The following is a 57671-nucleotide window of genomic DNA, read 5'->3' on the forward strand; positions in this document are numbered from 1 at the left end:
CACCCCGTGGGGGACGTGGCTCTCCTGCGAAGAGGTGCCGCTGGGTCGGGTCTTCGAGACCTGGCCGGGCGGCGGCCGGGCGGGCGAGGAACGGACGCGGATGGGGCGGTTCAAGCACGAGGCGGCGGCGTGCGACCCGGTCCGGCAGGTGGTCTACCTGACCGAGGACGAGCCGGACGGCTGCTTCTACCGCTTCGTCCCGGACACGTGGGGCGACCTGCGCACCGGTCGGCTCCAGGTGCTCTGCGCCCGGGACGGGCAGGTGACCGGGCCGGTCACCTGGCAGGACGTGCCGGACCGGGACGGCTTCCCGGCGCCCACCCGCCGCCAGGTGCGCGACGCGCAGTCGTTCGACGGCGGGGAGGGCTGCTGGTACGCGGACGACACCTGCTGGTTCACCACCAAGGGTGACAACCGGGTGTGGGCGTACGACGCGGTGGCGCAGCGGCTCGACCTGGCGTACGACGACTCGCTGGTGGAGACCGGCGCGGCGCCGCTGACCGGGGTGGACAACATCACCGGCAGCGCGGGTGGCGATTTGTACGTGGCCGAGGACGGCGGCGACATGGAGATCAACATGATCACGCCGGCCGGTGTGGTGACGCCGTTCGCCCGGCTCCTCGGGCAGGCCGGCTCGGAGATCACCGGGCCGGCGTTCTCGCCCGACGGCAGCCGGCTCTACTTCTCCTCGCAGCGCGGCACCAGCGGGGCCAAGGCCGGCAGCGGCGGCATCACCTACGAGGTGCGCGGCCCGTTCCGGCGCTGACCCTCGGTCAGGGGCGGGCCGCCAGGTGGGCGGCCCGCCACCGGCCCAACGCCAGCGTGGCCGAATATCCGGCCAGCACGATCACGTGGAACAGGTAGAGCCAGAGCAGCACCGCCACCCCGGCGCCGATCTCGTCGAACCCGCCGAACGGCACGCCCAGGTTCAGCGGCAGCGAGGCGAACAGCACGAAGCCGTGCAGGAAGCCGGAGAGGTTCGCGGCGGTGAACGAGCCCATGCCCAGCGTGGCGAGCCAGTCCGGGGAGGCCGGGCCGACCACCCGGAACACCCACACCAGCACCGGCGTGAGCACCAGCCACACCGCCAGGAACGACAGCACCACGCCGAGCGCGCCGATCCAGCCGCCCTGGCGCACGAGCCGGGTGGTGAGTGGCAACGCCATCAGGATCGACAGCAGCAGCGCGGGGGCGGGCGCGAGCAGCGGCAGCAGCAGCAGCCGGCCGCGCCAGCCGACGAGCGCGCCGGACTCGCCGCGCGGCTCGGCCACCGAGACGAACGCCCGGCGCAGCCCTTCGCCGTAGAGCGAGGCCGGCAGCAGCGACGCCAGGGCCAGCAGCGGGGTCAGCCCCAACCCGGCTTCGACGAGCGCGGCCACCGCCCGGTGCGCGCCGATCTCGGTGGGCAGCGTCTCGATGGCGTACGAGGTCAGCCGGCGTACCCGGTCGGCGCCGGCGAGCAGCCCGGTGAGCCAGATCGCGAGCAGCGCCACCGGCACCACCGCGATCGCCCCGTAGAACGTGATCGCGGCGGCGTGCAGCGACAGGTCCCGGCCCCGGACCGGCCGGAACGCCGCCGAGGTGATCCGTTTCGCCCGTTGCCACCCGTCGCCCATCGCCCCCTCGTTCCCCGTGCGGTGACCGGCCACGCATTACGATCCGGCGTCATGATGATCGCCTCGACCGCGCGGCTCGTGGTCCGGGACTGGACCGAGTCACCCGAGGACCTCGCCGTGGTCTACGACATCTACTCCCGCGAGGAGGTGATGCGCTGGCTGGGCGGCGGCCGAGGGCTGCTGACCGACCCGGGCCAGGCGGTGGAGCGGGTGCGCTCGTGGCGGGAGCGCAACGCCCCGTACGACGGTCGGTGGGGCCTGTGGGCGATCGAGCCGCGCGCGGCGGGCGGCGCGGCCGGCAGCGTCCTGCTCAAGCCGTTGCCCGGTCGCGACGGCGTCACCCCGACCGACGACCTGGAGGTCGGCTGGCACCTGCACCCCGACGCCCAGGGCCACGGCTACGCCACCGAGGCGGCCCGGGCGGTGCTGGCGCGGGAGTTCGCCGCCGGAACGGCCCGGGTCCACGCGGTGGTGATGGCCGGCAACGAGCCGTCGGTGGCGGTGGCCCGGCGGCTCGGGATGACCCACGTCGGGGTCCGCACCGACTGGTACGGCGGGGCCGAGCTGGAGACGTTCGTCCTGAACCGCCCCGTCTAGCCCGTTGGCGGTTTGCCGTCGGCGTCCCTACGGTGGTGGGGACAGGGGGAGGTGGGTGTGGTCGACGGCGGCGACGTGGCGCGTTGGCTGCAACTCCACGCGCCCCGGGGCGGGCCGGACGAGCTGTCGTTCCTGGTGAGCCAGGCCGCGCCGGCCGTCGGCGCCACCGAGATCGTGATCTACCTGGCCGACTACCCGCAGTCCGCCCTCGTGCCCCTGCCCGACGCCGGATCGCCCCGGAGCGAGCTGTCGATCGAGACGACCCTGGCCGGTCGCGCGTACACAAGTCTTCGCGTGCAGCGCGCTCCCGACCACCCGGACCGGCTCTGGGTGCCCCTGCTGCTCGGGTGCGAACGGCTGGGCGTGCTGGAGATCGTGTCGCCGCGCGCCGGCGACCCGGCGCTGGACCGGCCGGCCTGGGAGGTGGCGGTGAACGTCGCCCAGATCCTGGTGAACCGCCAGCACTACGGCGACATCGTGGAACGGATCCGCCGCCGCCTCCCGATGCAGGTCGCCGCCGAGGTCGTGTGGGGACTGCTGCCGCCGCTGACCTTCGCGACCGACGACCTGGTGATCACCGCCATCCTCGAACCGTGCTACGACGTCGGCGGGGACGTCTTCGACTACGCGCTCAACGGTGACGTGCTGAGCGTCGCGCTCTTCGACACCTGCGGGCACGGCATCAAGGCGAGCGCGTTGGCCTCGCTCGTGGTCAGCGCGTACCGCAACGCCAGGCGTACCGGCCTCGACCTGGTCGACACGGCGGTCAGCATCGACAGGTGGGTGCGCGCCGAACACCCACACACGTTCGCGACCGCGCTGCTCGGCGAGCTCGACCGGCGTACCGGCAGGCTCCGGGTCATCAACGCCGGCCACCCGGGCGCCATGCTGCTGCGCGACGGCAGGGCCGTCCGGGTGCTGCCGGGTCCGACCGCGCTGCCGCTCGGCCTGGGCAACCTGTCGGCGCACCGCCGTCCGCGGGTGCACGAGGAGGCGCTGCACCCGGGCGACCGGGTCCTCGCTTACACCGACGGCATCACCGACGCGCGCGGCGCCGACGGGGAGCGGTTCGGGCTGGACCGGCTCGTCGACTTCGTCGAGCGTGCCCTCAACGACCAGCTGCCCAGCCCGGAGACGATGCGTCGGCTGGTCCGCGCCGTCCTCACCCACCAGCGGGACGAGCTCGAAGACGACGCCACCGCCCTGTTCCTGGAGTGGCAGCCGCCGCACCTGCCGTTGCGGCACCTGGAGCGCCTCACGTCGGCCACGGTCGGGTCCAGCCGATGAACCGGGCGAAATACTCGGCTTGGTCGATCTCGCCCGACCTCAGCCCCAGGGCGTCGGCGATCGCGTCGTGCATCAGCACGCAGAGATAGATCGCCAGGCCGGCGCGGTCGTGCGCGTACTCCCGGCGTAGCAGCGGCTCACCTCCCGGATGGAACGGCAGGCGGTGCTGGGCCGGGAGTCGCCGCCGGAGGTGGTGGCGGTGGTCGACGAGGCGGCGCTGCGGCGGGCGGTGGGGGAGCCTGCGGTGATGGTGGAGCAGTTCGAGCACCTGCTGCGGGTGACCGAGCAGCCGCACGTCACCGTGCACGTCGTTCCCGCCGACGCCGGCATGCATGCCGGCCTGGCCGGTCCGTTCATCTTGGCCCGCACGCCGGACGGCGGCGAGGTGGCCCACCTGGACAATGCGCTTCGGGCGCACGTCACCGACCGGCCGGACGACGTGGATAATCTTCGCCGCAGGTGGGAGAGCCTGCGGGGGGAGGCGTTGCCCCGGCGGGCCTCCCGGAAGCTGATCCGGGAGTTGGCGAAGTCATGGACCTGACCGGCGCGCTCTGGCGCACCTCCACCCGCAGCGACAACGGCGGCGCCACCTGCGTCGAGGTGGCCACCAACCTGCCGCACGTCGTGGGCGTGCGGGACAGCACCGACCGCCACGGCCCGCTGCTCAGGTTCCACCCGGGCGCCTGGACGGCCTTCCTCCGCCGCTTCGCCGCCCTCCGGGTGGGCATGGGGTTGGCCGCGACGGACAACGTGTGCGAGCCGGGCGAAGCGGGGCAGCGCCGCTAGGGTGGGCGATAGCACGATTACCTGCCGAGGGGGTGAGCCCGATGGCCCAGGCCGCATTCGCGCCCGAGCCGGCACCGCAGCCCGCCGAGCCGTCGTTCGACGTGCTCCGCTGGCACGACGAGCCGTGGACCGCGCAGCTCGCTCTCGATCTCCTACCGGAGACCAACGGCCCGAAGGTCGAGGTCCTGAGCGGAAGCGTGATCGTGACACCACATGCCGGCTATGACCACCAGGACGCCGAACTGGATTTGGCCTACCTGCTGAAACAGGCCGCCCGACGTGCCAAGCTCTGGCTCTATCTGGAGAGCAACGTCGTGTCGGGCAAGGATCTCTTCATTCCCGATATCGTCATCCTCAACGTGCCCGGGGGTGGACGAACGACGATGGACATCCGCCACGCGGTTCTGCTCGGTGAGATCGTTTCACCGGGTAACCGGCGTAAGGACGTGATCGACCGGCCGCGGGAGTATGCCGCCGTCGGCGTGCCGTACTTCCTCCGGGTCGACCTGCGGAACCGCGTGCCCACAATCGCTCTGTTCGAACTCGTTGACGGCGATTACCGACCGCTGGCCGCCGCGGCGGCGGGCACTGCCTTCGTGATGCGGCAACCGTTCGAGTTCACGGTCGATCCCGGCGATCTCCTGGGTGAGGAGGCATCGGACCAAGCGCGGTGAGGCGTCGGGAAGCGCCCGAGCGGTCCGGGTGACCATGATTCACACCGGTTCGGCGAGGTGGCGGGGTCGGAGGCGCGCGGAGTGCGCCACCTCGGCGAAGTGGAGTCGATCAAGGGTCGGGGCGGGTCGGCTGGCGCGCTGGGGAACAATGGGCGCGTGACCACTCCCCGAGACCTCGTGCTGCTCGGCTCGACCGGCTCCATCGGCACTCAGGCCATCGACATCGTCAGGCGCAACCCGAGCCGGTTCCGGGTGGTCGCGCTCGGCGCCGGCGGCGGCAACGTGGAACTGCTCGCCGCGCAGGCGCTGGAGCTGGGCGTGGACGCAGTCGGGGTGGCACGCGCGTCCGCCGCGCAGGATCTCCAGCTCGCGTTCTACGCCGAGGCGAGCCGGCGCGGCTGGGCCACCGGCGACTTCAAGCTGCCCAGGATCGTGGCCGGGCCGGACGCGATGACCGAGCTGGCGCAGTGGCCGTGCGACGTGGTGCTCAACGGCGTGGTCGGCTCGCTGGGCCTGCCGCCGACGCTCGCCGCGCTACGCGCCGGGCGTACCCTCGCGCTTGCGAACAAGGAGTCGCTGGTGGCCGGCGGCCCGCTGGTCAAGGCCGCGATGACGCGGCCGGGGCAGATCGTTCCGGTCGACTCCGAGCACTCGGCGTTGGCGCAGTGCCTGCGCGCCGGCACCCGGCCGGAGGTCCGCCGGCTGATCGTCACCGCCAGCGGCGGCCCCTTCCGGGGCCGGCGGCGCGAGGAGTTGACCGAGGTCACACCGGAACAGGCGCTGGCGCACCCGACCTGGAACATGGGCCCGGTCGTCACCATCAACTCCGCCACGATGGTCAACAAGGCGCTTGAGGTGATCGAGGCGCACGAGCTGTTCGACGTGCCGTACGCCGACATCGAGGTGACCGTCCATCCGCAGTCGGTGATCCACTCGATGGTCGAGTTCGTCGACGGATCCACCATCGCCCAGGCCAGCCCGCCGGACATGCGGCTGCCCATCGCGCTCGGTATCGGCTGGCCGGACCGGGTGCCCGACGCGGCCGGCGCGGTCGACTGGACCACGGCGCACACCTGGGAGTTCGCCCCGCTCGACGACACCGCCTTCCCGGCGGTGGCGCTGGCGAAGGCCGCCGGCGCGGCGGGGCGCTGCCGCCCGGCGATCTACAACGCGGCGAACGAGGAGTGCGTGGCCGCGTTCGTCGCCGGTCGGCTGCCGTTCCTCGGCATCGTCGACACCCTCCGGCGGGTGCTGGAGGACGCTCCCGACTTCGACGAACCAGGTACCGTCGAGGACGTGCTCACCGCCGAGTCGTGGGCACGGGCGCACGCCCAGGAGATCATCGTCGGGTCGGTGGAAGGAGCTCGATGAGCTATCTGCTCGGGGTGGTGCTGTTCGCCCTGGCGATCCTCATCTCGGTGAGCCTGCACGAGGCGGGTCACATGGTGACCGCCAAGGCGTTCGGGATGAAGGTCACCCGCTACTTCGTCGGCTTCGGCCCCACGCTGTGGTCGTTCCGGCGGGGCGAGACGGAGTACGGCGTCAAGGGCATCCCGCTCGGCGGCTTCTGCAAGATCGTCGGTATGACCCCGCAGGACGACGACGTCGAGCCGGGGGACGAGAAGCGCGCCATGTGGCGCTACCCGGTGTGGAAGCGGACGATCGTGATGTCCGCCGGTTCCGCGATGCACTTCGCCATCGCGCTGATCGCGCTCTGGTTCATCGCGGTGACCGCCGGCCTGCCGAACCCGAAGTTCCCCACCAACGAGGAGCAGTTCCGGGCCGAACCGGCGGTGATCGCGCTCGCCCCGTGCGTGGTGGTGGAAAACGTCAACCGCGCCTGCCAGGCCGGCGACCCGGCCAGCCCGGCCAGCAAGGCCCAGCTCGCCGACGGCGACCGGGTCACCTCGGTGAACGGTCGCCCGATCTCGACCTGGGGCGACATGCTCGACGTGATCCGCGCCACCACGCCCGGCACGGCCACCGTCACCTACCTGCGCGACGGCGCCCAGGGCACCGCCACCGTCGACCTGGCCTCGGTGCAGCGCGCGCCGCGCGACGACCCGAAGGGCACGCCCTCGGCGGTCTCCGCGCTCGGCGTGCTCCTCCAGCCCAGCACCCCGACCCGGGTCGAATACGGCCCGGTCGCCGCGTTCGGCGCCACCGCCGACTTCACCGGCAACATGGCGGTGCAGACGGCGCACGCCATGCAGCGCATCCCGCAGAAGGTGCCGGCGCTGTGGAACGCGATCACCGGCGGCGAGCGGGACATGGACACCCCGATCAGCGTGGTCGGCGCCAGCCGGCTCGGCGGCGAGGCCGTGGAGAACAACGCCTGGCTGGTGTTCTTCATGCTCTTCGTGTCGCTGAACTTCTTCATCGGCGTGTTCAACCTGCTGCCGCTGCTCCCGCTGGACGGCGGTCACATCGCCATCGCCTGGTTCGAGCGCGTCCGGTCCTGGCTGTACGCCCGGATCGGCCGCACCGACCCGGGCCGCGTCGACTATCTCAAGCTCATGCCCCTCACGTACGCGGTGATTCTGGTCGGTGGCGTGTTCACGCTGCTCACCGTCACCGCGGACGTGGTCAACCCGATCACGCTCTTCTCAAGGTGAGTGCCTGAAGTGACCGCTGTCAGTCTCGGTATGCCCCCCGTACCGCCGCCGCCGCTGGCCCCGCGCCGGGCCAGCCGCCAGATCATGGTCGGCTCGGTGCCGGTCGGTGGCGGCGCACCGGTCTCGGTGCAGTCCATGACCACCACCCTCACCGCCGACGTCAACGCCACGCTTCAGCAGATCGCCGAGCTGACCGCGTCCGGCTGCCAGATCGTCCGGGTCGCCGTGCCGTCGCAGGACGACGTCGAGGCGCTGCCCGCGATCGCGAAGAAGTCACAGATCCCGGTGATCGCCGACATCCACTTCCAGCCCAAGTACGTCTTCGCCGCGATCGACGCCGGCTGCGCCGCGGTGCGGGTCAACCCGGGCAACATCCGGCAGTTCGACGACAAGGTCCGGGAGATCGCCCGGGCGGCCGGCGACGCGGGCGTGCCGATCCGGATCGGCGTGAACGCCGGCTCGCTGGACAAGCGCCTCCTGGCAAAGTACGGCCGGGCCACCGCCGAGGCGCTCGTCGAGTCCGCGCTCTGGGAGTGCTCGCTGTTCGAGGAGCACGGCTTCCGGGACATCAAGATCTCGGTCAAGCACAACGACCCGGTGGTGATGATCCGCGCCTACCGGCAGCTCGCCGAACAGTGCGACTACCCGCTGCACCTGGGCGTCACCGAGGCCGGCCCGGCGTTCCAGGGCACCATCAAGTCGGCGGTGGCGTTCGGCGCGCTGCTCGCCGAGGGGATCGGCGACACGATCCGCGTCTCGCTCTCCGCCCCGCCGGTGGAGGAGATCAAGGTCGGCAACGCGATCCTGGAGTCGCTGGGCCTGCGCGAGCGCGGCCTGGAGATCGTCTCCTGCCCGTCCTGCGGGCGGGCCCAGGTCGACGTCTACAAGCTGGCCGAGGAGGTCACCGCCGGCCTGGAGGGGCTGCCGGTGCCGTTGCGCGTCGCGGTCATGGGCTGCGTGGTGAACGGTCCGGGTGAGGCCCGCGAGGCCGACCTGGGTGTCGCGTCCGGCAACGGCAAGGGCCAGATCTTCGTCAAGGGCCAGGTCGTCAAGACCGTGCCCGAGGGGCAGATCGTGGAGACGCTCATCGAGGAGGCGCTGCGGATCGCCGACGAGATGGGCGCCGAGATCCCCGAGGAGCTGCGCGACCTGGTGCCCGGCGCCACGGTCACCGTGCACTGAGTCCGACGTGGGAAGGGCGGCCCCCGGCTGGGGGCCGCCCTTTCCCGTGCCCGCCGGGGTCACTCGGACTCGGCGAGGATGGCGTAGAGCTTGCGCCGGGTCTCGTCGAGGACCTGGGCGGCGCGGGCCCGCTGGTCGTCGGTGCCGGTCGTCATCACCTGCCGCAGGGCGTTCATGGCCTGCGCCCCGGCGTCGCGGATGTCGTGCCAGCTATTGACCGTCTGCTCGGCGAACTCGGCCCACGGCGGGGCCTGTGCCGCCTCGGTCGCCTCGGGTTGCCCCTGGTCGGTGAGGGCGAACCGCTTGCGCCCGCCGTCGGAGTCGGGGGCGGTCGCGATGACGCCCTCGTCCTCCAGCAGTTGCAGGGTGGGGTAGATCGATCCGGGGCTGGGCCGCCAGGCCCCGCCGGTGCGGGAGTCGATCTCCTGGATCATTTCGTAGCCGTGCATCGCCCGCTCGGTGAGCAGGGCCAGCACCGCGCCGCGGACGTTCGGTCGCCGGCCGCGCCCGCGACCACCCCGGCCACGTCCGTGCCCGTGCGGCCCGGGCGGGAACGGCGGCGGCGGGGGTACGGGCGGGAAGCCGAACCCGCCGTGGCGGCGCATCTCGTCGTGCATGGCGTGCATCCGTCGGTGGAAACCCATCGGGCTCTCCTTCTGTTGGAGTGTCGCTGATGCATCAACGATATATCGGCAACGCATCGGCTACAAGACGTCGGGCCGAATCGTCCGGGTGTCCGGTCGGCCCCCGCGCCACCGGGTGCGTCTGGCAGGCTGGTAACCGTGCTCACGATGCCGGTACGCCAACTGGGGGAGTCCGAGCGCCGCTCGGTCGAGCGGCTGCTCGACCTCGACCCGTACGCCGGCGCGCAGGTCGCCGAGCGGGTGGCGGCGCGCGGCCTGGCCTGGTGGCGGGCCGAGGCGCGGATCCTCGGCTACGGCGCCCGACGCCACCTGGAGTCGATCTGCTGGCTGGGCGGCAACCTGACCCCGGTGCTCGCCTCGGAGTCGGCGGTGGCCGCGTTCGCGGAACAACTGAGCGCCGAGGAGCGGCTCTGTTCCTCGATCGTGGGCCGCGCCGACGCGGTGCTCGGGCTCTGGGACCGCCTCTCCGATCACTGGGGGCCGGCTCGGGACGTACGCCCGAACCAGCCGCTGCTGGCCACGGACGCCCCGCCGCCGGTGGCGCCCGACCCGCAGGTGCGTCGGGTCCGTGGCAGTGAGGTTGACCGGCTCTTCCCGGCGGCGGTGGCGATGTACACCGAGGAGGTCGGGGTCTCGCCGCTGGCCGACGACGGCGGTCGCGGCTACCGGCGGCGGGTGACCGAGCTGGTACGCGCCGGCCGGGCCTACGCGCGGTTCGTCGACGGCCGGGTGGTCTTCAAGGCGGAGCTGGCCGTGGTGACCCGGCGCACCGCCCAGGTGCAGGGCGTCTGGGTGGCGCCCGAGTGGCGGGGCCGGGGCCTCGCGGCGGCGGCCATGGCCGCGGTGGTCACCGACGCGCTGGCCCGGGTCGCGCCCACGGTCAGCCTCTACGTCAACGACTTCAACCTGCCCGCCCGCCGGGTCTACGAGCGCTGCGGCTTCCGCCCGGTCGGCACGCTCGCCACCGTGCTGTTCTGAGGCGTCGAACCGGCCGGGCCGGTGCTGCTCGCGTTCGCCCCGGGCCCGTCGGCGGGTAATTCGGTTGAGCCGGCGCGGCCGGACGGTGAGGCTGGAGGCACCGCCCCCACCGATCCGAGTCCGGAGGACTGTTACATGCGCCTGCTCCGTGACCTCTGGACCACCGCACCCCGGCGGATGGCGGCCGTCCTGCTGCTGATCGTGGTGGGCGCCGGTGGCCAGGCCGCCGCCTCCGCGCTGGCCGGGCCGGTGCTCGTGCACCGCTCGTCCGGCTGGTTCGTCGTGCTCGCCGTGGCGCTCGTCGCCGCCGTCGTCACCGACCTGCTGATCGGGCTGATCATGGCCCGGCTGACCGCCGACTGGTCCGCCGACGTACGCCGCCGGCTCTGCCGGGTCGCGCTCGGCCAGGACCTGCCCGCCCTGGAGACCACCCCGGTGGGCGAGCTGCTCGACCGGATCGACAACGACGTCTATCAGGTCGCCGCCGAGATGCGGAACACCGGCGTACGGCTGGCGCAGGGCATCGCCGTCTGTGTGCTCGCGACGGTCAGCGCGCTCGTCGTCTGGTGGCCGGCCGGCGTCGGGATGGTGCTGCTCACCACGCTGCTCGCGGCCGTGCTGCGCCGGCCCACCGCCCGGATCGCCCCGGCCCGGATGGCCGAGGAGGAAGCCTGGTCCGACCTCGCGGCCGTGATGGAGGAGGCGGTGCACGGCCAGGACGACGTGCGTACCAGCCTCGCCCGGCCGTACGTGCTGCGTCTCTACGCCCGCCGGGCGGCGGCGGTGATCGCCCGCGGGGACCGGGTGTTCCGGCTCTCCGGCCGGGTCACCGCGCTCGCCAGCGGCGGCGTCCGGGTCGGCATCGCCGGCGTGGTCCTGGCCGGCGCGTGGGCGCTGGCGACCGGCCGGGTGGACGCCGCCCGGCTGACCGCCGTCTGGTTGCTCGCGATCGCGTTCGGCGCGACCGTCGAGCACATCGCCCGCTGGGTGCCGCACCTGCAACAGGCGTTCGGCGCGTGGGCCCGGGTGCAACTGCTCGCCGGCGCGCGGCAGGAACCGGTCGGCGGGGTCGCCCCCGCCGACGGCGACCTGACCGTGCGCGGGCTCACCTTCCGCTACCCGGCCACCGGGGACGAACGCGGCCCGGCGCTGCGCGACGTGCGACTCCACTTCGCCCGTGGCCGTTCGTACGCGCTCGTCGGGCGCACCGGGTCGGGCAAGTCGACGCTCGCGAAGGTGCTCACCCGGGCGGTGGACGTGCCGCCCCGCACCGTCTTCCTGGGCGACACGGACCTCGTCGACCTGGACGTCGAGGAGCTGCGCCGGTGGATCGCCGTGGTGCCGCAGCGCACCGAGATCCTCGCCGGCACGCTCGCCGAGAACGTCGCGCTGTTCGACCCGGAGCTGCTCGACGCGGCTGAGCGGGCGTTGGCCGAGCTGGGTCTCGCCCGGTGGGTCGCCGAGTTGCCCGACGGCGTGCAGACCCGGCTCGGCGAGGGCGGCCACACGCTCTCCGCCGGGCAGGAGCAACTTGTCGCGTTCGCCCGGATCCTGGTCCGGGACCCGCACGTGGTGATCCTCGACGAGGCCACCGCGCGGCTCGACCCGGTCACCGAGAACCGGGTCCGGCGCGCCACCGAGCGGCTGCTCACCGACCGGATCGGCATCGTCATCGCGCACCGGCTCTCCTCGGTGCGCCGCTGCGACGAGGTGGTGGTGATGGCCGACGGCGCGGTGCGGGAGGCCGGCCCGCTGCGCGAGTCCACCCACTTCGCCGAACTGCTCGCCACCAGCCACGCCGGGGCGTACGCGGGGACCGGCGCGCGGAGCGGCGGCGTGGAACTGCTCGACGCGCCCGGCTGGGCCGACGAGCCGGTCGAGCCGGTCGAGCCGGTCGAGCCGGCTGCCGCGCCGCGCCGCGTCGCGGTGCCGCGCGCCGAACCGCCGCCGGGACCACCCACGCCGCCCGCCCGGACCATGCGGGAGATCCTCCGGCTGGGCTTCAACGATCCCCGGTACGGCCTGGCGGCGGTCGCCCTGTTCGTCGTGATGACGCTGCTCGGGCTGGACGGGGCGGTGCTGCCCTGGCTCTGGGCCGACCTGGTCGGCGGGGGCGACCCGTGGCTGCCGGCGCTGGGCATCGCCGCCGCGCTGCTCGTGGTGCTCCCGCTGCCCTATCTGACGAACGTGTGGTTCCCGCACTGGTGGATCCGGCAGATGCTGCGGATCAGCGCCCGCCTGGTGCACGGGCAGACCGGCGCGCGCCGGGTCAGCGGGCACACCCCGGCCGAGGTGGTGGCGCAGGGCGGCGACACCGACCGGGTGGTGCAACTCGCCGACAACCTGATGGACCAGTTCATCTCGCTCGCCATCGTGCTCACCATGACGCTCGTGACGGGCAGCTTCGTACCGGCGTTGTTCTTCGTCGGCACGATGGTGGTCTCCGGCCTCGCGGCGACGCTGTTCGGGCCCCGCCTGGAGCGCACCGCCGCCGGCACGGTGAAGGCGCGCGCCGCGTTCGCCACCGCGCTGGTCTCGGCGCTCTCCGCCGCCCGCACCGTGAAGCTGGCCGGCGCCACCCGTCCGGTGCTGGACCACCTGCACGGGCTGGACGTGGTGCGCAGCGAGCGGCAGCGGCGGGAGATCGCCATGCAGGTGTGGGCCCGGTCCACCCCGTCGATCGCGAGCGGACTGCTGCCGATCGGGGCGTGGGCGCTCTACCTGACCGGCGGGCTCTCCGCCGGCGCCACCCTGGTCGCGGTCTCCACCCTCGGCGCGGCCCGCTGGTTCGCGTGGACCACCGCGGCGCTCGTCTCGCAGTACCCGTCGGCGCGGGTGTGGACCCGGCGGACCGTGTCGATGACCGGGATGAGCACCTACTCGGCGCCGGTGCCCGGGCTCGACCTGGCCGCCGGCACCGCCCCGGCGCCCGAGCCGCCGCCCCGGCACCCACTGCGCCGGCTGGAACTGGCCGGCTTCGGCGCGCTGCACTCCGACGGCACGCTCGCCGTCCGCGACGTCGACCTGGTGGTCGAGCGCGGGCAGCTGGTGCTCGTGGTCGGGCCGGTCGGCGCCGGCAAGTCGTCGCTGCTGCGCGCGCTCGCCGGCATCGTGCACCACGTCGGCGCGCTGCGGTGGAACGGGGAGCCGGTCACCGAGCCGGAGATGTTCCTGCGCCCGAACCAGGTCGGCTACGTCGGCCAGCTACCCCGGGTGCTCTCCGGCACGGTGGCGGAGAACATCGCGCTCGGCCACCCGGTGGACGCCGCCGGCGCGGTCACCACCGCCCAGCTCGACCACGACCTGGCCGCCGCCGGGGGCGGGCTGGGGCTGCTCATCGGGCACAAGGGCACCCGGCTCTCCGGTGGCCAGCTCCAGCGGCTGGCGCTGGCCCGGGCGCTCGCCCCGCGTACCGAACTGCTCGTCGCCGACGACGTGTCCTCGGCGCTGGACGTCACCACGGAGCTGGCGTTGTGGTCGGCGCTGCGCGAGCACGGGGTGACGGTGGTGGGCTCGACCGCGAAGCGGGCCGCGCTGGTCCGCGCGGACCACGTGGTGGTGCTCGTCGACGGCGTGGTCGCCGACCAGGGCACCTGGTCCGACCTGGAGCCGCGCTGGAACCACCTGGCCGGCTGACATCCACCCGGCGCCCTCGTGATCATGAAGTTGGCGGCGACAAAACGGGCGGCGCAGGCCGCCAACTTCATGATCCCCGAAGCGCCGGGCGGGGCGGGTCAGAACGCCCGGGCGTACGGGTCGGGCCAGGCGGGGGTGGCGCCGAGCTTCGCGGCGGCGCGGCGCGGCCAGTACGGGTCGCGGAGCAGCTCGCGGCCCAGCAGCACCAGGTCCGCCTCGCCGCCGGCGACGATCTGCTCGGCCTGCTCGGGCTCCACGATCAGGCCCACCGCGCCGGTCGGCACGCCCGCGTCGCGGCGGATCCGGGCGGCCAACGGCACCTGGTAGCCGGGGCCGACCGGGATGGTCGCCCGGGCAGCCGCGCCGCCGGAGGAGGCGTCGACCAGGTCCACGCCGGCCGCCGCCAACTCACCGGCGAGCACCACGCTGTCCTCCACCGTCCAGCCGCCGTCCGTCCAGTCGGTCGCGGAGATCCGGGTCAGCACCGGCACCGCCTCGCCGACCGCGGCGCGGACCGCCCGGGCCACCTCCAGGGTGAGCCGCATCCGGCCGGCCCGGTCCCCGCCGTAACCGTCCGCGCGTCGGTTGGTGAGCGGGGACAGGAACTCGTGCAGCAGGTAGCCGTGCGCCGCGTGGATCTCCACCGCGGCGAAGCCGGCGTCGAGCGCCCGCGCGGCGGCGGTGGCGAACGCGTCCACCACCGCGGCGATGCCGGCCTCGTCGAGCGCGACCGGGGTGCGGTAGTCGGGCACGAACGGGTCGCCGCCCGGGCCGACAGGTGTCCACCCGCCGTCGGCGTCCGGCACGCCACCGCGCCGCTCCGCCCACGGCCGGTACGTCGACGCCTTGAACCCGGCGTGCGCGAGCTGCACGGCCGGGACCGCGCCCTGACCGGCGACGAACGCGGTGACCGGCCGCCAGGCGTCGACGTGCGCGCCGGACCAGAGCCCGACGTCCTGCGGGCTGATCCGCCCCTCGGGCACCACCGCGGTCGCCTCGCTGAGCACCAGCCCGGCCCCGCCCACGGCCCGGGAGCCGAGGTGTACGCGGTGCCAGTCGGTGGGCAGCCCGTCGGGCCCGGCACTGTACTGGCACATCGGTGCCAGCGCGATCCGGTTGGGCAGGGTGACGCCGCGCAGGGCGAGCGGGGTGAACAGGGCGCTCATCGGATCCTCACTGTCAGGCGGGTACGGGGGCGAGCCGCTCGTGCTCGACCGGTTCGATCAGGTCGCGCTTGCCGGCCGAGTCGTACGCGGCCCGGTCGAGTGTGCCCTCCCGGGCGGCCACGATGGTCGGCACCACGGCCTGTCCGGTCACGTTCGTGGCGGTACGCATCATGTCCAGGATCGGGTCGATCGCCAGCAGCAGGCCGGCGCCGGCCAGCGGCAGGCCCAGCGTGCTCAGGGTCAGCGTGAGCATCACGATCGCGCCGGTCAGGCCGGCGGTGGCGGCCGAGCCGACCACGGAGACGAACGCGATCAGCAGGTAGTCGGTCACGCCCAGGTGCACGCCGAACACCTGCGCCACGAAGATCGCGGCGAGCGCCGGGTAGATCGCGGCGCAGCCGTCCATCTTCGTGGTGGCGCCGAACGGCACCGCGAAGGAGGCGTACTCCCGGGGGACGCCGAGGCGCTCGACCGAACGCTGGGTCACCGGCATGGTGCCGACCGAGGAGCGGGACACGAACGCCAGCTCGATGGCGGGCCAGGCGCCGGCGAAGAAACGCAGCGGGTTGAGCCGGCCGGCGGCCACCAGCAGCACCGGGTAGACCACGAACATCACCAGGGCGCAGCCCACGTAGACGGCCGTGGTGAACTTGGCGAGCGGGGCCAGCAGATCCCAGCCGTACGAGGCGACGGCGTTGCCGATCAGGCCCAGGGTGCCGATCGGGGCGAGCCGGATCACCCACCACAGCGCCTTCTGCACGATCGTCAGTACCGCGCGGTTGAGCTGCACGAACGGTTCGGCGGGCTCGCCGACGAGCAGCGCGGCGGCGCCCACGACGAGGGCGAGGAAGACGATCTGCAGGACGTTGCCCTCGACGAACGCGCCGATCGGGTTGGTGGGCACGATGCCGGTGAGGAAGTCGATCCAGGAGCCGGTGGTCTTCGGCGCGTTGGCGCCGGCCGGGTCCAGGTTGACGCCGCGACCGGGGTCGGTGAGCAGGCCGAGGCCGATGCCGATGGTCACCGCGATCAGCGCGGTGATGCCGAACCAGAGCAGCGTCTTGAGCGCCAGCCGGGCGGCGTTGGCCACGCCACGCAGGCTGACCACGCTCACCACGATGGCGGTGAAGACAAGCGGCGGCACAGCCAGCTTCAGGAGCTGGACGAAGAGGCCGCCGACGGTGTCGAGGGTGCTGGTCAGCCAGGCGAGGTCGTTGGCGCGGGCGAGGAAACCGAGCGCCACGCCGAGTACGAGACCGAGCAGAATCTGCACGGAGAAGGGAAATTTGCGCAGGGCGGAAGCCATGAGGACGGGTCCAAGGTCTGGAGAGGGAAGTGGGCGTCGGGGCGGAGCTATGCCGGACAGACGCCACTTGCCTGCCGTCGAAGGTCGACGTACAGGCGCTCGGTGAGGCACCAGACATTGGTCATCGCCGGCACACGCTACTCCCGCCGCCCCCATACCGGAAGGACCGTTCCCCGTGACACCCCTTACACCCCGCTGGTAAGGCGGGGGCCCCTTTTAACACCCGTCTGTTAAGCGGGGCCCCCGCCTATCGCCCAGGCGTTAAGCGGGGCCCCCGCCTTACCAGCACCACGGCGGTGGCCAGCGCCCACGCGGCGGTTGCGGTGAGCAGCACGCGCTCCAGCACACCCACGAGCGCGCCCCGGCCGACGAGCAGCATGGCCAGCCCGACCGCGCCGGACAGCGGCAACGCCAGCGCCGCGCCGATCGCGGCGACCCGCCGCAGCGCCACGCCCACCGCGGGGCGGCACACCAGCGCCAGCATCGCGAACACCACGGCGGCGGTCGCCGCGATGCTCGCCCCGCCGTGCACCAGGTCGGCCACCGTGGCGGCCTCGAACGGTGGCAGCGGGCAGCCGGCGCTGCACGTCACCGTGCCGGAGAGCGCCGTGGCGACCGCGCCGCCGCCGAGCAGCACGGACGCCGTCCGCGCCGCCGGGGGCAGCGCCCCGGCGAGCAGCAGCAGCGCCGCCGCCAGCGTGAAGATCCCGATCCGGTACGCCCCGGCGTACCCGCTGTCGGTGACCCCGGCCTCGCTGACGTACCCGGTCGGGCCGGGACCCGGACCGGCGACGACGGCGACCGTCACCGCGACCGCCCCGGCGACCACGCAGCCGGCCGCGCCGAGGGCGGCGGCCCGGCGCGCGGCCCGGTCAGTCACGCCCGTGCGGCGTGGTCCAACCGGCCAGGTCCGGACCGAGCGGCACGATCCGGGTCGGGTTGATCATGTCGTGGGTGGCGTAGTAGTGCCGCTTGATGTGGTCGAAGTCCACCGTCTCGCCGAAGCCCGGGGTCTGGAACAGGTCCCGGGCGTACGCCCACAGCACCGGCATCTCGGTCAGCTTCTGCCGGTTGCACTTGAAGTGGCCGTGGTAGGCCACGTCGAAGCGGACAAGCGTGGTGAACAGGCGCACGTCCGCCTCGGTGATCGCGTCCCCCATCAGGTAGCGCCGCCCGGCGAGGCGCTCGGACAACGCGTCCAGCCGGGCGAAGAGCGCGGTGTACGCCTCGTCGTACGCCTCCTGGGAGGTGGCGAAGCCGCACCGGTAGACGCCGTTGTTGACGTCGGTGTGGATCTCCGCCATCAGCGCGTCCATCTCCGGGCGCAGCGCCACCGGGTAGAGGTCCGGCGCGTCCGGGGCGTGGAACCGCCGCCACTCGGTGGAGAGGTCGAGCGTGAGCTGCGGGTAGTCGTTGGTGACCACCCGGCCGGTGAGCGTGTCGACGAGCGCCGGCACGGTCACCCGGCCGGTGTAGTCCGGGTCGGTGGCGAGGTACGCCTCGGAGAGGAAGCCGACGCCCAGCACCGGGTCGAAGCCGTCCGGGTCGAGCGCGAACCGCCAGCCCCGCTCGTCCCGGATCGGGTCCACCGTGCCCAGCGAGATCACCTCGTCCAGGCCGAGCAGGCCGCGCACGATCCGCGCCCGGTGCGCCCACGGGCAGGCCCGGCACCAGATCAGCCGGTAGCGGCCAGCCTCCAACGGCCAGCGGCCCTGCTCGTCCGGGCCGCCGCCCTCAGGTGAGGTGGAGTGCGGGGTGACCCGACCGGTGAAGCGGTTGGGCTGGCGGACGAACGAACCGCCGCCGCTTGTCTCTGCGCTGAACTGGGCCCCGACCATGCCGCCAACCTATCCGCTCCGGGCGCGGATATCCTGGCGCCGTGGCGCCCGGCGTGACCCGGTGGGCGACCGCCGACCGACCCCTTCCCACCCCCGAAGGACGTGCCCGCGATGACCGTGGCCTACCTCGTTGCCGGAGTCCGTACCCCGTTCGGCAGGTACGCCGGCGCCCTCGCCGGGGTCCGCCCCGACGACCTCGCCGCGCACGTCGTCCGCGAGCTGGTGACGCGGCACCCGTCGGTCGACTGGGCTCGCACCGACGACGTGATCCTGGGTTGCGCCAACCAGGCCGGCGAGGACAACCGCAACGTGGCCCGGATGGCCGCCCTGCTGGGCGGGCTGCCGGAGGAGGTGCCGGGCAGCACCGTCAACCGGCTCTGCGGCTCCGGCCTGGACGCGCTCGCCTCCGCCGCCCGCGCGATCGTGGCCGGCGACGCCGACCTGGTCGTGGCCGGCGGCGTGGAGAGCATGAGCCGGGCGCCGTTCGTCATGCCGAAGGCGACCACGGCGTTCGCCCGCACCGCCGAGGTCTACGACACGACCATCGGCTGGCGGCTGGTGAACCCGCTGATGAAGCGCGGTTGGGGCATCGACTCGATGCCGGAGACGGCGGAGAACGTGGCCGCCGAGTTCGGCGTGGACCGGGCGGCGCAGGACGGCTACGCGTACCGCTCGCAGCAGCGGACCGCGAAGGCGCAGGCCGACGGCCGGCTGGCCGAGGAGATCGTCGGCGTCACCGTGCCGGCCGGCAAGCGGGAGACGAAGCTCGTCGAGGTCGACGAGCACCCCCGGGAGACGACGCTCGCGAAGCTGGCCGCGCTGCCCACCCCGTTCCGCGACGGCGGCACGGTGACCGCCGGCAACTCCTCCGGGGTCAACGACGGCGCGGTCGCGCTCCTGGTCGCCTCCGGGGCCGCCGTCGACCGCTACGGCCTCACCCCGCTGGCCCGGGTACGCGGCGCGGCGGCAGTGGGCGTACCGCCACGGATCATGGGGATCGGGCCGGTGCCGGCGACCCGGAAGCTGCTCGACCGGCACGACCTCACGCTCGCCGACGTCGACGTGGTCGAGCTGAACGAGGCGTTCGCCGCGCAGTCCGTGGCGGTGCTGCGGGAGCTGGGCCTGCCGGAGGACGCCGAGCACGTCAACCCGAACGGCGGGGCGATCGCGCTGGGCCACCCGCTCGGCGCCAGCGGCGCCCGGCTGGCGTTGACCGCCGCGCTTGAGCTGCGCCGCCGGGGCGGGCGACGGGCGCTCGCCACCATGTGCGTCGGCGTGGGACAGGGCATCTCGCTGCTGCTGGAGTCGGCCGCCTGACGGTCGGCCTGTGACATCGCCGCAAGTGGATCTCCCGTACCCGGTCCGGCGCGCATAGAGTGGGCTGGACCACATGATCCGCCTCACGGCGGCGACGACCTGGGGGACCGAGCGATGCAGACGCCGGACGGACTTCCCGCCGAGATCGACCTGACCCGGCCGAGCGCCGCCCGGGTCTACGACTACTTCCTCGGCGGGGCGCACAACTTCGAGATCGACCGGCAGTTGGCCGAGCAGATCGCGTCGATGACCCCGAACCTGGCGGCCACCATGCGCGCCGGGCGGGAGTTCCTGCGCCGGGCCGTCCGGGTGCTGCTCGACGCCGGCATCGACCAGTTCCTCGACATCGGCTCGGGCATCCCCACCGTCGGCAACGTGCACGAGGTCGCCCAGGCCGCGAACCCGCAGGCCCGGATCGTCTACGTCGACATCGACCCGGTGGCGGTGGCGCACAGCCGCGAGTTGCTGGCCGGCAACGAGCGGGCCACCGCGATCCTGGCCGACCTGCGCGAGCCGAAGCTGATCCTGGACCAGGCGCGGGCCAGCGGATTGATCGACTTCGACCGGCCGGTGGGCATCCTGCTCGCCGGGGTGGTGCACTTCGTCCCGGACGCCGACCGGCCGGCGGATGTCCTGGCCACCCTGCGGTCCGTCGCCGCCGAGGGCAGCTACCTGGTCATCTCCCACTCCACCTTCGAGGACCAGCCGCAGGAGATGCTCGACGCGCAGCGGCTGTCGGCGCGGACCGCCACCGAGATCACCCTGCGTTCGCGGGCCGAGGTCACCGGCTTCTTCGGCGACTGGACGATCCTCGAACCGGGGGTGGTGCACATGCCGCTGTGGCGGCCCGACTCGCCGTCCGACGTCGACGAGCACCCGGAGCGGTTCGGGGCGTTCGGCGGCGTCGCCCGGCACGACCGCGCCGCCGGGTGAGCCGACGTGCGCGCCCCGGAGCCTGACGGGGGTGACTTCAGCCGGCCCGGCGCCGCCGCGTACGCCGCCGAGTGGGCCCGGGCGGTGCGGCGGATCGGCTTCGTGCCGATGAGCGCGGCCGAGACCGAGCGCCTGCTGGTGTCGCTCACCGAGCGCTTGGCCGGCGCGCTGCTCGCACCCACCTTCTCCGCCCGACCGGCCCAGGAGGTGGGGCGTGCCCTCGTGGAGGCGCACCTCACCGAGCCCGGCGTGCTCGACTGGTCGGTGCAGGCGCTCGGTGACCGGCTGCTGCCCTGGGCGCTGCCGGCCCGGGAGGACGTGCCCGAGCTGCGGGAGCGGATCGCGGCGTTGCAGGGCGCGTTCGCCGCCGGGTTCGCCCGGGCGCTGCGCGACCGGGTGTTCAGCCAGCAGGAGCGGATCGCCCGTTCGGCCTGGCAGGCCCGGGACACCGTCGAGCAGGCGCTGCGGGACAGCGAGGCGCGCTTCCGGGCGGTCTTCACCGGCGCCGCCATCGGCATCGGCATCGCCGGCGTGGACGGGCAGATCATCGAGGTCAACCAGGCCTTCGCGGACATGCTCGGCTACACCGTCGCGGAGATGCGGCGGATGAACGTGTCCGCGCTCGCCTACGCCGACGACGCGGCCGGCATGTGGGAGCTCTACCAGGAGCTGATCGAGGGCAAGCGGGACAGCGCCCGGGTGGAGAAGCGCTACTACCGCAAGGACGGCAGCGTGGTCTGGACCGACCTGGCCGTCTCGCTGATCCGGTACGACGACGGCCGCCCCCGCTTCACCGTCGCCATGATCGAGGACATCACCGAGCGGTACGAGCTCCAGCAGCGGCTGCGTTTCCAGGCGCTGCACGACCCGCTTACCGGCCTGCCCAACCGGACGCTGTTCTTCGAGAAGCTCGGCGACGTCTTCGACGCGGCCGGGCCGGAACAGCGCGTCGGGCTCTGCTTCATCGACCTGGACGGGTTCAAGGCGGTCAACGACAGCCTCGGCCACGACCTGGGCGACCGGCTGCTCCAGGTGGTCGCCCGGCGGTTGCGGGACTGCGTGTCCGGGCGCGGTCACCTGGTCGCCCGGATGGGCGGCGACGAGTTCGTCATCCTCGTCGACTCCGGCGGCGGCCTCGACGACGCGGTGGAGGTGGCCGAGCTGGCGTTGGCCGCGGTCTCCGCCCCGGTGCAGGTCGCCGACCAGCAGCTCGCCGTCTCGGCAAGCATCGGCATCGTGGACTGCCCGGCGGCGGAGACCAACGCCGGCGAGCTGATGAAGGCCGCCGACACCACCCTCTACTGGGCCAAGGCGGAGGGCCGGGGCCGGTGGGCGGTGTACGACCCGGAGCGTAGCGCCGCCGACATCGCCCGGTCCGCGTTGGCCGCCAAACTGCCGGCCGCCCTGGACCGGGGCGAGTTCGTGCTGCACTACCAGCCGATCGTGTCGCTGTTGGACGGCACCATGGTGGCGGTGGAGGCGTTGGTCCGCTGGCAGCACCCGGAGCTGGGGCTGCTCGGGCCGGACCTGTTCATCGGGCTGGCCGAGGAGACCGGCCTGATCGTCCGGCTGGGCGCCTGGGTGCTGCGCCAGGCGTGCCGGGACACCGAGTCGTGGCGGCGGTCCTATCCGGACACCACACCCGTGGTGAGCGTCAATCTGGCCGCCCGACAGGCCGACGACCCGGCCATCGTGGAGACGGTGGCCGAGGCGTTGCAGCACACCGGGCTCCCGGCCGAGCTGCTCCAGTTGGAGCTGACCGAGAGCGCGGTGATGGGCAGCGCGGGCGAGCCGCTGCGCGCCCTGCACCAACTCGCCGACCTCGGGCTGCGGCTGGCCATCGACGACTTCGGCACCGGCTACTCGAACCTGGCGTACCTGCGCCGACTGCCGATCCACTGTGTGAAGCTGGCCGGCCCGTTCGTCGAGGGGATCCGGGACGACGGCGCGGACGCGGTCGCCGACCACCGCGACGAGCGGATCGTCGACGCGCTGGTCCGGTTGGCGCACGCGCTGGAGTTGTCGGTGACGGCCGAGGCGGTGGAGACCGAGGCGCAGGCGGAGCGGCTGCGGGCGTTGCGCTGCGACACCGGCCAGGGCCTCCTGTTCGGCGCCCCGATGCTCGCCGACGCCATCCGCACCCGCCTTGCGGGTTAAGGAGGGGCCCCCGCTTAACGCCTCCGGTATAGGAGGGGCCCCCGCTTAACACCTCGGTTGCGCAGCACCCCCCAGGGGAAAGAGAGAACACGTGAGTTTGAGCGATTCGCAGGCGGTGGTGTCACTGGTCGCCGCGCTGGCGATCCTGGCCGGGCTGGCCGGAGTGGTGGTGCCCGGCCTGCCCGCGCTGCCGCTGTGCTGGGGCGGGGTACTGGTCTGGGCGTTGTTCGGCGACGCCGGTCCGGGCCGCTGGGTGGTGCTCGCCGCCGCCACCGTGGTCGCCGCCGGTGGCACCGTGGTCAAGTACCTCTGGCCGGGCCGGAACCTCAAACGGACCGGCGTGCCCACCCGGTCGCTGCTGGCCGGCGCGCTGCTCGGCGTGATCGGCTTCTTCGTCATCCCGGTGATCGGGCTGCCGATCGGCTTCGTCGCCGGGATCTGGGGCGCGGAGCTGCTGCGACTGGGCAGCAACCGGCTGGCCTGGCCGGCGACCGTGCAGGCGCTCAAGGCGGCCGGGCTGTCCATGCTCGTCGAGTTCATGGCCGGCGTGGTCGTCGCCGCGCTCTGGGTGGCGGGGCTGCTGTTCGCCTGAGGCACCCCGCGCGCCCGGCTCCCCCCGGTGGGGAGGCCACAGACCGGCCGGCGCTCGCGCTCGGCACGGCTGCGGTGCCGGCGCTCGGGTGGGTGCCGGCGGGCCGGCCCGGCCTGAGGGTGCGGCGACGCGGGCGTCCGGGGGTACGGCGGAACGCCGTACATCAGTGAGAGAGAGGTGGACGCCGCGCGTCGCCGCGGACCGGGCGTTGCCGAGCGCCCGGTGCCGGCCCGTCGGGTCGGGCCTGGTCACGCCTCCAAGGATGCCCCCGACCGCCCGGCCCGACAACGCATTTAACCCGGGCGGTATTGACCGTCTTGATCGGCTGGGCGCAAACTGCGAGCACTCGTACGGGGACCCACCCTCGAGGAGGTGTGCAGTGGCCACGACGCCCGCGCCGACCGCCGAACAGCCGATGGACGACGACGCCCGACGACTCGCCGAACTCGGCTACCGGCAGGAGCTGCGCCGCAAGTGGAGCGGCTTCTCCAACTTCGCCATCTCGTTCTCCATCATCTCGATCCTGGCCGGCTGCTTCACCACGTTCGGCCAGGCGTGGAACAACGGCGGCCCGGTCGCCGTGTCCTGGGGCTGGCCGCTGATCTCGATGTTCATCCTGATCATCGGGTTCTGCCTGGCCGAGTTGGTGTCCGCCTACCCGACCGCCGGCGGGATCTACTGGTGGGCGGCGACGATGGGGCGGCCGGTGCACGGCTGGTTCACCGGGTGGCTCAACCTGATCGGGTTGGTCGCGGTGACCGCGTCGGTCGACTACGGCTGCGCCACGTTCCTCAACCTGACGTTGTCGGCGCTCTTCGACGGCTGGGCCGGCACCGGGCACCAGACGTTCGGGCTGTTCGTGGTGATCCTCGCCCTGCACGGCCTGATCAACATCTACGGGCACCACGTCATCGACGTACTCCAGAACGTCTCGGTCTGGTGGCACGTGGCCGGCGCGGCCGTGGTGGTGCTGATCCTGGTCCTGGTCCCGGACGACCACCAGAGTTTCCGCTTCGTGTTCACCGAGCGGTTCAACAACTCCGGCTTCGGCGACGGTGACACCGGCGGGCTGACGTTCTGGTTCTACGTGCTGCCGCTGGGGTTCCTGCTGACGCAGTACACGATCACCGGCTTCGACGCCTGCGCGCACGTCTCCGAGGAGACCCGGGGCGCGTCCAAGGCCGCCGCGCAGGGGCTGTGGCGGTCGATCTTCTATTCCGCCGTGGGCGGCTGGATTCTGCTGCTCGCGTTCCTGTTCGCCGCCACCGACGTGGACGCGATCAACGATGCCGGCGGCTTCTCCGGGGCGATCTTCGAGACGGCGCTGACCCCGTTCTTCTTCAAGACGGTCATCATCATCTCCACCATCGGGCAGTTCTTCTGCGGGATGAGCTGCGTGACCTCGATGTCGCGGATGGCGTACGCGTTCAGCCGGGACCGGGCGGTGCCCGGCTGGCGACTCTGGTCCAAGGTCAACCGCAACGGTACGCCGGTCAACGCCATCATCGGCGCCACGCTGGCCGGGCTGCTGCTCACGCTGCCCGCGCTCTACCAGCGCGGTGGCATCCCGGTCGCGTTCTACGCGGTGGTGTCGGTGGCGGTGATCGGGCTCTACCTGTCCTTCATCATCCCGATCTTCCTGCGGCTGCGGATGGGCGACCGGTTCGTCCCGGGCCCGTGGACGCTCGGCCGCCGCTACCGGCTGCTCGGCTGGATCGCGGTGGTGGAGATCGCGATCATCGCGGTCTACTTCGTGCTGCCGATCGTCCCGGCCGGCGTGCCCGGCAACGCCGACTTCAGTTGGACGGCGGTCAACTACGCGCCGCTGGCGATCGGCGGCGTGCTGCTCGGCGTCGCCATCTGGTGGTACGCCTCGGCCCGCAAGTGGTTCACCGGCCCCCGCCGCACCATTGAGGAGTCCTCTTCCGACGCCCCTTCCTGACCTCCTGACCTCCGGCCTTCTGCGTTGATCATGAAGTTGACGGCGATTGTTGATCTTTAAACAGCCGTCAACTTCATGATCACCCTGCGACTCGGTTTCCGGGTCGGCGCCGCGGAGTGGCCGTGCCAGCCGGCGCGACTGTTGCTGCTCGTCGAGTACCGGGGCGACCGCACGGCGCTGCTGCTCCACCTGGGCACCCTGATGGCCGAGGCGGCGGAGCACCTCGCCCGGCTGAATCCGGGCCACGTGCCGGATCTGCACCACCGCTTCCTCGCCTGGGCGCGGGCGCGTGGCTGACGCCGGCCGGCGGCGTTCCGCGTACCCCAGGGGTCAGGGTGGGGGCTGGCGGTGGGTGAGCGGGAAGCGGAGGATGCGGTCGTCGTCGGCCGCCGGCGGGACGCCGCGCGGCTCGCGGTTGCTCGTGGTCACCCAGAGCGCGCCGTCCGGGGCGACCTCGACGGTACGCAGGCGGCCGTACGTCCCGACCAGCTCCGCCACCGGTACGCCGACCGCGCCGGTGGCGTCCACCGGCACCGTCCAGAGCCGGGTGCCGCGCAGCGCGGCCACGTAGAGCGTGCCCCGGGCGAACGCGGCGCCGCTCGGTGACGCCTGCGCGGGCGTCCACACGACGACCGGGTCGCGGAAGCGTGGGTCGCCGGCGACGCCCTCGACGATCGGCCAGCCGTAGTTGCCGCCGGGCACGATCCGGTTCACCTCGTCCCAGGTGTTCTGCCCGAACTCGGTGGCGAACAGCCGGCCGTGCCGGTCCCAGGCGAGGCCCTGCACGTTGCGGTGGCCGTAGCTGTAGACCGGGGAGCCGGGGAACGGGTTGTCGGCGGGCGTCCCGCCGTCCGGCCGGATCCGCAGGATCTTGCCGTTGCGGCTGGTCAGGTCCTGGGCGCGGGCGCTCACCCCGGCGTCGCCGACGCCGACGTAGAGCAGCCCGTCGGGGCCGAACGCGATCCGCCCGCCGTCGTGGAAGGTGGCCCGGGGGATGCCGCTGAGCAGCACCTGCGGGACGGGCGTCGCGGCCAGCCGGAACCGGACGACACGGATGTCGGTGGCGGTCGTGTAGGCGGCGTACACCAGCGCGTCGCGGCGGTAGGTGGGGGAGACCGCGAGCCCGAGCAGGCCCGCCTCGCCGCCGGCGACCACGTCGGCGAGGCGGGCCACCTGCCGGGTCGGCCGGCCCCGGCGTACGCGCAGGATGGTGCCCCGGTCCCGCTGGGCGACCAGGGCGCTGCCGTCGGGCAGGAAGTCCAGCCCCCACGGCACCTCCAGCCCGGTGGCGACCACTTGCGGGTCGGTCAGGTCGTAGCCGACCGTCGGCGGTCGGGCGGTGTGCCGGGCGAAGCCGGCCGGGCGCAGGTCGACCAGGTCCGGCTGCGGTTGCGGCGCGGCGGCCGGGTGGTCCGGGGCGGCGGTGGGCTGCCGGTCGGCGCGGGCGTCGGTGGCGCTCAGCCCGAGCGCGAGGACGGCGACGACGGCCGCGACGATCCGACCACGCATGTGTCCTCCTGGAGTTTCACCCCCGGTCCCACCGGGGCATTGACGGTGATCCGGTTTGCCAGTAGACCTTGGTCATGGAGGCCCCTGATGAGTAGAACGCCGTTCTCGCTGGAGCAGTTGCGGGTCGCCGTCGCCGAGGGCGAGATCGACACGGTGGTGCTCGCCCTCACCGACATGCAGGGCCGCCTCCAGGGCAAACGGATCCACGCGCCGTTCTTCCTCGACCAGGTGGTGGCCAACGGCAGCGAGGGCTGCAACTACCTGCTCGCCGTGGACGTGGACATGAACACCGTCGACGGGTACGCGATGTCGAGCTGGGAACGCGGCTACGGCGACTTCGCCATGCGCCCCGACCTGGACACGCTGCGCCGGACGCCGTGGCAGCCCGGCTCCGCGATGGTGCTGGCCGACCTGGAGTGGCTGGACGGCTCCGGCCCGGTGGTCGCCTCGCCCCGGCAGATCCTGCGCCGGCAGCTCGACCGGCTGGCCGCGCACGGGCTGACCGCGTACGCCGGCACCGAGCTGGAGTTCGTGCTCTACCGCGACTCGTACGAGGAGGCGTGGCGGCGCGGCTACCGCGACCTGACGCCGGCCAACCAGTACAACGTCGACTACTCGCTGCTCGGCACCGCCCGGGTGGAGCCGCTGCTGCGCCGCATCCGCACCGAGATGGCCGGCGCCGGGCTGACGCCGGAGAGCGCGAAGGGCGAGTGCAACCTCGGCCAGCACGAGATCGCCTTCCGCTACGACGAGGCGGTGGCCTGCGCCGACCACCACGTGATCTACAAGAACGGGGCGAAGGAGATCGCCGCCCAGGAGGGCATGGCGATCACGTTCATGGCGAAGCCGAACGCGCGGGAGGGCAACTCCTGCCACATCCACTTCTCGCTGCGCGACGCCGCCGGGGAGTCGGCGATGCTCGGCGACGGGCCGGCGCACCTGAGCGTGACCGGGCAGCGGGTGCTGGCCGGGCTGCTCGCCACGATGCGCGAGTTCAGCCTGATGTTCGCGCCGAACATCAACTCCTACAAGCGCTACCAGCCGGGCTCGTTCGCGCCGACCGCGCTGCGCTGGGGCACCGACAACCGCACCTGCGCGCTGCGGCTGGTCGGGCACGGGCAGGGGATGCGGGTGGAGAACCGGGTGCCCGGCGCGGACGTCAACCCGTACCTGGCCATCGCCGCGCTGGTGGCCGGCGCGGTGCACGGCATCGAACACGAGTTGGAGCTGCCGGACGAGTGCACCGGCAACGCGTACGACGACCCGGCCGCCGAGCGCGTTCCGGCGACCCTGCGCGACGCGCTCGACCTGTGGCAGGGCTCGACGGTCGCCCCGGAGGCGTTCGGGGACGAGGTGGTGGCGCACTACGCCAACAACGCGAAGGTCGAGCTGTCCGCCTTCGACGCCGCGGTCACCGACTGGGAGTTGGTCCGGGGCTTCGAGCGGCTCTGAGCTGTCCAACCGGCGGTGGGAGGGGAAGCGCGTGGGTGAGGTGATCTCGCCGGTCAGCGGGGAGTCGCTGGGGGAGGTGCCGTCCGCGTCGGTGGCGGACGTGGACGCAACGATCGGGCGGGCCGCCGCCGCGTTCCAGCGGTGGCGGGCGGTGGCGCCGGGCGACCGGGCCCGCCTGCTGCGGCGGTTCGCGGCCGAGGTGGACGCGCACCGGGAGGAGCTGGCGCTGCTGGAGGTGCGCAACGCCGGCCACACCATCGGCAACGCGCGCTGGGAGGCCGGCAACGTCCGGGACGTGCTCGACTACTACGCGGGCGCGCCGGAGCGGCTGACCGGGCAGCAGATCCCGGTGCCCGGCGGGCTCGACGTCACGTTCCACGAGCCGCTTGGCGTGGTCGGCGTGATCGTGCCGTGGAACTTCCCGATGCCGATCGCCGGCTGGGGCCTCGCCCCGGCGCTCGCCGCCGGCAACACGGTGGTGCTCAAACCGGCCGAGCTGACCCCGCTCACCGCGCTGCGCCTGGCCGAGCTGGCCCGGGACGCCGGGCTGCCGGAGGGCGTGTTCACCGTGCTGCCCGGGCCGGGCAGCGTGGTCGGCGAGCGGTTCGTCACCCACCCGGCGGTCCGCAAGATCTGCTTCACCGGCTCCACCGAGGTCGGCACCCGGATCATGGCCGGCGCCGCCGGGCAGGTGAAACGGGTGACGCTGGAGTTGGGCGGCAAGTCGGCGAACGTCGTCTTCGCCGACGCCGACCTGGAAAAGGCGGCGGCCACCGCGCCGTCCGCGGTCTTCGACAACGCCGGCCAGGACTGCTGCGCCCGCTCCCGGATCCTGGTCCAGCGCCAGGTGCACGACCGCTTCCTGGAACTGCTCGAACCGGCGGTGCGGGCGTTCCGGGTGGAGGACCCGGCCCGGGAGACCGCCGAGATGGGCCCGCTGATCTCCGCCGCGCACCGGGACCGGGTCGCCGGGTACGTCGACGGCGCGCCCGTCGCGTACACCGGCTCCCGGCCCGACGGCCCCGGCTTCTGGTACGCCCCGACGGTGCTGCTCGCCGAATCGCCGGCGGACCGGCACTGGCGGGAGGAGATCTTCGGCCCGGTCGTCTCGGTGCTCCCGTTCGACGACGAGGCGGACGCGATCCGGCTGGCGAACGACACCGAGTACGGGCTCTCCGGCTCGATCTGGACCCGGGACGTGGGCCGGGCGGTCCGGGTGGCCCGGGCGGTCGAGGCGGGCAACCTCAGCGTCAACTCGCACTCCTCGGTGCGCTACTGGACCCCGTTCGGCGGGATGAAACGCTCCGGCCTCGGCCGGGAGTTGGGTCCGGACGCGCTGCACGCCTTCACCGACGTCAAGAACGTGTTCATCGGCACCGAGGAGTGATCACAGTGCAGGGACGGCTTCAGGACCGGGTGGCCGTGGTGACCGGCGCGGGCAGCGGCATCGGGCTGGCCACCGTGCGGCGCTTCGCCGCCGAGGGGGCGCGGGTGGTCTGCGTGGACATCGACGCCGACGCCGGCACCCGGGCGGCGCAGGAGGTGGGCGGGGAGTTCGTCGCCGCCGACGTGGCCGACGAGACGGCGGTCCGTGACCTCTTCGACGGCGTGGTGGACCGGCACGGCCGGGTGGACGTGTCGTTCCACAACGCCGGCATCTCCCCGCCGGACGACGACTCGATCCTGGAGACCGGGCTGGACGCCTGGGAGCGGGTGCTGCGGGTCAACACCACGAGCGTCTACCTGTGCTGCAAGCACGTCATCCCGCACATGCGGCGGCAGGGCAAGGGCTCGATCATCAACACCGCGTCGTTCGTGGCGCTGATGGGCGCGGCCACGTCGCAGATCGCGTACACGGCGAGCAAGGGCGGGGTGCTGGCGATGACCCGGGAGCTGGGCGTGCAGTTCGCCCGCGAAGGCATCCGGGTCAACGCGCTCTGCCCCGGCCCGGTCGCCACCCCGCTGCTGCTGGAGCTGTTCGCCGAGGACCCGGAGCGGGCCGCCCGCCGGCTGGTGCACGTGCCGATGGGCCGGTTCGGCGACCCGACCGAGATCGCCGCCGCGGTGGCGTTCCTCGCGAGCGACGACGCCTCGTTCATGACCGCCGCGCAGTTCGTCGTCGACGGCGGCATCACCGGCGCGTACGTGACGCCGCTGTGAGCCGGCGGCCGGGCCGTGATGTCGGCCATGTCACAGTCGGCCGACCTGCGGCCCGGCCCGGCTCGCCCCCGCCCGCCGGTTACGACAGGATGAGCCGGAGGTAACCAGCGCCCGTCGGCTCGTGTGCGTTACGTTGCTCCTCCGTCGGGGTAGTAGGCGGGGACGGTCGGCGTGGACGCGCCGGCCGTCGTGAACTTGGCCGGAGCGGGAGGCTGCATGGGCTCGGCCCAGGGTGGCGGGGATTTCGGTTCATCCCCGGTGGCCGGCGAGGCACTCCCACCGTTGCTGACCGCCGCGTTCGCCGCCGGCGGCGAGATGGGCGGGCTGCTGCGCGGTTTCGACTGGTCCGCCACCCGCCTCGGCACTCCTGACAACTGGCCCGCCGCGCTCTGCCACGCGTTGAGCACCATGCTGGCGTCCCGCGCCCAGATGGTGGTGTTCTGGGGCGAGGAGCACCTGGCCTTCTACAACGACGCCTACCGGCCCACCATCGGTGCGAAGCACCCGGCCGTCATCGGGCAGTCCGCCCGGCTGCACTGGCCGGAGACCTGGGACGTCCTCGGCCCGCTGCTGGACGGCGTACGCGGCTCCGGCGTGCCCTACCGCGGCGAGAACCACCCGTTCGTGCTCAACCGCCACGGCTTCCTGGAGGACGTCTACTTCGACGTCTCGTACGACCCGATCCGCGAGGCCGACGGCACCGTCAACGGGATCTTCTGCTTCGTCAACGAGACCACCGGCCGGGTGCTCGGCGAGCGCCGGCTGCGGACCCTGGCCGAGCTGGGCAACGAGCTGGGCGACGTGCCGAGCACGCTCGAACTGGGCCGGGCGGTGGCCCGGGTGCTCGACGCGCACCGCGCCGACGTGCCGTTCAGCGCGATGTGGCTCGTCGACGCCGACGACGCCCCGGCGCTGGCCGGCTGCTCCGGCGTCGACCCGGCCGTGGTCGCCGGCTGGCCCGGCCCGCCCGTCGACGAGCCGCTGACCGCGCCGCGCTGGATCGCCACCGCCGAGCTGCCCGGCGCGGTGCCGCCGGACGCCGCCGACCAGGCGCTGCTGCTGCCGCTGACCGCCACCCACGAGCCGGCCGGCGCGCTCCTGCTCGGGGTGTCCCGCCGACTGCCGTTCGGCGACGACTACCGGGACTTCGTCGACCTGGTCGCCGCGCAGGTCTCCCGCGCCGTGGGCAAGCAGTGGGCGTACGACCAGGAACGCGCCCGCGCCGCCGAGCTGGCCGCGCTGGACCGCGCCAAGACCAACTTCTTCGCCAACGTCAGCCACGAGTTCCGCACCCCGCTCACGCTCGTCCTCGGTCCGCTGGAGGACATGCTCGCCGACCGCGAGCTGCCCGACCGCTACATCGAGCGGCTGACCGTCATGCACCGCAACGGGCTGCGCCTGCTCAAGCTGGTCAACACCGTGCTCGACTTCTCCCGGCTGGAGTCCGGCCGGCTGGCCGCCCGCTACCAGCCCACCGACCTGGCCGACTACACCGCGCGGCTGGCGAGCACGTTCCGTTCGGCCACCGACCGGGCCGGGCTGCGCCTGGTGGTCGACTGCCCGCCGCTGCCCGCGCCGGTCTACGTCGACCGGGACATGTGGGAGAAGATCGTCCTCAACCTGGTGTCGAACGCGGTGAAGTTCACCTTCGACGGCGAGATCCGGGTCCGGGTACGCGCCGCCGACGGGGCCGCCGTGCTGGAGGTGACCGACACCGGGGTCGGCATCGCGCCGGAGGAACTGCCGCAGGTCTTCGAACGGTTCCACCGGGTCGCCGGCGCCCGTTCCCGCACCCACGAGGGCACCGGGATCGGGCTCGCGCTGGTGCGGGAGCTGGTCGAGATGCACGGCGGCACGGTGACCGCGCGCAGCGTCGTCGAGGGCGGCACCACGTTCACCGTGACGGTGCCGTTCGGCTATGCGCACCTGCCCGCCGACCGGGTGTCCGCGCTCGCCACGGCGCCGCTGGGCGAGCCGGAGCAGGCCCGGCTCCACGTCGCCGAGACGGCGCTCTGGACCGACGAGGTGGCCCGGCCCACCGGGCTGCCCGCGCCGTCCGGCACGTCCGGGGGCGCCGGCCGGATCCTGGTCGCCGACGACAACCCCGACCTGCGCGAGCACGTCAGCCGGCTGCTCTCCCCGGCGTACCAGGTGGTGGCCGTGCCGGACGGCGTGGAGGCGCTGCGGCTGGCCGTGGACACCCCGTTCGACCTGGTGCTGACCGACGTGATGATGCCCCGGATGGACGGCTTCGGGCTGGTCGCCGCGCTGCGCGCCAACCCGCTCACCCGGGGCGTGCCGATCGTGCTGCTCTCCGCCCGGGCCGGCGCCGCGGAGGAGGTCGCCGGTCTCTCGGCCGGCGCGGACGACTACCTCACCAAGCCGTTCTCCAGCCAGGAACTGATCGCCCGGGTCCGGGCCAACGTGGAACTGGGCCAGCTCCGCGGGCAGATCGTCCGCCGGCTGCGGTCACTCGCCGACGCCGCGGTGGCGGTCAACACCGCCCGCTCCACCGCCGAGGTGGTGCGGGTGGCCGCGCGGCACGCGCTCGGCCTGGCCGAGGCGGGCCGGGTGCTCGTCGTCGCCACCGGCGCCCGGCACGAGGAGGACACCGGCGAGGACCTGCCCGCCGAGCCGTCCGTGGTGCTGCCGCTCACCGGCACCACCGGTGAGCGGCTCGGCGAGTTGCGGGTGTGGCGTCGCGAGGGCGGCGGCGCCGAGGGCACGGCGCTCACCGAGCTGGCCCGGCTGGTCGGGGTACGGCTGGAGAACGCCCAGCTCTACGAGGCCGAGCACCGGATCGCCACCACGCTCCAGCACAGCCTGCTGCCGCGTACCCTGCCGCAGTTGCCCGGCGCGGTGGTGGCCAGCCGCTACCTGCCGGGCAGCGCCGAGGTCGAGGTCGGCGGCGACTGGTACGACGTGATGGGCACCCCCGAGGACGACCTGGTGCTTGTCATCGGCGACGTGGTCGGCAAGGGCGTGCGGGCCGCCGCCGCGATGGGGCAGCTCCGCAACGCGCTGCGGGCGTACGTCCTGGAGGGCTACGACCCGGGGGAGGCGCTGACCCGGCTCAACCGGCTGGTCCACTCCACCGGCGGCGGCTCCTTCGCCACCGTGGTCTGCCTCCGCTTCTGCCCACGCGACGGCGAGCTCCGGTACGCCAGCGCGGGTCATCCGTCGCCCCTGCTGATCCGAGGAGAGGACGTGGCCTTCCTGCACGATCGGGCCCTCGGGCCGCCGATCGGGGCGATCCCCGGCGTCACCTACCCGACCGTCGACGGCGAACTCGCCCCCGGCGGCCGGCTGCTGCTCTACACCGACGGCCTGATCGAGGACCGGGAGGGTGGCATCGACGTCGGGCTCGACCAGTTGCGGGTCGACGCGACCGCACGCGGCGCGCACGTCGCCGACCTGGTGGACGCGGTGGTGGAACGGGTCGCCGGGCGGCCCCGGCACGACGACGTGGCGGTGCTCGCGCTGGAGGCGGCCGAGCTGAACCGCTTCGCGTTGCGGCTGCCGGCCGACCCGACCCGACTCAGCATGCTGCGCAAGCGGCTGGAGGACTTCCTCGTCGCCCACGAGGTCGGCGAGACCGACCTGTTCGACCTCACGGTGGCGGTCTCCGAGGCCGCGGCGAACGCGATCGAGCACCCGGTCGACCCGGTCGATCCGGTCATCGACGTCGAGGTCACCATCGCCGACCGCGTGGTGACCGCCACGGTCCGGGACAGCGGCCGGTGGCGGGAGTCGAGCGGGTCGGCGTTCCGTGGCCGTGGGCTGGCGCTGATCCAGGCGCTCGGGGAGATGAGCGTGACCCGCACTTCCGACGGCACCGAGTTGACCCTGCGCCGCCGGTTGACGGACGGGTAGTCCACGACGTGTCCCCACGCGAACGGGAAGGATCAGGCGATCTGACGTAGATCGCTGCCGTAGTCAAAGATGATCCGCATGCGGGCGCCCAGCGCTCGCGCGTACCGGCCCAGGGTCGCAACCTCGTTGGCCTCCAAGTCGCCGTTCTCGATCTGGCTGACCCGGCCGGGCGTGACCCCCATCAATGCGGCAACCTCCCGCTGGGTGAGCCCGAGACGCTTACGCTCCTCGGCCAGGTGGAACGCGCTGACCCACGCCTCGGTGCGGGCGCGCTCCACATCGAGCGCGTCGTCGTCCCCGTCGTGCAACTCGGCACGGATGTCGTCCCAATCATGGAAGTCGCTCATCAGCCCTCCCTCCGCTTCCTCTCAAAGGCGAGCCAGCCCTCGTACGCGACCTCGGCGACCGGGATCGTTTCCTCGTACCATCGAGACCAGTCGCCAGCCTTGTTGCCAGCCACCAACAGCACCGCCTGCGACCAGGGATCAAAGACGAACAGAACCCGAATGGCGACGTCCCGCCCAGATCTCGGTCGCAGCTCCTTGAGATTTCCGATGCTCGACCCCCTGAGCGTGTCCACCAACGGACGCCCCAGGCCCGGACCGGTCTCCGCGAGCATGTCGATCGCTACGTTGACCGACCGGTAGGTCGCCGGATCGGTCTGACGAAGCGAACGCAACCAGTCGCGCACGTCGCCTGTGGTTCTGATCGCCCAAACGACGGGCGGGGCCGTGAGGCATAGGCCAACTATAGCTCGGCCTATACCTTTGGGTGGCATGCGAGCCGCAGCCGGCCTCGGCGTCTGAGCCCGATTCCTACCGGCTAGCTGTCGGCGAGCCAGCCCTGCTCGCCCAGGCCGGAGATCTCCAGCACCCGTCGGACCTGCCGGGACGGCAGCACGGTGAGCGCGGCCGGGAACCGCTGGGAGAGCCGGACCACCGCGTGGATGGCGGCCGAGTCGAAGAACGTGACTGCCCGCAGGTCGAGCGTGAGCTGGTTGGCGGGCTCGCGCAGCGCGGTCTGGAACATGGTGTCGGCGGTCGCCATGTCGACCTCGCCGGTCACCAGGACGCGAAGCCGGTCCCCGTCGCCCTCCGCCGTCACCGAGAAGACGGGCGGTGCGCCCCCTTGATCCACGCAGCAACAATGGCACAGTGCTTGCGCCCCGGCAACAACCTGCCTGGGAGGGCCGTGGCGGGGGTCACCGCGGGGTCCGGCGATAGGCTTGCGGCATGACCGTCCGTGCGCCGCTGACCCCAGGCACGCTCTCCCCGTGGCGGGCGGTCCCCGCCCACATTCCGCGCCCGGAGTACGTGGGCAAGAAGCGCCCGCAGGAGTGGCGTGGCTCGCACGTGCAGACCCCGGAGACGATCGAGAAGATGCGGGTGGCCGGCCGGCTCGCGGCCCGGGCCACCCAGCTGGCCGGCGAGCACTGCAAACCGGGGGTGACCACCGACGAGATCGACCGGGTGGTGCACGAGTTCCTCTGCGACCACGGCGCCTACCCGTCGACGCTCGGCTACCGGGGCTTCCCCAAGTCCTGCTGCACCAGCGTCAACGAGGTGATCTGCCACGGCATCCCGGACTCGACCGAGCTGCGCGACGGCGACATCATCAACGTCGATGTCACCGCGTACCTCGACGGGGTGCACGGCGACACGGACGCCACCTTCTGCGTGGGCGAGGTGGGCGAGGAGGCGCGGTTGCTCGTCGAGCGGACCCACACGGCGATGATGCGCGGCATCAAGGCGGTCGCCCCCGGCCGGCAGATCAACGTCATCGGCCGGGTGATCGAGTCGTACGCCAAGCGGTTCGGCTACGGCGTGGTCCGCGACTTCACCGGCCACGGCATCGGGGAGGCGTTCCACAGCGGCCTCTACGTGCCGCACTACGACAGCCCGCGCCCCACCGACGTGATGGAACCCGGCATGACGTTCACCATCGAGCCGATGATCACCATCGGCACCCACCAGTACGACATGTGGGACGACGGCTGGACCGTGGTCACCAAGGACCGGAAGTGGACGGCGCAGTTCGAGCACACCATCGTCGTGACCGACGGTGGCTACGAGATCCTGACCCTGCCGTGACCGAGACCCCGGCGGCGCTGCGCGAAGCGCACCACGCGGACGTGTCCGGCGGCTGGCTGCGGCCGGCGGTCTTCGGCGCGATGGACGGGCTGGTCACCAACATCGCCCTGATCGCCGGCGTCGGCGGCGGCGGGGTGTCCCCGCACAGCATCGTGCTGACCGGCACGGCCGGCCTGGTGGCCGGCGCCATCTCGATGGGCCTGGGCGAGTACACGAGCGTCCGCTCGGCAAACGAGCAGGTCGCCGCCGAGGTCGCCAAGGAGCGGCGCGAGCTGGAACGGCACCCGGAGGCGGAGGCCCGCGAGCTGGCCGACGCCTGGGTCGCCCGCGGCCTGCCCCGCGACCTGGCCACCCAGGTCGCCGAGGCGGTCCGGCGCAACCCGGAGGAGGCGCTGCGCGTCCACGTCCGGGAGGAGTTGGGCGTCGACCCGGACGACCAGCCCAGCCCCTGGGCGGCGGCGATCTCGTCGTTCGTCTGCTTCTCGATCGGCGCCCTGGTGCCACTGATGTCCTACCTGCTCGGCTTCACCAGCCTGTGGCTGGCGCTCGGCGTCGGCGGGGTGGGACTCTTCGTCGCCGGGGCGGTCGTGGCCCGCTTCACCTACCGGTCCTGGTTGACGAGCGGCCTGCGGCAGTTGCTGCTCGGCGCGCTGGCCGCCGGCGCGACATACCTGATCGGCGCCCTGATCGGCGTCGGCGGCGCCCTCGGCTGACCCTCCCCACCCCCTCCGCGGGATCAGGGGGTCGGGGTCAGGCGGAAGACCTTGATCTCACGGCCGGCGGCCCGTTGGACGTACGTGCGGTAGGCCGGCCACTCCTGCACCAGGCGGTCGAACAGGCGGTCGCGGTCCGCGCCGACGACCTGCTCGGCGCGCACCGGGATCCGGCGCCCCCTGACGTCCACCTCGGCGGCCGGCTGGGCCAGCAGGTTGAACGTCCACGACGGGTGGTGCCGCTGCCCCCAGTTCGAGCCGATCACCACGTAGGCGTCGCCGTCGGGGACGTAGAGCAGGGGATTGCTGCGGGGCTTGCCGGAGCGGCGGCCGGTGGAGGTGAGCACAAGCGTGGGCACCAGGCCGAACGCGACCACCCGCCCCTTCGTCATCCGGCCGATCAGCCGGTCGGCGGGGACGAGCACGCGCATGGTGGTGGCGAACCACTGCTGGTGACCGAGGCGGCGGGTGAGGGATACCAGAGCGGACACCCGCCCAGTGTGCCGCTCCCGCCGGGCCCCGTCACCCCCGGAATCCGGTCGGCCTGTCAGTCGAGGCGGCGCTCGACGGGCAGGCGGGAGCGGGTGATCAGGGCCGCGCCGAGCATCGCCATCAGCGGCACCAGCACCAGCACGGCCATGGTGAGACCGGGCACCGTCACCGGGTACGGGGGCTGCACCGGCCAGGAGTCCGCGTACCGCCTGTTGATCGCGGCCAGGATCACGACTGCCGAGCCGAGCCCGGCCAGGATGCCGAGCGCCGAGCCGAGCACCGCGATCACGCCGGCCTGGCAGAGCGACAGCAACCGGCGTACCCGGGGATCGGCGCCGACCGCCGCGAGCGTGGACAGGTCCCGGCGGCCCTCGGCGGCGGCCAGGCCGGTGGCGACCGCGGCGGCCCCCAGCGTGATCACCCCGGAGGCGCCGGCCAGCAGGAGCAGCAGCGAACGCTTGTTGGACGGCGGGTCGGCGGTCGACACCTGCAGGAACATCGGCGCGAGGTCGGACAGCTCGTCGGTCAGGCGCTCGCGTTGCCCGTCGGTGGGTGGGCCGGTGGTGTCCACCAGATACCCGACCGGCACGGCGACCAGGCCGAGCGCCTCCGCGGCGGCGGGGGAGAGCACGAGCCGGTCCACCGGGAGGCCGCCGCGCAGCGCGTACCCGGGCAGCAGGCGGGCCGTCGTCGGGGTGCCGGCGTCGTGGTTCACCTCCACCCGGACCCGTCCGTTCTCCACCTGCCGCGGGTCGGTGACCACGACGCCGCCCGCGGCCAGCGTCCGGCGCGCCGCCGCCACCTCGTCGGCCGGGGCGTCGGTGAGCGCGGGCAGCGCGGCGCCGTCGTCCACCAGGACCGGCACGAAGACGTCGTTCGGCTCCCGGTCCGGTCGGACACAGCGTGGATCGTCGCGGGCCGAGGACGGCCCGGACTCGAACGGCCCGTACGGGCAGCGCTCCGCGGGCGGGCGAACCGCCAGCGCGACGCAGTAGTCGTCGACTCCCGCCGGCCGGGCGCACTCGGGTGTGGCGATGGCCGTCACGGTGGCGTCCGGCAGCACCGCACGGACCCGTTCGGTGACCGTGCCGGCCGCCGGTGGCGGCGGGCCGGCCTCGCGGTCGTTGAGCTGGAGCAGCACGTGTCCCGGCGGCAGGCCGGGTTGCCAGAGCGCCCGGTCCCGGGCGTCGTCGCTGGCCAGGTAGACGCCGAGCGCGACGCTGCCGGCGACCGCCGCCATCACGGCCGAGATGGCCGGCGCGGCCGACGACCGGTTGCGGCTGGCGTCGCGCAGCGCGAGCCGGGGCGTCAGCGGCAGCAGGCGGCCGGCCCGGGCGAGCATCCCGACAAGGGTCGGAGTGCAGAAGACCAGGCCCAACTCGCCGAGGACGACGCCGGCCAGCACCCCGGTCGGCGAGGACAGGGTGGCGGCGAACGCGGCCAGGGCGGTGCCGGCGACGGTGAGCAGCGCCCCGAGCAACAGCCAGCGGGGGCGCGGCGGGGTCGCCTCGCGCCGGCCGGCCAGGCCGGCCACCACGTCCTGCCGGGCCGCGGTCCAGGCCGGCGCGAGCGCGGCCAACACCCCCGCCAGCACCGCGACCGCGGCGATCGCGGCCAGCGCGGCGGGAAAGACGCGGTACGCGCCGAGGCGCTGGTGCAGCAGGTACTGCTCGACGAGCGGCCGGCCGGCGAACGCGGTCCCGACGCCGAGCAGCAGCCCGAGCGCGGCCCCGCCCGCGCCGAGCACCACCCCGTCGGCGAGCACGATCCGGCGCAGGTGGGCGGCGTCCCCGCCGGCCACCGCGACGAGCGCGAGGTCCCGCCGCCGGCGGCGGACGCCGACCGCGAAGGCCGGGCCGACAAGCAGCACCACCTCCAGCAGGCCCAACCCGCCGACCAGCACCGAGACCCCGGTCTCCTCGACGCCCGGCATCGTCATGCCGTCGGCGACACCCTGCCGGCCGGGCAGCGGGTGCCGGGCGGACACCTGGATGCCCTGCGCGTTCAGGCGGTCGGCGAGCGCCGCATCCACCGTTCCCGGCACGTCCACAAGCCAACTGTCGTAGGTGGACGGACTGTCCGGCGCGACGCCGGCGAACGTCACCACCTCGCCCAGGTAGTCCGGAAATTCAAGCACCCCGACCACCCGGTACGGCGTGCCGTCGGTGGTGCGGACCGGCGCCCCGAGGCGGGTGTCCAGTCGACGTAGCGCGGCCGGACTGACCGCGATCTCGTCCGGGCGGACCGGCACCCGACCCTCGCGCACCGTGGCCAGCGGCCGGGCGAGCCGGTCGGTCAGGTCGAGGGCGCGCGCCTCCATCGACACCGTCCGGCGGCCGATCCGGGTCTCGAACGGCATCCACCACCGGATCCGGGTGACGTGACTGCCGGCGGGCAGAAGTGCCCGCAGTTCGTCGGCGGCGACCGGGCGGGTCCGGGGCGTCGGGTCGCCCTCGGTCGGCCAGGAGTTCTCGCCCCACGCGTCCTGCGTCACCGGGGTCAGGTTGGTCCATTGCAGCTCCGCGTCGGCCGCGCCGAGCCGGCGGTCGAGCCGCTCCGCCCGGGTCAGGTCGGCCATGTCGTAGCTCACGGCGGCGAAGCTGAGCCCGAGCACCGGCAGCGCGATCATCACCAGCACCAGCAGGGTGCGCCGCCGGGACCGGCGGGCCTCCCGGCGGGCGATCCGCAGCGCGGTACGCCACGACCCGCGGGCCCCGGCGAGCCGGCCCGAGATCACCGGTCGCTGCCGCTGAGCAGGTGCTCGATGCCGATCAGCGGGGCGGTCGAGTCGACAAGCACGCCGTCGCGCAGGAAGACCACCCGGTCCGCCCAGCCGGCGTGCCGGGCCTCGTGGGTGACAAGCACCCCGGCGGCCCCGTCGTCCACCCGGCGGCGCAGCAGGTGCAGCACCGCCTCGCCGGCCTGCGAGTCGAGCGCACCGGTCGGCTCGTCGGCGAGGACCAGCCGGCGCTCGCCGACCAGGGCCCGGGCGATCGCCACCCGCTGCTGCTGGCCGCCGGACATCTGGTCGGGGAAACGGTCGGCCTGGCCGGCGACGTCCACCTCACGCAACGCGGCGAGCGCAAGCCGGCGGGCCGCCCGCACCCCGGCGCCGTCCAACTCCAGGGGCAGCGCCACGTTCTCCACGGCGGTCAGGCTGCCGAGCAGGTTGAGGTCCTGGAAGACGTAGCCGATGCGGCGGCGGCGCAACCGGGCCAGCTCGCGGGCCGGCAGCCCGCCCAACGCCTCACCCTCGACCAGCACCTCGCCGCCGGTCGGCCGGTCCAGCCCGCCGGCCAGGGCCAGCAGCGTCGACTTGCCGGAACCGGAGGGCCCCATCACCGCCACCAGCTCGCCGGCCGTCACGGTGAGGCTCACGCCACGCAGCGCGTGCACCGCGGCCTCGCCGGCGCCGTGCATGCGGTGCACCTGGCGTAGTTCCAGCACCCCGCTCATCTCCGTCGGCCTCCCGTTCGTGTCACCGGCGGGCCTCGTCACCGGCCCGGTCCACCGCCTCGGGGTGGGGGACCGGTCGGCCCGGCGTCGGACGGTGGCGGACCAGGCTGGTCTCGCAGTGGTCGAGCCAGCGCACCTCGGCCTCAGCCTGGAAGATCATCGCGTCCAGCACCAACCGCCAGGGCAGATCCTCCGGCTTGTCGCTCGCGTACTTCAAGCGGGTGAACTCCTGGAGCGCGCGCATGGTGGCGGCGCGCTGCGTCTGCACCACCGCCCGGACGTCCACCCCGGGCGTGGTCAGGGCCAGTGCCAGCTTGATCGACAGCTCGTCCCGGGGCCGGTCGGCGCGGCTGATCGGGGTCGCGAACCAGAGCGCCAGGTCCGCCCGCCCGGCGTCGGTGATCTCGTACGGCCGCTGCCCGCTCTCGTTCTCCGGCAGCGGGCGGACCAGGCCGTCGCGTTCCAGCCGGGCCAGTGTCGTGTAAACCTGCCCGATGTTGAGCGGCCAGGTCGACCCGGTCGACTCCTCGAACGCGGCGCGCAGCTGATAGCCGTACATCTGGCCGCGTTCGAGCAGGGCGAGCAGGCCGTGGCGGATGGACATGACCTGGAGTATGCATACCTGGTATGCGGGCCGCAACCGAGGGGCTGCGCCCGGTGACCGGGGGCGCGCTCAGGCCGGCCGGCCCGGGAACGGGACGGTGACCGGGTTCACCCCGGCCGTACGCCGCCAACGGGTCGCCCGCAGCGCGCAGTCGGTGAGCGCGGCGAGCGCCGTGTTCCGGTCGGCACCCGTCGTGTGCGGCATCGCGGCCCGCCAGTGGCCGGCGGTCCGCTCCTCAAGCTCCACCGCCAGCCGCAGCGCCGTCGTCCGGTCGGTCACCGGATAGGGCAGCGCGTAGCCGGCCTGATCCGCGGGCACCTGCCCGGGCCCCTCGGCGAGTTGCAGGAGCAGCGCGTCCCGGCGGGACCGGTGGGCCGCCTCGGCGGCGCGGGCAGCCGTGCGGGCCGCACCGGTCAGGTGCACGCCGATCACCCCGTACGCCCAGATCGCCGCGTATTCGGCGGCGAGCGCGTCGGCGAGGGCCTCGGCCGGGCTCATGCGGTACGAGCTGGGCATGCGCTCACGGCCCTCGCTTCGCTCGGTGCGTTCGCTCATGCTGTGCCGGTTGGGCATGCGCTCACGGCCCTCGCTTCGCTCGGTGCGTTCGCTCATGCCAGCACCTCGACGTGGGTGGCCCGCGCCGCGGCTATCGAGCCGAGCAGCGCGGCCCGCTCGGGCGGCGCGCCAGCACACGCCTTGGCGGCGTTCGTCCGGCCCTGCTGTTCGGCCCGGCGCAGCTCGGCGAGCACGGCGTCGGGCTCGCTGCCCGGCGGGCCGGGCGGGGTGGCCAGCGGCGGGCCGGGCGGGGTGGCCGACGGCGTGCCCGACGGGGCGGTCGACGGGGCGGTCGACGGCGGGCCGGACGGCGCCGGCCGCCCGATCACCCGGCGCAACTCCTGCGCGTGCGCCAGGTGCGCGTCGGCGATTGGGGTGAGCCGCTCGGCCAACGCCGGGGTGGCGGTGGCGGCGGCCCGGTGTCGCGCCTCCAGCGCGAGCGCCTCGGCCACCAGCGGCTCCAGCGCGTCCGGCGGCGACGGCTCGTCGTCCCGGTCGAAAAGATCACAACCGGTCAGCGGCGCGGTCGCGCCGCCCAGCGCCACGAGCCCACCGGCGCGCAGCAGAGCGCGCCGGGAATGCCCGGCTCTGCCCTGGTTGGATGGTGTTCTGCCGATCCCCACCGGACAAGTCAACACCATCGCCGCCGCCGTGTGGGGCAGGGTCCTCGGTGCGCCGCCCGGTCCGCCGCCGCGCCCAAGCGTTACGCTCTGCGCAGCCACCGGGCGCGAACGCCCCGGTGGCGTGCCGGCATGGTGGGTCGACCGCCGCGGCCGGCCCGGGACAACCCGGTCCGACGGGCCGGCGTAACAGCAGAGAGGTGCGCCGAGATGACGCAGCGTGGCCGTGCCACCCGGCCGTCGGGCCCCGTCGGGCGGCCCCGCCGGTCCGAGGGCGCACGCGGCGCGGACCGCGGCGGCGCACCGCGCGGCGACCTCGCCGCTCGCCGGGCCCGCCTGCGCGAGGTGATCGAGCCGGTGGTCAGCGCCGCCGGCTACGACCTGGAGGACCTCTCCGTCTCCCGGGCCGGGCGCCGGCACGTGGTTCGGGTGATCGTGGACGCGGACGGCGGGATCCGGCTGGACGCCGTCGCGGACGTGTCCCGGGCGGTCTCCGCGGCGCTTGACGCGGCCGAGGAGAGCGGCGGGGACATCGTCGCCGGTGAGTACCAACTCGAGGTCAGCTCGCCCGGCGTGGACCGTCCGCTCACCCTGCCCCGGCACTGGCGGCGCAACGTCGGCCGGCTGGTCAAGGTGACCGCGCGCGGCGACGCCGGGGACCGGCAGCTCACCGGTCGGGTCACGGCCGCCGACGACGAGCGGGTGGTGCTGGAGACCGACGCCGGCCCCGCCACCCACCCCTACCCCGAGCTCGGGCCCGGCCGGGTCCAGGTGGAGTTCTCCCGCCTGGACGATCTGGCCGACGCCGATCTCGGTGACGACACCGACGACGACACCGACGACGACGAAGATCTGGAGGACGAGGAGAGGTGAACATCGACCTCGCGGCGCTGCGCGCCCTGGAGCGCGAGCGGGAGATCCCGTTCGACACGATCCTCGCGGCGATCGAGACCGCGTTGCTGACCGCCTACCGGCACACCGACGGTGCCGAGTCGCACGCCCGGGTGGAGATCGACCGCAAGAGCGGAGCCGCCTCGGTCTACGCCCAGGAGCTGGACGACGACGGCTCGGTGACCCGGGAGTGGGACGACACGCCGCACGACTTCGGCCGGATCGCCGCCATGACCGCCAAGCAGGTGATCCTCCAGCGGCTGCGGGAGGCCACCGACGAGGTGCACTTCGGCGAGTACGTCGGCCGGGACGGCGACCTGGTCACCGGTGTGGTGCAGGCGCACGAGACCCGTCGGGAGAAGGGCATCGTCAGCGTCGACCTGGGCAAGCTGGAGGGTGTCCTGCCCCAGTCCGAGCAGGTCCCCGGCGAGCGTTACGAGCACGGCGAGCGGATCCGCTGCGTGGTCGTGCACGTCGCCAAGGGCATGCGTGGCCCGCAGATCACGCTGTCCCGGTCGCACCCGGCGCTGGTGAAGAAGCTCTTCGCGCTGGAGGTGCCGGAGATCGCCGACGGCACGGTGGAGATCGGCGCGATCGCCCGTGAGGCAGGTCACCGCACCAAGATCGCGGTGCGGTCCACCGCGTCCGGTGTGAACGCCAAGGGCGCCTGCATCGGCCCGATGGGGCAGCGGGTGCGCGCGGTGATGAGCGAGCTGCACGGCGAGAAGATCGACATCATCGACTGGTCGGACGACCCGGCCACCTTCGTCGGCAACGCGCTCTCGCCGGCCAAGGCGCTGCGGGTCGAGGTGGTCGACCTGGCGAGCCGCGCCGCCCGGGTAACCGTCCCGGATTTCCAGCTCTCGCTCGCGATCGGCCGGGAAGGGCAGAACGCCCGCCTCGCGGCCCGGTTGACCGGTTGGCGGATCGACATCCGCTCCGACGCGGAGCAGGCGGGCACCGGCGGACGGGGCGGAGCTGATCACGTGCCGGAGCCGGGCGGCGCGATCTCGAGCAGCTAGGGGTAGACTTTCTCAGTGGCACGACGCGCGCTGCCGGAGCGCACCTGTGTGGGCTGCCGGAAACGAGCGCCGGCCAGCGAGTTGTTGCGGGTCGTCGCGGTCGGTGAAGAGGCTGGTCAGACCAGTCTCCGGCCCGATCCGACCCGCAGACTGCCGGGTCGGGGAGCGAACATGCACCCCCATCCGGCCTGCTTCGCGCAGGCGGTGCGGCGCCGAGCCTTCGGGCGGGCGCTGCGCGTCGCCGGGGTCCCCGACCACGGCGCGCTTGCCGAGCACGTCGACGCGCAACCCCCGACGACCGGTCAACCCGACCGGTCGAGGGTCGCTAGCAAGGTAGGACGACCGACATGAGCACACGATGAAGTCGCAGAAATGACCAGGCTTCAAGTGCACGAGTGAGGTCGCTGCGGGTGCTGCCCGCACGACCTCGGAGTGAGGAGTGCAGTGGCAGGAAAGGCCCGCGTACACGAGCTTGCCAAGGAGCTCGGGGTCGAAAGCAAGACCGTTCTCGCCAAGCTCAAGGAGATGGGCGAGTTCGTGAAGTCCGCGTCCAGCACCGTCGAGGCGCCTGTCGCCCGACGGCTGCGGAGCGCGTTCGTGGCGTCCGCCGGTTCGCCGGCGCCCGCCGCCCCGCCGACAGCCGCCCCCAGCGGCCCGGCACCGACCCCGACGCCCACCCCGACCCCGGGCGCACCCCGGGTCTCGGCCCGACCGATGCCGCCCCGGCGACCGGCCGCGCCGACCCCTGGACCGAAGCCCAAGGGCCCGGTCCCCGGCCCGCCGCAGCCGGCGACCCCGGTCGCCAAGCCGGCGAGCGCGCACGACATCGAAGTGGCGGCGGCGGAAGCGCGTGCCGCCGCGCTGAAGGCTGAGCAGGAGGCCGCGGTCAAGGCCGCCCAGGCCGCCCGCCAGCAGCAGCGCGAGACCGTTCGCCGGGAGCCTCCGGCCGAGGGCGGTCCCCGTCCCGGCCCGCGTCCCGGCCCGAACGCCATGCCCCCGCGTCCGGGTTCCCCGGCCGCGCGGCCCAGCGGTCCCGGCCAGGGCCAGGGTCCGGGCGCCCGACCCGGCGGTCGTCCGCCGGCCCGTGGCGCCGGCAACAACCCGTTCGGCATCCAGGGTGGGCAGCAGCGGCCTCCGGCCGCCGGTGGGGGCGGTCCCCGTCCCAGCCCGGCCGGCATGCCGCCGCGGCCCAGCCCCGCCTCCATGCCGCCGCGGCCCAGCCCGGCGTCCATGCCGAGCCAGCGCCCGACCACGGGTCGCCCCGGCGGCCCCGGTGGCGGTCGTGGTGGTCCCGGTGGCGGCGCCGGTCGTCCCGGTGGCGGCGGCGGTGGTTACCGCGGCGGTCCCGGCGGCGGTGGCGGCGGCGGTGGCTACCGCGGCGGTCCCGGCGGCGGTGGCGGCGGTGGTTACCGTGGCGGTCCCGGTGGCGGTGGCGGCGCTCCCGGCGGTGGTTTCCGTCCGGGTGGCGGCGGTGGCCGTCCCGGTGGCGGTGGTCGTGGCCGAGGCGGCGGCGCGGCGGGTGCCTTCGGGCGTCCGGGTGGCCGGCCGACCCGTGGCCGCAAGTCCAAGAAGCAGCGCAGACAGGAGTTCGACAACCTGTCGGCCCCGACCATGTCCTCGGGTGCTCCCCGCGGTCAGGGTCAGGTCGTCCGGCTGTCCCGTGGCGCCTCGCTGTCGGACTTCGCCGACAAGATCAACGCCAACCCGGGTTCGCTGGTCCAGGAGATGTTCAACCTGGGCGAGATGGTGACCGCGACCCAGTCGTGCTCCGACGAGACCCTGCTGCTGCTGGGTGAGCACCTCGGCTTCGACGTGCAGATCGTCAGCCCGGAGGACGAGGACCGCGAGCTGCTCGCGCAGTTCAACATCGACCTCGACGCCGAGGTCGCGGCGGACCGCCTGGTCAGCCGTGCGCCGGTGGTGACCGTCATGGGTCACGTCGACCACGGTAAGACCAAGCTGCTCGACGCGATCCGCAAGGCGAACGTCGTGGCCGGCGAGGCGGGTGGCATCACCCAGCACATCGGCGCCTACCAGGTCCACGTCCCGCACGAGGGCGAGGACCGCGCGGTGACCTTCATCGACACCCCGGGTCACGAGGCGTTCACCGCCATGCGTGCCCGTGGTGCCCAGGTGACGGACATCGTGATCCTGGTGGTGGCGGCGGACGACGGCGTGATGCCGCAGACCATCGAGGCGCTCAACCACGCCAAGGCGGCGGACGTGCCGATCGTGGTCGCGGTCAACAAGGTCGACAAGCCGGACGCGAACCCGGACAAGGTCCGCCAGCAGCTGACCGAGTACGGCCTGGTCGCCGAGGAGTACGGCGGCGACACCATGTTCGTCAACGTGGCGGCGAAGCCCGGCATCGGCATCGACGAGCTTCTCGAAGCCGTCCTGCTGACCGCCGACGCGTCGCTGGAGCTGACCGCTCCGATCGACGGGCCGGCGCAGGGTGTGGCCATCGAGGCGCACCTGGACAAGGGCCGTGGCGCGGTGGCGACCGTGCTGGTGCAGAAGGGCACGCTCCGGGCCGGTGACTCCATCGTCGCCGGTGGGGCGCACGGCCGGGTCCGGGCCATGCTGGACGAGAACGGCAAGCCGGTCGACACGGCCGGGCCGGCACGTCCGGTCATGGTGCTCGGTCTGACCACGGTGCCGGGTGCGGGTGACACCTTCCTGGCCGCCGAGGACGACCGCACCGTGCGGCAGATCGCCGAGCAGCGGCAGGCACGGCGGCGGGCGGCGTCGTTCGCCAACTCCCGTGGCCGGGCCACCCTCGAGACACTCATGGAGCAGCTCAAGGAGGGCGAGAAGACCTCGCTCAACCTGGTGCTCAAGGGCGACGTCTCCGGTTCCGTGGAGGCGCTCGAGGACGCGCTGTTCAACCTCGACATCCCGGAGGAGGTCCAGCTTCGGATCATCCACCGGGGCGTGGGTGCGATCACCGAGAGCGACGTCATGCTCGCGAGCGCCTCGTCCGAGGCGGTCACGATCATCGGCTTCAACGTGCGGGCCGCCAACAAGGTCCGCGAGATCGCCGACCGCGAGGGCGTGGAGATCCGGTACTACACGGTCATCTACCAGGCCATCGAGGAGATCGACGCCGCGCTCAAGGGTCTGCTCAAGCCGGAGTACGAGGAGGTCGAGCTGGGCACCGCGGAGATCCGCGACGTCTTCCGCTCGTCCAAGATCGGCAACATCTCCGGCTGTATCGTCCGGTCCGGCCTCATCCGCCGCAACGCCAAGGCGCGGCTGCTGCGGGACGGGGCGGTCGTGGCGGACAACCTCACGATCAGCTCCCTGAAGCGGTTCAAGGACGACGCGACCGAGGTCCGCGAGGGCTTCGAGTGCGGTCTGACGCTCGGCGGTTACAACAACGTCCAGGTCGGCGACGTCATCGAAACCTTCGAGATGCGTGAGAAGCCGCGCGCCTGAGCGAGCGGTGTGCACGACCGGTCGACGGCCGGGGCCTTCGGGTCCCGGCCGTCGCCGTTTCCGCAGGCTGCGACAATTTCCGCGTGATCGGGTACGCGCTGCTCCTCGCCCCCTCCGCCAACCGCGTCTACGCCGACGCGGCGGCCCGGTTGGCCCGCGCCGAACTGGCCGTGTTCGCCGGTTCGGGCGTGCTCGACACGGCCCCGGCCGACGCCGCGACCACCCGGATCGGCGGGGTGGAGTACCTGACGTTCACCGCGCCCGAGCCCGGCCTCGGCGCCCGGGACCTGGCCCACCTGGCGAACCTGTCGGCGGCGTACGCGCTCTTCGAGCGGGTCGGCGACGACCTGCTCCGGCCGGTGCCGCTGCACCCGCTGGCCCGGTACGACTCGGACCTCGTCACCATCCCCAAGTACGCCGGCAAGACCAACGAGCAGTTCACCCGGCTGCTGCTCAACGTCACGCTGCTCGCCTCGGCCGCCGCGCCGCGGATGCTCGACGGGCAACTCGTGGTGCTGGACCCGCTCTGCGGCCGGGGCACCACCCTCAACCAGGCGCTCATGTACGGCCACCACGGCATCGGCATCGAGCGCGACGGCAAGGACGTGGACGCGTACGCGGCGTTCCTGCGTACCTGGCTGCGTCGCAAGCGCCTCAAGCACACTGCGGAGACGGTGCCGGTACGCCGGGACCGCAAGCTGGTCGCCCGCCGTTTCGAGGCGGTGCTCGCACCCTCCCGCGACGAGCACCGGACCGGCGTCACCCAGCGGGTCACCGTGCTGCACACCGACACCACCCGGGCCCGCGAGGTGCTCCGCCCCCGCTGCGCCGACGTGATCGTCACCGACGCGCCGTACGGGGTGGCCCACGGCAGCCGCAGCGACCAGGGCCTGTCCCGCAGCCCGCTGGACCTGCTGACCGCCGCCGTACCGGTGTGGCGGGAGCTGCTGCGGCCGGGCGGCGCGTTGGGGTTGTCCTGGAACACCCACGTCACGCCGCGGGCGGAGGCGGAGGCGGCGCTCACCGCTGCCGGCCTGCGCGTGGTCGACGGGCCCGGATGGCGTGACCTGTCCCACCGGGTCGACCAGGCCATCGAGCGGGACGTGCTGGTCGCGGTCGCGCCTTAATCGCGTGCCGCGGGTCCGCCAGCCGCGTACCGTTGCTCGCCGTGTATACCGGAACCGCGCTGTTCGACCTGTTGCTCCCGAGTGACTCCCGGTCCCTGAAGGCCAAGCGGTCCTACGTCCGGCCGATCGTCGCCGCGCTGCGCAAGTTCGAGGTCTCCGCCGCCGAGGTCGGCGCGCTCGACCTGCACGGCCGGGCCGAGATCGGGGTGGCGGTGGTGGCCGCCGAACCGGCCCACGTCCGCGAGGTGCTCGACTCCTGCGAGCGGCTGGTCGCCGCCCGCCCGGAGACCGAACTGCTGTCGGTACGCCGTCGCCTGCACGGCGCGGACGACTGACGGCGTCGGCGCGTCGCGCGGCACCCCGGCGGTGCCGCGCGGTGCCCGGCGGGGCGCGGGTAATGTTCTCGGACGTTGGGCGGTCGGGCCCGGCGTCGTCCTCCCGGCCGGCGGCTTCCCGACCGCGGCGTCAGTCGCGCCGGGTGGTGGGAACAGTGATCGTGGAGGTGGGACATGTCGGATCCGGCCAAGGTACGCCGGCACGCGGAGCGCGTCCGTGAACTCGTCGCGTCGGTGGTGCGGAGCCAGATCAAGGACCCCCGGCTCGGCATGATCACGATTACCGACGCCCGGATCACCGCCGACCTGCGCGACGCCACCGTCTTCTACACCGTGCTCGGCGACGCGGCGGCCCAGGCGAGCACCGCCGCCGCGCTGGAGAGCGCCAAGGGCATGCTGCGCAGCACCGTCGGCAAGGCGCTCGGGCTGCGGCACTCGCCGACCCTGACGTTCGTCCTCGACGACGTGCAGAACCAGGTCAAGCACATCGACGACCTGCTCACGGCCGCCCGCTCGGCCGACGCCGAGGTGCAGCGGCTCGCCGCCAAGGCCGCGTACGCGGGCGACGCCCAGCCGTACCGGGTGGAGGAGGACGCCGACGTCGACGAGTCGACGGACGAGTCGTCGCAGTCGTCGACGGACGACGAGCGCGGCGGCGATCGACGGTGACCGCGCCCACCGGTGACGGCGCACCGGTCGCCACCGTGGCCGGCGTGTCAACGGTGGCCGGTGGCGCGGCCGGCGGTGCCGTGTCGACGGCCGGCGTTGGCGCAGGCGGTGTTGGCGCGGCAGGCGGTGGCGTGTCGACGGCGGCCGGGGGTGCCGCGGTTGGCGGCGGTCCCACCGACGCCGAGTGGGGGGCGGCCGTAGCGGCGGTACGCGGGCTGCCCGCCGACGCGCGGGTGCTGCTGATCTGCCACGTCAACCCGGACGGGGACGCGCTCGGCAGCATGCTCGGCTTCGCGCTCGGCCTGAGCCGACTCGGGGTCCGCCACCTCCAGGCGACCTTCCCCGGCCCGCCGGGCGTACCGGAGCCGTTCCGCTGGCTGCCCGGCGTCGAGCTGCTGGTGCCGCCGGACGACGCGTACCCGGAACCGGACCTGGTGGTCTGTTTCGACGCGGCGAGCGAGTCCCGGCTGGGTGACCTGGCCGACCGGCTCGCCACGGCCGGCACGTCGCTGGTGCTGGACCACCACGCCTCGAACGCCGGCTTCGGCGGCATCAACCTGGTGGATCCGCACGCCGCGGCCACCTCGGTGGTCGCGCTGGGACTGCTGGACCGCCTCGGGGTGACGCTCGACGCGGCGATGGCGACCGGCCTCTACGTCGCGCTGACCACCGACACCGGCTCGTTCCGGTTCGAGGCGACCACCCCGGCCGTGCACGAGATGGCCGCGCGCCTGCTGGCCACCGGCATCCGGCCGGGAGACATCTCCCGCCGCGTCTTCGACACCCGCCCGTTCGGCGCGGTCCGGCTCTTCGGCGAGGTGCTCGGCCGGGCCACGCTCGAACCGGCAGCCGCCGCCGGGCACGGCCTGGTCTGGACGTACGCCACCCGCGCCGACCTCACCCGCCACGACCAACCGGCGTACGTGCTGGAAGCGCTCATCGACTCGGTCCGCTGCACCGCCGAAGCGGACGTGAGTTGTGTGGTCAAGCAGTCCGGGGAGGCCGAGTGGGCGGTCTCGCTGCGCAGCAAGGGCGCGGTGGACGTCAGCCGCGTCGCGGTCGGGCTGGGCGGCGGCGGGCACCGGTTCGCCGCCGGCTTCACCGGGCGTGGTCCGCTCGACGAGGTGGTCGCGAGCATCCGCGACGCCCTCCCTCTGAACGTCCTCCCCTCGAACTCCTGAGATCTTGGTACGAATTGGCCCCTCTGGGGACGCTTTTGTACCAAGATCTCCGATCGTTCCGAGTTGATCTCGGTGGCCGCGCGTGGACGTCACGGCTGTCTGCGGTGCGTTGATGTACACATGTCCCAGTCCTGGACTGAGGTGGAGCGCGGGGGAGCGTCAAGCATGTCTGCGGCGCGTTGACGCACTTGGCCATCTTCGACGCGCTGATGTACCCGTGGCGCTCCAGTCGTGGCCCGGGCGGCGCGTGGGTGGAACGATATGGCCGTCTCGGGCGTGCTGAGACGTCCATAGCGTTCCAGTCGTCGCCTGAACGGCGCGCGGGTGGAACGCTATGGCCCTCTCGGGCACGTTGAGGCACCCATGGCGTTCCAGTCGTGGCCCGGGGCGGAGCGCGGGTGGAACGTTGTGGCCGTCTCGGGCGCGTTGAGGCACCCGTGGCGTTCCCGTGGTGGGCCTGGGGGTGTTGAGGGGCGTGCGGGAATCCGGTCGCCGTGTGCGGCCGGGTGGGTGGGGTGTCCGGTTCGGGGGTGGTGGGCGGCACTCTGACGGCGGAATCGTCGCGGGGGTGCGGGCGTTGTAACCCGGTGAACGACCGAGGAAGGCCAGCGCGCCCATGCCGCGCGGTCGACCCGCCCCCGGGAATGACGGTGGGCAGCCGGTCGTTACACATTCTCCCGGCCCCCGCGGTGCGGCCCCTGCCCCGCGGACCACGCCGGATCCCCCCGAAACTTTGAGCGCCTGACGGTGCTCGCCCGCGCGCCACCCTCCCCCGGTGCGTGTGTCGACCCCCGGAATGGAGCCCCCTGATGAACACGATCCTGCGCAAGAGCGTCCTGGGTATCGCTGGTCTGGCGTTCACCGGTGGTGTGTTCGCCGGCCCGATCGCCGCCCACGCCGACACCCCCACCCACACCGGCAAGCCCGCCACGGCTGCGGCCGTGGTGCAGGCCGAGGGCAAGCAGTCGAGCATCACCCTCAACGACGAGCAGACCGCCAACGTCAAGGCGATCATCGCCGCGACGAAGAAGGCCGGCCTGCCCGAACGAGCCGCGATCATCTCCATCGCCACCAGCCTCCAGGAATCCAAGCTGGAGAACCTGGGCCACCTCGGCGACACCAACGACCACGACTCCCTCGGCCTGTTCCAGCAACGCCCGTCGAGCGGTTGGGGCAGCCCGGAACAGATCACCAACCCCGAATACTCCACCCTGGCCTTCCTCAAGGGCCTGAAGCAGGTCGACGGCTGGCAGGACATGCCCCTGACCGAGGCCGCGCAGACCGTCCAGGTGAGCGCCTACCCCGACGCCTACGCCCAGTGGGAGAACCAGGCCACCGACCTCGTCACCAAGCACTGGAACAGCTGACACACACACGAAGGCCGGCACCTCCGACCAACGGAGGTGCCGGCCTTCGGCGTTTCGGGGCAATCACGAGGCGTGCCGGTCTTCCCGCCTTACGTCACGGTGGGGACAATCGGGTGATGGATCACTCCCGCGAGCTCACTGTCGAGGCACCCCGGGTCTGGGATCGCCCCGTCGTCTCCGTACCGGTGTTGATCTGCCTCTCTCTGGTCGGTGGTCAGCTGCCGTCGTTCTCGACCGCGGCGAACCTCTACATTCTCGGCACCGGCGGAGGGCTGATCTGGGTCGGCCTGAACAACCGGGTGCCCCGGCGGCCGGCACCGCGCCGGCTGCCGTCGGCGGCGCTGTGGTGGCTGCTGCCGGTCACCGTCTTCGGGGTCTTCGAGGGAGCGACCTTCGTGCTGTCCGTGGGCGATGACTTTCCGACGTTCTCCCGGCTCGCCGACCCGCTGCTGGAGGACCATCTGGTCCGCTCGGCGGCCTGGTTCACCTGGCTGGCCGCGTTCTGGGGACTGGTCCGCCGATGATGCGCGCGCTTGCCATCGGGGGGTTCCTGACCGCGCTGCTGCTGTTCGCGGTCGTCGAGTGGGCCGCGCGCCGGGAGGATTCCCGGATCCCGTCCCTGGCCGACGTCTGCGCCTTCGTCATGCGATACGAGGTGGGCCCGGTGCCGGTGGGCCGGATCGGTCTGTTCGGCTTCTGGTGGTGGCTGGGCTGGCACTTCCTGGCCCGCTGAGACGTCTCCGGGCGACGGTTTGTCCTGTCCGCATCGCGGGAACAGTGGGCAGTATCTGGAAAGTGAACGTTAATTTGGGTGAGAGGCCGGCGCTTCGCGGCGCTGGTCACGGGCGGTGGTGCCACACCCGGCGTCCCCTCCCTCCAGGGTCAGACCGACCCGGGCTCACGCTGCCAGGCGAGCCGCTCCGGTGATCCCGGACCGCTGCCGGGCGCTCAGCAGGCCGACGACTCCCGGTCGTGGCGCGACGGTTGTCGCGACGAGCCGGAACGTCGGGCGCCCGTAGGGCCGCCGTGCCTCGGCGGTCCGCACCCTGGAAGGACACTCACATGCCCAGCAAGCGCAAGCCGCAGACCGAGACCACCACCGACGAGGCGCGCGAGCAGATGCGCCGTGCGCTGCAGACGTCGATGGACACTCGTCAGTGACGCAGGCCGTCCGGCGGTGACGCCGGCTGGTCCCGGCGCCGCACCGCGTCGCCCGACCACGTGCCGACGTCACCGCCGCACGGGTCACCGGAGCCCACGCCAAGGCTGAGCAGCAACCGGATCGTCGTAGGCGAAGGGCCGAGATCACCTCCGGCCGAGCGGCGACGTCCGCAGCGTCGCCGTCGGTGCAGCGCCACCGTCGGTGCAGCGCCGCCGTCGGGTCGGCCGTCCGACGAGGGGCGACGACGTTACCGTCGTCCGGTGCGCCGCATCCTGGTCGTCGGAAGCTCCGGTGCCGGCAAGAGCACGCTCGCCGCTGCGCTGGCCCGGCGGCTCGACCTTCCCCTGATTTATCTCGACCGGCACTACTGGCGGCCCGGCTGGACCGCGCCGCAACCTGCCGACTTCCGCGCCGAGGTGGCCGCGCTGGCCGCCCGTCCGGCCTGGGTGATGGACGGCAACTATGCCAGCACCCTCGATCTCCGGCTGCCCCGTGCCGACCTGCTGGTGCTCTGCGACCCGCCCCGGTGGCGATGCCTGACCCGGGTGCTGCGCCGCCGCTGGGCCCGCCGTGCCGCGCCCCGGCCCGATCTTCCCGACGGCTGCCCGGAGCGGGTCGATCTCGACTTTTTGCGGTACATCTGGCGCTACCCGCGCGACTCCCGTCCCCGGGTGCTGGCGGCAGTCGCCGAGTGCGCCCCCGCCCTGCCGTTCCACCGCCTGCGCGGCCGGCACGACGTCGCGCGCTTCCTGAGTGACCTGAGCAAGCAGCACCGAGTGACCTGAGCAAGCAGCACCGAGCGACCTGAGCAAGCAGTACCGAGCATGTGAGTAAGCAGCCATGAGGCTTGCGTGCCTTACCGAAGTCGTGCCAGGATCGGCGGCGATGAGCACGACCACCGCCCCCGCCCCCGCCGCCTCACCCCGGCGGATCGCCGCGCTCGCACTGCCCGCCCTGGTGGTGCTAGCCGCCGAGCCGGTCTACGTGCTCGTCGACACCGCGGTGGTCGGCCACCTCGGTCGGGTGCCGCTCGCCGCGCTCGCGATCGGCGGCACGGTCATGACGTTGATCGCCTGGATCGGCGCGGTCGTCGCGTACGGCACCACCGGACGGTCCGCCCGCCGGTTCGGTGCGGGGGACCGGGCCGCCGCGGTTGCCGAGGGCGTTCAGGCGTCCTGGCTGGCGCTGACCGCCGGCGTGCTGGTGGCGGTCGCCATGGCGATCGGCGGGGGCGCGCTGGCGCGTACCCTCGTCGGCGGCTCCGGCGAGGTGGCCGACGCCGCCGCCGGATGGCTGCGGATCGCGGTGCTCGGCGCGCCCGGCCTGCTGCTCGCCGCCGCCGGCAACGGCTGGTTGCGGGGGATCCAGGACACCCGCCGGCCGCTGCTGTTCGTGCTCGCCCCCAACCTGCTCTCCGCGCTGCTCTGCCCGCTGCTGGTCTATCCGGCCGGGCTGGGCCTGGTCGGCTCGGCGGTGGCGAACGCGGTCGCGCAGACGCTCTCCGGCTGCCTCTTCGCGGCGGCGCTGGTGCGCGAGCGGGTCTCGCTGCGGCCCCAGCCCCGGGTGATCGTCCAGCAGTTGGTGCTCGGCCGCGACCTGCTGGTCCGGGGCGTGGCGTTCCAGGCGAGCTTCCTGTCCGCGACCGCCGTCGCGGCCCGGTTCGGCGCCGCCGCGGTCGGCGCGCACCAGATCGCCGTACAACTCTGGTTCTTCACCACGCTGGTGCTGGACGCCCTCGCGATCGCCGCGCAGTCGCTGGTCGGGGCCGCGCTCGGCGCGGGTGACGCGCCCGGCGCGCGCTTCCTCGCCCGCCGCGTCGCGGTGCTCGGCGGGCTGTGCGGCGTGGCGTTCGCGGTGCTGATCGCCGCCGGCGCCGGCCTGGTGCCGGGTTGGTTCAGCTCCGATCCGCAGGTACGCGAGCAGGCCATGGTGGCGTGGCCCTGGCTCGCGGCACTCCAGCCGATCGGCGGCGTGGTGTTCGCGCTCGACGGGGTGCTGATCGGCGCCGGTGACGTGCGCTACCTGCGCAACCTGACCATCGTGGCGGCGTTCGGCGGGTTCCTGCCGGCGATCTGGCTGGCCTACGGCCTCGACCTCGGGCTGGGCGGGATCTGGGCCGGGCTGACGCTGTTCGTGGTGCTCCGGCTGGTCGCCCTGCTGCTGCGGCTGCGTTCCGGCGGGTGGGCGGTGGTCGGCGCGGTGCGCTGAACGTCTCAGCAGGGATCGCCGTCACCCGGCTTCCGGTCCGGTCGGGTCCGTGGACGTCGCCGGTAGCGACCGGCGACGGGCGGGTGGTCGGTGGCGGCCGAACCGCTCAACACGAGACCGGCAGGTCGATCGGGTGTGCCGGATCGTAGAGCTTGTCGGGGTCCTCAGGGAACGGCGGGGCGTCCAGGTCCAGCCGGCCCGGCCGGATCAGACCGAGCCGGATGGCGTCGCAGTCCACTCCCCACCCGTAGCTCGACATCCGGTGCAGCCACAGCCCCCGGTCCGACCGCGCCACGTCGTCGGCGCGCGGCAGGTGCCAGACGACCTCGTCGTGCAGCATGATGACCGATCGGCCGGAGCGCGAATCGGGATCCAGGAATCCGTACACCCAGACGACGTTGCTGGTCACCTCAAGTGTCCGGACGCCGAACTCGTCCCGGACGCCCCGGTAGGTGAGCGAGCCCTTGGCCCGGGGTCGGTCCGGGGTGAGCCGGGCGTCCGGGGCCAGCCGGGTCGCGTAGGTGCCGATCGTCGCGGTGGACCAGTCCTCGCGCACCGTCTTCCGGGCGGCCGGGGCGAAGTGGCGCAGTAACGGGGTCGGGTCGTCGCCGGTCATGAACGCCCGGTCCAGCCGGGCGGTAAGCATGGTGGCGCGGACCCGGGCCAGCCCGGCCGACACCTCGGTGGCCGTGAAGCCGTCCGTGGGCCGGGCCGGAGGCAGCGTGATCCCGGCCGCTCCGGCCGGCCAGTTCGCCGCCGGGGTCCCGGCGAAGACACCCGGGTCCGGCGTCGGCGCGGCCGTGGAACCGGTTGCGGCGCCGGCTGCCGGGTACGCCGCGGCGGCGGGCCGCCGGAGCTGCCGGTACCCGTACGCGCCCGCGCCCAGCAGACCGGCCAGCAGGAGCAGGACCCCGGAAGCGGCCACCAGCCGGCGGGCCCGGAGCCGGCACCAGATGCGTAGCCGTACGGCGAGGCTGGGCCGGATCTCCCGCTCCAGGTGGTGCAGCCAGTCGGGGTACCCGTCCCGCCCGGAGGGGTGGGGCTCGGGGGTGGAGCGGTGATCAGTCATCTGGCTTCCCAAGCGGGGCGGGACGAGGGCGCATGATCTTGACAGGTCGGGTGAGCGGGACGGTATCCCCCGGCCGGGCTGATCGTCGCCGTCTGGCAGGCTTGGCGGTCGTGAGCGCAGACGGTCTGATCGTGGTCGACAAGCCCGGCGGCATGACGTCGCACGACGTGGTGGCCCGCATCCGGCGGCTGGCCCGGACCCGCCGGGTGGGGCACGGCGGCACGCTGGACCCGATGGCCACCGGCGTGCTGGTGATCGGGGTGGGTCGGGCGACCCGGCTGCTCACCTACGTGATCGGCGCCGGCAAGAGCTACGCGGCGACGATCCGGCTGGGGCAGGCCACGGTCACCGACGACGCCGAGGGTGACGTGGTCGCGAGCACGCCGGCCGGCATGGTCACCGACGACGCGGT

52 protein-coding genes and 2 pseudogenes (2 of these 54 running past the window's edge) are annotated in these 57671 nt (G+C 73.4%); 37 read left to right on the forward strand and 17 right to left on the reverse strand.

The window, feature by feature from the left end:
* Positions 1–766, forward strand: the 3' portion of a protein-coding gene (locus tag O7613_RS02370) for an alkaline phosphatase PhoX (protein WP_282291813.1). It extends 401 nt beyond the left edge of the window; only the last 766 of its 1167 coding nucleotides appear in the window; its start codon lies off the left edge, out of view; it ends in the stop codon at positions 764–766.
* A 7-nt stretch (positions 767–773) separates the two neighbouring features.
* On the opposite strand, the gene O7613_RS02375 is transcribed toward O7613_RS02370, so the two are convergent.
* Positions 774–1616, reverse strand: a complete 843-nt coding sequence (locus O7613_RS02375; RefSeq protein ID WP_281584428.1) for a YhjD/YihY/BrkB family envelope integrity protein — start codon at positions 1614–1616, stop codon at positions 774–776.
* A 51-nt stretch (positions 1617–1667) separates the two neighbouring features.
* Here O7613_RS02375 and O7613_RS02380 point away from each other — a divergent pair, with 51 nt between their 5' ends.
* The 8 genes and pseudogenes from O7613_RS02380 (at position 1668) to ispG (ending at position 8757) form a co-directional block, all read left to right on the forward strand.
* On the forward strand, positions 1668–2213 hold the full coding sequence (locus tag O7613_RS02380; RefSeq protein ID WP_282291815.1) for a GNAT family N-acetyltransferase: 546 nt from the start codon (positions 1668–1670) through the stop codon (positions 2211–2213).
* A 51-nt stretch (positions 2214–2264) separates the two neighbouring features.
* Positions 2265–3500, forward strand: a complete 1236-nt coding sequence (locus O7613_RS02385) for a PP2C family protein-serine/threonine phosphatase (RefSeq protein WP_282291816.1) — start codon at positions 2265–2267, stop codon at positions 3498–3500.
* Between the two features lie 142 nt (positions 3501–3642).
* Positions 3643–4041 (forward strand): annotated as a pseudogene (locus O7613_RS02390) (DUF5753 domain-containing protein); the annotation flags it as partial.
* A pseudogene (locus O7613_RS02395) lies at positions 4032–4205 on the forward strand (DUF397 domain-containing protein); the annotation flags it as partial. The pseudogenes O7613_RS02390 and O7613_RS02395, both read left to right, overlap by 10 nt.
* A gap of 122 nt (positions 4206–4327) precedes the next feature.
* The gene (locus O7613_RS02400; protein ID WP_281584424.1) at positions 4328–4960 is read left to right on the forward strand and encodes a Uma2 family endonuclease; all 633 of its coding nucleotides are present in this window, start codon (positions 4328–4330) and stop codon (positions 4958–4960) included.
* Positions 4961–5116: 156 nt separating this feature from the next.
* Positions 5117–6331 (forward strand): 1-deoxy-D-xylulose-5-phosphate reductoisomerase, encoded by a 1215-nt coding sequence (dxr, locus tag O7613_RS02405; RefSeq protein WP_282291820.1) that lies wholly within the window; start codon positions 5117–5119, stop codon positions 6329–6331.
* Positions 6328–7575 carry a site-2 protease family protein gene (locus tag O7613_RS02410; RefSeq protein WP_282291822.1) on the forward strand — a complete coding sequence of 416 codons (1248 nt, stop codon included), beginning with the start codon at positions 6328–6330 and terminating at the stop codon, positions 7573–7575. The genes dxr and O7613_RS02410 overlap by 4 nt, the downstream gene beginning before the upstream one ends.
* Before the next feature lie 9 nt (positions 7576–7584).
* The gene (ispG, locus tag O7613_RS02415) at positions 7585–8757 is read left to right on the forward strand and encodes a flavodoxin-dependent (E)-4-hydroxy-3-methylbut-2-enyl-diphosphate synthase (protein ID WP_281584421.1); all 1173 of its coding nucleotides are present in this window, start codon (positions 7585–7587) and stop codon (positions 8755–8757) included.
* A gap of 59 nt (positions 8758–8816) precedes the next feature.
* Here ispG and O7613_RS02420 read toward each other — a convergent pair whose 3' ends face one another.
* Positions 8817–9401 (reverse strand): PadR family transcriptional regulator, encoded by a 585-nt coding sequence (locus tag O7613_RS02420; RefSeq protein WP_282291824.1) that lies wholly within the window; start codon positions 9399–9401, stop codon positions 8817–8819.
* A 138-nt stretch (positions 9402–9539) separates the two neighbouring features.
* On the opposite strand from O7613_RS02420, the gene O7613_RS02425 reads away from it, so the two are divergent.
* Both O7613_RS02425 and O7613_RS02430 read left to right on the forward strand, forming a co-directional pair.
* The gene (locus O7613_RS02425; protein ID WP_281584419.1) at positions 9540–10379 is read left to right on the forward strand and encodes a DUF4081 domain-containing GNAT family N-acetyltransferase; all 840 of its coding nucleotides are present in this window, start codon (positions 9540–9542) and stop codon (positions 10377–10379) included.
* Positions 10380–10514: 135 nt separating this feature from the next.
* The gene (locus O7613_RS02430; RefSeq protein WP_282291826.1) at positions 10515–14015 is read left to right on the forward strand and encodes an ABC transporter ATP-binding protein; all 3501 of its coding nucleotides are present in this window, start codon (positions 10515–10517) and stop codon (positions 14013–14015) included.
* Between the two features lie 98 nt (positions 14016–14113).
* On the opposite strand, the gene O7613_RS02435 is transcribed toward O7613_RS02430, so the two are convergent.
* From O7613_RS02435 to O7613_RS02450, 4 genes are all read right to left on the reverse strand, one after another.
* Positions 14114–15181, reverse strand: a complete 1068-nt coding sequence (locus O7613_RS02435; protein ID WP_282291829.1) for an NADH:flavin oxidoreductase/NADH oxidase — start codon at positions 15179–15181, stop codon at positions 14114–14116.
* Between the two features lie 13 nt (positions 15182–15194).
* Complete coding sequence (locus O7613_RS02440; RefSeq protein ID WP_282294459.1) at positions 15195–16475, reverse strand: dicarboxylate/amino acid:cation symporter; 1281 nt, start codon at positions 16473–16475, stop codon at positions 15195–15197.
* Positions 16476–16734: 259 nt separating this feature from the next.
* On the reverse strand, positions 16735–17367 hold the full coding sequence (locus tag O7613_RS02445) for a DUF998 domain-containing protein (RefSeq protein WP_282291830.1): 633 nt from the start codon (positions 17365–17367) through the stop codon (positions 16735–16737).
* Positions 17360–18325, reverse strand: a complete 966-nt coding sequence (locus O7613_RS02450) for a glutathione S-transferase C-terminal domain-containing protein (protein ID WP_282291831.1) — start codon at positions 18323–18325, stop codon at positions 17360–17362. The genes O7613_RS02445 and O7613_RS02450 overlap by 8 nt, the downstream gene beginning before the upstream one ends.
* A 111-nt stretch (positions 18326–18436) precedes the next feature.
* On the opposite strand from O7613_RS02450, the gene pcaF reads away from it, so the two are divergent.
* The 6 genes from pcaF (at position 18437) to O7613_RS02480 (ending at position 25563) form a co-directional block, all read left to right on the forward strand.
* Positions 18437–19642: a 3-oxoadipyl-CoA thiolase gene (gene pcaF / locus O7613_RS02455; protein ID WP_281584414.1), complete on the forward strand. Its 1206-nt coding sequence runs from the start codon at positions 18437–18439 to the stop codon at positions 19640–19642.
* A 114-nt stretch (positions 19643–19756) separates the two neighbouring features.
* Positions 19757–20575, forward strand: coding sequence for an SAM-dependent methyltransferase (locus O7613_RS02460; RefSeq protein WP_281584413.1), 819 nt, complete (start codon positions 19757–19759; stop codon positions 20573–20575).
* A gap of 6 nt (positions 20576–20581) precedes the next feature.
* Positions 20582–22732: an EAL domain-containing protein gene (locus O7613_RS02465; protein ID WP_282291833.1), complete on the forward strand. Its 2151-nt coding sequence runs from the start codon at positions 20582–20584 to the stop codon at positions 22730–22732.
* A 91-nt stretch (positions 22733–22823) separates the two neighbouring features.
* Positions 22824–23324, forward strand: a complete 501-nt coding sequence (locus O7613_RS02470) for a DUF456 domain-containing protein (RefSeq protein ID WP_282291835.1) — start codon at positions 22824–22826, stop codon at positions 23322–23324.
* Positions 23325–23703: 379 nt separating this feature from the next.
* Positions 23704–25266 carry an amino acid permease gene (locus O7613_RS02475; protein WP_282291837.1) on the forward strand — a complete coding sequence of 521 codons (1563 nt, stop codon included), beginning with the start codon at positions 23704–23706 and terminating at the stop codon, positions 25264–25266.
* 75 nt (positions 25267–25341) lie between these two features.
* Positions 25342–25563: a flavin reductase gene (locus O7613_RS02480; RefSeq protein ID WP_282291838.1), complete on the forward strand. Its 222-nt coding sequence runs from the start codon at positions 25342–25344 to the stop codon at positions 25561–25563.
* Positions 25564–25596: 33 nt separating this feature from the next.
* Here O7613_RS02480 and O7613_RS02485 read toward each other — a convergent pair whose 3' ends face one another.
* Entirely contained in the window at positions 25597–26775 is a 1179-nt protein-coding gene (locus tag O7613_RS02485; RefSeq protein WP_282291840.1) for a PQQ-dependent sugar dehydrogenase, read from the reverse strand.
* Positions 26776–26862: 87 nt separating this feature from the next.
* Here O7613_RS02485 and O7613_RS02490 point away from each other — a divergent pair, with 87 nt between their 5' ends.
* The 4 genes from O7613_RS02490 to O7613_RS02505 all read left to right on the forward strand — a co-directional run bounded on the left by O7613_RS02490 (position 26863) and on the right by O7613_RS02505 (position 34260).
* A complete protein-coding gene (locus tag O7613_RS02490; protein ID WP_282291842.1) occupies positions 26863–28227 on the forward strand; it encodes a glutamine synthetase family protein in 1365 nt (454 codons plus the stop codon).
* A gap of 31 nt (positions 28228–28258) precedes the next feature.
* On the forward strand, positions 28259–29614 hold the full coding sequence (locus O7613_RS02495; RefSeq protein ID WP_282291843.1) for an aldehyde dehydrogenase family protein: 1356 nt from the start codon (positions 28259–28261) through the stop codon (positions 29612–29614).
* A gap of 5 nt (positions 29615–29619) precedes the next feature.
* On the forward strand, positions 29620–30387 hold the full coding sequence (locus O7613_RS02500; protein WP_281584404.1) for a 3-oxoacyl-ACP reductase: 768 nt from the start codon (positions 29620–29622) through the stop codon (positions 30385–30387).
* Between the two features lie 216 nt (positions 30388–30603).
* Positions 30604–34260 (forward strand): SpoIIE family protein phosphatase, encoded by a 3657-nt coding sequence (locus O7613_RS02505; RefSeq protein WP_282291844.1) that lies wholly within the window; start codon positions 30604–30606, stop codon positions 34258–34260.
* A gap of 32 nt (positions 34261–34292) precedes the next feature.
* Here O7613_RS02505 and O7613_RS02510 read toward each other — a convergent pair whose 3' ends face one another.
* From O7613_RS02510 to O7613_RS02520, 3 genes are all read right to left on the reverse strand, one after another.
* Positions 34293–34607: a helix-turn-helix transcriptional regulator gene (locus tag O7613_RS02510; RefSeq protein WP_281584402.1), complete on the reverse strand. Its 315-nt coding sequence runs from the start codon at positions 34605–34607 to the stop codon at positions 34293–34295.
* A complete protein-coding gene (locus tag O7613_RS02515) occupies positions 34607–34951 on the reverse strand; it encodes a type II toxin-antitoxin system RelE/ParE family toxin (RefSeq protein WP_282291846.1) in 345 nt (114 codons plus the stop codon). The genes O7613_RS02510 and O7613_RS02515 overlap by 1 nt, the downstream gene beginning before the upstream one ends.
* Positions 34952–35082: 131 nt before the next feature.
* The gene (locus O7613_RS02520) at positions 35083–35397 is read right to left on the reverse strand and encodes an STAS domain-containing protein (protein WP_281584400.1); all 315 of its coding nucleotides are present in this window, start codon (positions 35395–35397) and stop codon (positions 35083–35085) included.
* Positions 35398–35492: 95 nt separating this feature from the next.
* On the opposite strand from O7613_RS02520, the gene map reads away from it, so the two are divergent.
* The gene (gene map, locus O7613_RS02525; RefSeq protein WP_281584399.1) at positions 35493–36350 is read left to right on the forward strand and encodes a type I methionyl aminopeptidase; all 858 of its coding nucleotides are present in this window, start codon (positions 35493–35495) and stop codon (positions 36348–36350) included.
* Complete coding sequence (locus tag O7613_RS02530; protein ID WP_282291848.1) at positions 36347–37063, forward strand: VIT1/CCC1 transporter family protein; 717 nt, start codon at positions 36347–36349, stop codon at positions 37061–37063. Before map ends, O7613_RS02530 begins: the two co-directional genes overlap by 4 nt.
* A gap of 23 nt (positions 37064–37086) precedes the next feature.
* On the opposite strand, the gene O7613_RS02535 is transcribed toward O7613_RS02530, so the two are convergent.
* The 6 genes from O7613_RS02535 to O7613_RS02560 all read right to left on the reverse strand — a co-directional run bounded on the left by O7613_RS02535 (position 37087) and on the right by O7613_RS02560 (position 42736).
* Positions 37087–37554, reverse strand: coding sequence for a nitroreductase family deazaflavin-dependent oxidoreductase (locus tag O7613_RS02535; RefSeq protein ID WP_281584397.1), 468 nt, complete (start codon positions 37552–37554; stop codon positions 37087–37089).
* Between the two features lie 56 nt (positions 37555–37610).
* Complete coding sequence (locus O7613_RS02540) at positions 37611–40292, reverse strand: ABC transporter permease (RefSeq protein ID WP_282291850.1); 2682 nt, start codon at positions 40290–40292, stop codon at positions 37611–37613.
* Positions 40289–41011 (reverse strand): ABC transporter ATP-binding protein, encoded by a 723-nt coding sequence (locus O7613_RS02545; RefSeq protein ID WP_281584395.1) that lies wholly within the window; start codon positions 41009–41011, stop codon positions 40289–40291. The genes O7613_RS02540 and O7613_RS02545 overlap by 4 nt, the downstream gene beginning before the upstream one ends.
* A 22-nt stretch (positions 41012–41033) precedes the next feature.
* Positions 41034–41615, reverse strand: coding sequence for a PadR family transcriptional regulator (locus O7613_RS02550; RefSeq protein ID WP_281584394.1), 582 nt, complete (start codon positions 41613–41615; stop codon positions 41034–41036).
* A 69-nt stretch (positions 41616–41684) separates the two neighbouring features.
* Positions 41685–42113 carry a ferritin-like domain-containing protein gene (locus O7613_RS02555; protein WP_282294461.1) on the reverse strand — a complete coding sequence of 143 codons (429 nt, stop codon included), beginning with the start codon at positions 42111–42113 and terminating at the stop codon, positions 41685–41687.
* A 110-nt stretch (positions 42114–42223) separates the two neighbouring features.
* A complete protein-coding gene (locus O7613_RS02560) occupies positions 42224–42736 on the reverse strand; it encodes a hypothetical protein (protein ID WP_281590446.1) in 513 nt (170 codons plus the stop codon).
* A 264-nt stretch (positions 42737–43000) separates the two neighbouring features.
* Here O7613_RS02560 and rimP point away from each other — a divergent pair, with 264 nt between their 5' ends.
* The 13 genes from rimP to O7613_RS02625 all read left to right on the forward strand — a co-directional run bounded on the left by rimP (position 43001) and on the right by O7613_RS02625 (position 56190).
* Positions 43001–43663: a ribosome maturation factor RimP gene (gene rimP, locus O7613_RS02565; RefSeq protein WP_282291853.1), complete on the forward strand. Its 663-nt coding sequence runs from the start codon at positions 43001–43003 to the stop codon at positions 43661–43663.
* Positions 43660–44703, forward strand: a complete 1044-nt coding sequence (gene nusA / locus O7613_RS02570; protein WP_281584392.1) for a transcription termination factor NusA — start codon at positions 43660–43662, stop codon at positions 44701–44703. The genes rimP and nusA overlap by 4 nt, the downstream gene beginning before the upstream one ends.
* Positions 44704–44718: 15 nt before the next feature.
* Positions 44719–45054, forward strand: coding sequence for a YlxR family protein (locus tag O7613_RS02575; RefSeq protein ID WP_281584391.1), 336 nt, complete (start codon positions 44719–44721; stop codon positions 45052–45054).
* A 93-nt stretch (positions 45055–45147) separates the two neighbouring features.
* Positions 45148–48141, forward strand: coding sequence for a translation initiation factor IF-2 (gene infB / locus O7613_RS02580; protein ID WP_281584390.1), 2994 nt, complete (start codon positions 45148–45150; stop codon positions 48139–48141).
* Between the two features lie 83 nt (positions 48142–48224).
* Entirely contained in the window at positions 48225–49268 is a 1044-nt protein-coding gene (locus O7613_RS02585; RefSeq protein WP_282291855.1) for an SAM-dependent methyltransferase, read from the forward strand.
* Positions 49269–49309: 41 nt separating this feature from the next.
* Positions 49310–49603 carry a DUF503 domain-containing protein gene (locus O7613_RS02590; protein WP_281584388.1) on the forward strand — a complete coding sequence of 98 codons (294 nt, stop codon included), beginning with the start codon at positions 49310–49312 and terminating at the stop codon, positions 49601–49603.
* 174 nt (positions 49604–49777) lie between these two features.
* Complete coding sequence (gene rbfA, locus O7613_RS02595) at positions 49778–50272, forward strand: 30S ribosome-binding factor RbfA (RefSeq protein WP_281584387.1); 495 nt, start codon at positions 49778–49780, stop codon at positions 50270–50272.
* Between the two features lie 131 nt (positions 50273–50403).
* Positions 50404–51453, forward strand: a complete 1050-nt coding sequence (locus tag O7613_RS02600; RefSeq protein WP_282291857.1) for a bifunctional oligoribonuclease/PAP phosphatase NrnA — start codon at positions 50404–50406, stop codon at positions 51451–51453.
* An 809-nt stretch (positions 51454–52262) separates the two neighbouring features.
* Positions 52263–52820, forward strand: coding sequence for a hypothetical protein (locus O7613_RS02605; protein WP_282291858.1), 558 nt, complete (start codon positions 52263–52265; stop codon positions 52818–52820).
* Positions 52821–52936: 116 nt separating this feature from the next.
* The gene (locus O7613_RS02610; protein WP_281584384.1) at positions 52937–53344 is read left to right on the forward strand and encodes a hypothetical protein; all 408 of its coding nucleotides are present in this window, start codon (positions 52937–52939) and stop codon (positions 53342–53344) included.
* Positions 53344–53553 (forward strand): DUF6186 family protein, encoded by a 210-nt coding sequence (locus O7613_RS02615; protein WP_281590445.1) that lies wholly within the window; start codon positions 53344–53346, stop codon positions 53551–53553. The genes O7613_RS02610 and O7613_RS02615 overlap by 1 nt, the downstream gene beginning before the upstream one ends.
* 689 nt (positions 53554–54242) lie before the next feature.
* On the forward strand, positions 54243–54767 hold the full coding sequence (locus O7613_RS02620) for an adenylate kinase (protein ID WP_282291859.1): 525 nt from the start codon (positions 54243–54245) through the stop codon (positions 54765–54767).
* A gap of 100 nt (positions 54768–54867) precedes the next feature.
* Complete coding sequence (locus tag O7613_RS02625; protein ID WP_282291860.1) at positions 54868–56190, forward strand: MATE family efflux transporter; 1323 nt, start codon at positions 54868–54870, stop codon at positions 56188–56190.
* 106 nt (positions 56191–56296) lie between these two features.
* On the opposite strand, the gene O7613_RS02630 is transcribed toward O7613_RS02625, so the two are convergent.
* Complete coding sequence (locus tag O7613_RS02630) at positions 56297–57259, reverse strand: hypothetical protein (RefSeq protein WP_282291862.1); 963 nt, start codon at positions 57257–57259, stop codon at positions 56297–56299.
* 32 nt (positions 57260–57291) lie between these two features.
* Between O7613_RS02630 and truB the strand changes: the two genes are divergently transcribed.
* Positions 57292–57671, forward strand: the 5' portion of a protein-coding gene (gene truB, locus O7613_RS02635; protein WP_282291864.1) for a tRNA pseudouridine(55) synthase TruB. The gene runs 583 nt beyond the window's last position; the window shows 380 of its 963 coding nt (coding positions 1–380); it begins with the start codon at positions 57292–57294; its stop codon lies beyond the right edge, outside the window.

The organism is Micromonospora sp. WMMD975, from assembly GCF_029581215.1.
In the GTDB taxonomy this organism is placed as follows: domain Bacteria; phylum Actinomycetota; class Actinomycetes; order Mycobacteriales; family Micromonosporaceae; genus Micromonospora.

Coding starts and splice junctions, on each gene's coding strand:
- O7613_RS02380 (WP_282291815.1), top strand. CDS start 1,668: ATGATGATCGCCTCGACCGCGCGGCTCGTGGTCCGGGACTGGACCGAG.
- O7613_RS02420 (WP_282291824.1), bottom strand. CDS start 9,401: ATGGGTTTCCACCGACGGATGCACGCCATGCACGACGAGATGCGCCGC.
- O7613_RS02435 (WP_282291829.1), bottom strand. CDS start 15,181: ATGAGCGCCCTGTTCACCCCGCTCGCCCTGCGCGGCGTCACCCTGCCC.
- O7613_RS02615 (WP_281590445.1), top strand. CDS start 53,344: ATGCGCGCGCTTGCCATCGGGGGGTTCCTGACCGCGCTGCTGCTGTTC.
- O7613_RS02555 (WP_282294461.1), bottom strand. CDS start 42,113: ATGAGCCCGGCCGAGGCCCTCGCCGACGCGCTCGCCGCCGAATACGCG.
- O7613_RS02410 (WP_282291822.1), top strand. CDS start 6,328: ATGAGCTATCTGCTCGGGGTGGTGCTGTTCGCCCTGGCGATCCTCATC.
- O7613_RS02400 (WP_281584424.1), top strand. CDS start 4,328: ATGGCCCAGGCCGCATTCGCGCCCGAGCCGGCACCGCAGCCCGCCGAG.
- pcaF (WP_281584414.1), top strand. CDS start 18,437: ATGACCGTGGCCTACCTCGTTGCCGGAGTCCGTACCCCGTTCGGCAGG.
- O7613_RS02430 (WP_282291826.1), top strand. CDS start 10,515: ATGCGCCTGCTCCGTGACCTCTGGACCACCGCACCCCGGCGGATGGCG.
- O7613_RS02605 (WP_282291858.1), top strand. CDS start 52,263: ATGAACACGATCCTGCGCAAGAGCGTCCTGGGTATCGCTGGTCTGGCG.
- O7613_RS02460 (WP_281584413.1), top strand. CDS start 19,757: ATGCAGACGCCGGACGGACTTCCCGCCGAGATCGACCTGACCCGGCCG.
- O7613_RS02485 (WP_282291840.1), bottom strand. CDS start 26,775: ATGCGTGGTCGGATCGTCGCGGCCGTCGTCGCCGTCCTCGCGCTCGGG.
- O7613_RS02510 (WP_281584402.1), bottom strand. CDS start 34,607: ATGAGCGACTTCCATGATTGGGACGACATCCGTGCCGAGTTGCACGAC.
- map (WP_281584399.1), top strand. CDS start 35,493: ATGACCGTCCGTGCGCCGCTGACCCCAGGCACGCTCTCCCCGTGGCGG.
- O7613_RS02505 (WP_282291844.1), top strand. CDS start 30,604: ATGGGCTCGGCCCAGGGTGGCGGGGATTTCGGTTCATCCCCGGTGGCC.
- O7613_RS02375 (WP_281584428.1), bottom strand. CDS start 1,616: ATGGGCGACGGGTGGCAACGGGCGAAACGGATCACCTCGGCGGCGTTC.
- O7613_RS02625 (WP_282291860.1), top strand. CDS start 54,868: ATGAGCACGACCACCGCCCCCGCCCCCGCCGCCTCACCCCGGCGGATC.
- O7613_RS02490 (WP_282291842.1), top strand. CDS start 26,863: ATGAGTAGAACGCCGTTCTCGCTGGAGCAGTTGCGGGTCGCCGTCGCC.
- O7613_RS02545 (WP_281584395.1), bottom strand. CDS start 41,011: ATGAGCGGGGTGCTGGAACTACGCCAGGTGCACCGCATGCACGGCGCC.
- rimP (WP_282291853.1), top strand. CDS start 43,001: ATGACGCAGCGTGGCCGTGCCACCCGGCCGTCGGGCCCCGTCGGGCGG.
- rbfA (WP_281584387.1), top strand. CDS start 49,778: ATGTCGGATCCGGCCAAGGTACGCCGGCACGCGGAGCGCGTCCGTGAA.
- O7613_RS02610 (WP_281584384.1), top strand. CDS start 52,937: ATGGATCACTCCCGCGAGCTCACTGTCGAGGCACCCCGGGTCTGGGAT.
- O7613_RS02480 (WP_282291838.1), top strand. CDS start 25,342: ATGATCACCCTGCGACTCGGTTTCCGGGTCGGCGCCGCGGAGTGGCCG.
- O7613_RS02450 (WP_282291831.1), bottom strand. CDS start 18,325: ATGGTCGGGGCCCAGTTCAGCGCAGAGACAAGCGGCGGCGGTTCGTTC.
- O7613_RS02630 (WP_282291862.1), bottom strand. CDS start 57,259: ATGACTGATCACCGCTCCACCCCCGAGCCCCACCCCTCCGGGCGGGAC.
- O7613_RS02550 (WP_281584394.1), bottom strand. CDS start 41,615: ATGTCCATCCGCCACGGCCTGCTCGCCCTGCTCGAACGCGGCCAGATG.